The following is a 57671-nucleotide window of genomic DNA, read 5'->3' as shown; positions in this document are numbered from 1 at the left end:
GAGTAGTTCATGTTGGCGATGCCGCCTTCGTACATCAGGTCGACGATCAGCTTGAGCTCGTGCAGACACTCGAAGTAGGCCATTTCCGGCGCATAGCCAGCCTCGGTCAGGGTTTCGAAGCCGGCCTTGACCAGCTCGACAGCGCCGCCACACAGAACCGCCTGCTCACCGAACAGGTCGGTTTCGGTCTCGTCCTTGAAGGTGGTTTCGATGATACCGGTACGACCGCCACCAACGCCGCTGGCGTAAGACAGGGCCAGGTTCTTGGCGTTGCCGGAGGCGTCCTGGAAGATTGCGATCAGATCAGGAATACCGCCGCCCTTGGTGAACTCGGTACGAACGGTGTGACCGGGCGCCTTCGGAGCCACCATGATCACGTCCAGATCTTTGCGCGGCACGATCTGGTTGTAGTGGATGGCGAAACCGTGGGCGAACGCCAGGGTAGCGCCCTGCTTCAGGTTCGGCTCGATTTCGGCCTTGTACAGCTGGGCCTGGAACTCGTCCGGCGTCAGCACCATAACGACGTCCGCGGCGGCAACGGCAGCCGGCACTTCACTGACCTTCAGGCCATGGGCCTCGGCCTTGGCAATGGAGGAGGAACCCGGGCGCAGACCAACGGTGACATCCACACCGGAGTCTTTCAGGTTGCAAGCGTGGGCATGGCCCTGGGACCCGTAGCCAATGATGGCAACTTTCTTGCCCTGGATGATGGAAAGATCACAATCCTTATCGTAATAAACCTGCATGATAAACCTCTACTTTGTATTGGCATTGCTGCCATGAATCATCACTGAGTACTGGATCGGGTAGTCAGATGCTCAGAATCTTTTCGCCCCGGGCAATCCCGGAAACCCCGGACCGAACCACTTCCAGGACTCCCGCGGTACCGACTGCCTGGATGAAACCATCCAGCTTGTCGCTGTCCCCGGCCAGTTGCACGGTGTACACCGAGCTGGTCACGTCCACGATCTGGCCACGGAAGATGTCCACCGTCCGCTTGATCTCGGCCCGCTGGGACCCCGTCGCCTTGAGCTTGATCAGCATCAGCTCCCGCTCGATGTGGGAGCCTTCGGTGAGATCCACCAGCTTGACCACTTCAATCAGCTTGTTGAGCTGCTTGGTGATCTGCTCGATCACCTTGTCCGAGCCGGTGGTGGTGACCGTCAGCCGGGACAGGGTTTCGTCTTCCGTCGGTGCAACCGTGAGGGTCTCAATATTGTAGTTTCGCTGGGAAAACAGCCCGACCACCCGCGACAGTGCGCCCGGCTCGTTTTCCAGCAGTACGGAAATAATTCGACGCATGGTGATCAGACCCTCTCCGTTTTGCTGAGCCACATGTCTTTCATCGAACCCCGGGCCACCTGCATCGGGTAGACGTGTTCGAAGCGGTCAACATAGATGTCCAGGAACACCAGCTTGTCCTTCATCGCCAGGGCCTCTTTCAGCTTCGGCTCCAGATCTTCCTTCTTGTCGATCCGAATGCCCACGTGGCCGTAAGATTCGGCCAGCTTGATGAAGTCCGGCAGGGATTCCATGTAGGACTGGGAGTGACGGGATTCGTAGTTCATGTCCTGCCACTGCTTCACCATGCCCAGCGCCTGGTTGTTCAGGTTGATGATCTTCACCGGTAGATCGTACTGCTTGCAGGTGGACAGTTCCTGGATGTTCATCTGGATACTGCCTTCACCGGTGATGCACAGCACTTCGTCGTCCGGGAAGTTCAGCTTGACCCCCATGGCGGCGGGCAAGCCGAAGCCCATGGTGCCGAGACCACCGGAATTGATCCAGCGATTGGGCTTGTCGAACTTGTAGTACTGGGCGGCGAACATCTGGTGCTGACCAACGTCGGACGTCACAAACGCCTTGCCATCGGTCAGTCGCCACAGCGCCTCGATGACCTCTTGCGGCTTGATCACGTCCGGGCTGGTTTCATAACGCATGCCATGGAAAGCCCGCCACTCGTCAATCTGCTTCCACCAGGCCGCCAGCGCCTCGGCATCCGGCTTCTCCTTGGCCTCCTTGACCAGGGCGATCATCTCTTTCAGTACGGCATCCACCGGTCCAACAATGGGCACGTCCGCTTCCACCGTCTTGGAGATGGATGCCGGATCGATGTCGATGTGAATGATCCGAGCCCCCGGGCAGAACTTCTCGGTGGCGTTGGTGACCCGGTCATCGAAGCGTGCACCCACACAGAGAATCAGGTCGGAGTGATGCATCGCCATGTTCGATTCGTAGGTCCCGTGCATTCCCAGCCAGCCCAGATGCTGTTTGTCCGTTGCCGGATAGCAACCAATGCCCATCAGGGTGTTGGTAATGGGGTAACCCAGCATGCGGACCAGGTCGATCAGTTGATCCGAGGCCTTGCCCAGGACAACTCCACCACCGGCATAGATCATCGGCCGCTTGGCGGCCAGCAGCATATCGACGGCTTTCTTGATCTGGCCGGCGTGCCCCCGCACTGCAGGATTGTAGGACCGCAGCTTGACCTTCTTGGGGTACGAATACTCAAAGCGCTCGTTCGGCGTGGTCATGTCCTTGGGAATGTCCACAACTACCGGCCCTGGACGACCGGTTGAGGCTATGTAGTAAGCCTTGCGAATGACCTCGGGAATTTCTTCCGGATGGCGCACACTCAGGTTGTGCTTCACAACCGGACGGGAGACCCCGATCATGTCGGTCTCCTGAAAGGCATCTTCACCGATCAGGCTCGATGCCACCTGGCCACACAGCACCACCATGGGAATGGAATCCATGAACGCTGTGGCAATGCCAGTAATGGTGTTGGTGGCTCCAGGACCCGAGGTCACCAGTACGGTACCTGGTTTTCCGGTCGCACGGGCGTAGCCGTCGGCCATGTGCACCGCCGCCTGTTCGTGACGAACCAGAATATGCTTGACTTTGTCCTGCCTAAACAGCGCATCATAGATATGCAGCGCTGCACCACCTGGATAGCCGTAAATGTATTCGATCCCCTCATCCTGCAGGGACCGGATCAGCATGTCGGCGCCAGACAATAACTCCACGTTTTCTACCCTCTGCTACGAGTGAATGTTCCGGGACTTCGGCCCGGTTGCCTGGATCCCCGGCATCTGAGCTTCTTGTGAAAGCCGAACCGGATGTTCCGCCACACTATTAGACGAGAGGTTGTCTCCTGGCCAACCGCGCTCCTGAGGGTTGCGGAGAGCGGCCAATCAACGGGTTGCACAAGTGCAACAACCATTTGCGCGTACGACGCGTGCTGTTCAGTGTGGTAATTAACGGGGGATACTTGCTCGGGATTGCCTGCCGTATTGACCCCTGTCTTCAGGCAATCGGTAATTGTGACAGCGCGAAACTCCCTGTCAATAGCGGCGCTCAAGAGATTCCACCGGCATGGCAATCAAAGGTCTGCCATACTGTGTCCATTCTGTGAATCAGGAAATTGCACAGGACTCGCAAATAGCCCCACAATAGCTAAATAAAACAACAGCGGGTTCCATCGGCTACCTGCGATCAACCCATGGATCACGAGTATAGGCATGAAGAGCAGATCACTTGTTTTGGCAGTTATTGTTGCACTGGCCCCTGCCACCGGTTTCGGGGAATCCGTCTATAAGTGGACCGATGAAGAGGGCGTGACGCACTTTGGCGACCGCCAGCCAACCGGCACCAGAGCCGAGTCCGTCAACATACGAACAGGCGGCTCCACTGGGCCCACTAGCGGTCCGACCCCCCAGGAGCGGATGGGGGCGCTGGAGGAGCGCCAGCGCAGCGAGGAAGAACAGGAACGCCTTTCCGCCGTCGAGGAAGCCCGCCAGAAACAGCGTCAGGCAAACTGTGAAACCGCGCGCAGCAACCTGGCCATCCTGAACTCCTACGGCCGGGTCCAGGTCGAGGAAAATGGGGAGAAGCGCTACCTTACTCCCGAGGAGATCGCCGAGCAAAAGGCGAGCTTCCAGCAGATTGCCGATGACAACTGCGGCCCCGCCGCCAATCAACCCTAACCGCCACTCTCAACAGGAGGCTCATGGAGGCGGTGTAAAAACCATTGCACTCAGCTATGCGTCGTTAAAAGTCGGCTCAAAATGCTCGTTTATCGCACAGGAACTGCGTTTTTTCGCCGAATGTTGCGGCGCCTAGCCGACGCTCATTACGTTTTAACACAACCTCTCATGGCCCCTTTGCCAACAAGCTTACTGCTTGCCGAACACCAGCTCGTGCCCGGACACCGACGCCTTGATGGTATCCCCCGGCACAAACTCCCCTTTTAGCAGCTGCTGGGCCAGCGGGTTCTCGATCATCCGCTGGATGGCCCGTTTCAGGGGACGAGCCCCGTAGACCGGGTCGTAGCCCACTTCCGCCAGCAGGTTCATGGCGGAGTCTTCCAGTACCAGCGCCATCTCCTGATCCTTCAGCCGCTTGTTGAGCAGCTCGATCTGGACCTTGGCGATGCCGTGGATCTGCTCGCTGCCGAGCGGATGAAAGACCACCACCTCGTCGACCCGGTTGATGAACTCGGGGCGGAAATGGGTGCCCACCACTTCCATCACCGCGGCCTTCATGGCTTCGTACTGCTCTTCCCCGGCCTTCTGCTGGATGATGTCGGAACCCAGGTTGGAGGTCATGACAATCACGGTATTGCGGAAATCCACCGTCCGACCCTGGCCGTCGGTAAGGCGACCGTCCTCCAACACCTGCAGCAGGATGTTGAACACGTCCGGGTGCGCCTTCTCCACCTCGTCCAGCAACAGCACCGAATAGGGCCGGCGACGCACCGCCTCGGTCAGGTAGCCACCTTCCTCGTAACCCACATAACCGGGAGGCGCGCCGATCAGCCGGGCCACCGAATGCTTCTCCATGAACTCGGACATGTCGATGCGCACCATGGCCTCTTCGGTATCGAACAGGAAGGCCGCCAGCGACTTGCACAACTCGGTCTTGCCCACCCCGGTCGGCCCCAGAAACAGGAAGGAGCCGTTGGGCCGGTTCGGATCCGACAGCCCCGCCCGGGAACGACGAACCGCATTGGCCACGGCCTCCACCGCCTCATCCTGCCCGATCACCCGTTCGTGCAGCGCCTCTTCCATCCGCATCAGCTTGTCGCGCTCACCTTCCAGCATCTTGGACACCGGGATGCCGGTCCACTTGGAGACCACTTCCGCGATCTCCTCGTCGGTGACCCGGTTGCGCAGCAGCTTCATCTCCATCATTTCGGCCTGGCTCGCCATATCCAGCTGGCGTTCCAGCTCCGGAATCCGGCCGTATTGCAATTCGGACATCTCCGCCAGGTTGCCCGCCCGGCGGGCGTTTTCCAGATCGATCCTGGCCTGCTCCAACTGGCTCTTGATCTTCTGCGAGCCGTGCAGGGCCGCCTTCTCGGTGTTCCACACCTCCTCCAGATCGGCATACTCGCGCTCGATATCGCCAATGACCCCGGACAGCTCCTCCAGCCGCTTCTTGGAGGCCGCATCGGTCTCCTTCTTGAGCGCTTCCCGCTCAATCTTCAGCTGGATCAGGCGACGCTCCAGACGATCCAGCGCCTCCGGTTTGGAATCCATCTCCATACGGATCTGGCTGGCCGCCTCGTCCACCAGGTCGATGGCCTTGTCCGGCAGTTGCCGGTCGGTGATGTAACGATGGGACAGCTTGGCGGCGGCGATAATGGCGGCGTCGGTCACCTCCACCCCGTGGTGCACCTCATACCGCTCCTTGAGCCCCCGCAGGATGGCGATGGTGTCCTCCTCGCCGGGTTCGGACACCAACACCTTCTGGAAGCGGCGCTCCAGGGCGGCGTCCTTCTCGATGTTCTCCCGGTACTCGTCCAGGGTGGTGGCGCCCACGCAGTGCAGCTCGCCCCGCGCCAGGGCTGGCTTGAGCATGTTGCCGGCATCCATTGCGCCCTCGGCCTTGCCGGCTCCCACCATGGTGTGCAGCTCGTCGATGAACAGGATGATCTGACCTTCCTGCTTGGCCAGCTCGTTGAGCACCGCCTTGAGACGCTCCTCGAATTCGCCACGGAACTTGGCACCGGCGATGAGTGCGCCCATATCCAGAGACAGCACCTTCTTGCCTTGCAGCCCCTCCGGCACTTCGCCGTTGACGATACGCTGCGCCAGACCCTCGACAATGGCAGTCTTACCCACGCCGGGCTCACCGATGAGCACCGGGTTGTTTTTGCGCCGACGCTGCAGCACCTGGATCGTGCGGCGGATCTCATCGTCGCGCCCGATGACCGGGTCCAACTTGCCAGCCCGGGCCCGTTCGGTCAGGTCAATGGTGTACTTGTCCAGCGCCTGGCGGTTCTCTTCCGCGGAGGCATCGTTGACCGATTCACCACCACGGATCTGCTCGATTGCTCCCTGCAGGGCGGCCTTGTCCACGCCCTGCTCCCGCAGCACCCGTCCCAGCGTGCCACGGTCCTCCAGCGCCGCCAGCAACATCAGTTCGCTGGAAATAAACTGGTCCTTGTGTTGCTGTGCCAGCTTGTCGGCAATATTGAACAGGCGCCCCATGTCGTTCGACATGGACACATCACCGGCGGATCCCTGAACCTCCGGCAGTTTGTCGATCTCGGTGACCACCGCCTGACGCAGGCGACCGGGCTCCACCCCCACCTGTTTCAGCAGCGGCTTGATCGAACTGCCCTCCTGATCCAGCAGCGCCAGCATCAGATGCAGCGGCTCGATAAAGTTGTGGTCCTTACCCACCGCAAGGGATTGGGCGTCGGCCAGCGCGGTCTGTAACCGGCTCGTCAATTTGTCGATTCTCATGATGTACGAGTCCCTGATTTACTGAATGCAGCCTGGTACACAAGTTCGCCGATCACGGCACCAAACGCACTGCAGATTGTTTTCAGTGTGCTTTGAAAGTATATGTAGGGACTGCGGAGGGGACTTCAAGCGAGTGCCGTCAAAAACCGTCAGTTTTTTGACGAGGATCAGGATTCGGACCCGGACTCAATCCAGATCACGCTGGCCATACGGCCGGTGATGCCGTCTCGACGGTAGGAGAAGAAGCGGGTCGGGTCGGACACGGTGCAGTACTCCCCGCCATAAATCTGCGTCAGACCGAGCGACCGCAGGCGCTGCCGCGCCAGCCGGTAGAGGTCCGCGAGGTAATGTCCGGAATGCGCCGGACTGGCCCGGAACGCCGATGCCGCCTGTGCGTCAGCCTGAACGAATGCCTCGCGCACCTCACCACCAACCTCGAAGGCCTCCGGACCGATGGCCGGCCCGAGCCAGGCCAAGAGCTGCTCTGGCGGACGGCCCAAAGCCGCCACGGTTTGCTCCAGCACGCCACCGCACAACCCCCGCCAGCCGGCGTGAACCGCGGCGACGCGGGACCCGGCAAGATCACAGAACAGCACCGGCAGGCAGTCAGCGGTCAGCACCGTGCACACCTGCCCGGCCTGGCCGGTGACACCGGCGTCTGCCTCCGGTACTCCCTCGACCGGTACGCAGGCCACTGCCGTGCCATGAACCTGGTTCAGCCAGTAAAAACGATCCGGCGGCAATCCCGACCAATCCGCCAGGCGACGACGATTTTCCTGCACGTCGGCCTCATTATCCTGAACATGCGAGCCCAGGTTCAGCGACGCCCACATCGACGCACTTACCCCGCCCTGGCGGGTGGTGCAGCCGGCCCGCACCTGGGCCGGCGCGGGCCAGTCCGGGGTGATGACGGCAAGCTCAGAAGTCACGCTGCGCCAATGCCTCCCGGTGTTGGCGCAGGGCTGCCAGCAGCGCCTCCATATCCACTGGCAGGGGCGTCTCCCAGCTCATCAGTTCGCCGGTGGCCGGGTGCTCCAGCGTCAACCGGCGGGCATGCAGCGCCTGTCGGTGGAACCCTCCGAGGGCGTCGCGCAGTTCATCGGTTGCCCCTTTGGGCAGTTTGATCCGTCCGCCGTAGACCGGATCCCCCACCAGCGGATGCTTGACGTGGCTCATATGGACCCGGATCTGGTGGGTACGGCCGCTTTCGAGCTGACAGCGGATGTGGGTATGGGCGACGAACCGTTCCAGCAGCCGATAATGGGTCACCGCCGGTTTGCCGGCCTCGACCACCGCCATCTTCTTGCGGTCCCGGGGATGACGGCCGATGGGGGCATCCACCGTGCCACCGCCGGTCAGCGTCCCCACGATCACGGCCTCGTATTCCCGCCCCATGGTGCGGGTCTGCAACTGGTCCACCAGGGAGGTATGGGCAATCAGGCTGCGGGCCACCACCATGATGCCCGAGGTGTCCTTATCGAGACGATGGACAATGCCGGCACGGGGCAGGTTTTCCACTTCCGGGGCATGATGAAGCAACGCGTTGACCAGGGTGCCATCGGCATGACCGGCCGCCGGGTGCACCACCAGCCCAGCCGGCTTATTGATCACCAACAGGTGTTCGTCTTCGTAGACCACCTCCAGCTCGATGGATTGCGCCTGCCAGGCCACCTGCACTTCCGGCTCTGCCTCCAGTTCCAGACGGTCATCCAGCATCACCTTGTCCCGCGGCTTGCGGGTCTGGCCGTTGACGGTCAATGCACCGCTCTTGATCCAGCCCTGCAGGCGCGACCGGGAGTGTTCCGGCATCAACGCCGCCGCGGCCTGGTCGAGCCGGCGATCGCTGAGTTCCGGCGGGATTACGTAGGATTCGGAGATGCGGTTGTCAGAGGTCATTCACGGCCCGGTCGGTTGAATAAGATTACGTTTCGAACAGATTTCTGGCGGCGAGGCCGGCGGCTACTGCACAAGCGGGACTATCCCCGTTACAATGGCCGGTCACTCAGCTTCGATCATTATACGGGATTCCGGCATGAGATCAGTTTTTCGCGTCATTCTACTGAGTTTCCTGGTTGTGGGACTCACCGGTTGCGCCAACAAGTCGCAAGAACAGGTCCTGCCGGAAGAGGTATATTACGAGAATGCCCGGGACGCAATGAACTCTGGCAACTTCAGCGAGGCAGAGCGCAACCTGGACTTCCTGGAGACCTACTACCCCTTTGGCCGTTATGCGGAGCAGGCCCAGCTCGACCTGATCTATGCCCGCTACCAGAATCTCGACCTCGAAGGGGCCCGGGCCGCGGCTGACCGCTTCCTGCGCCTGAACCCCCAGAGCGAACACGCCGACTACGCCCTGTACCTGCGCGGCGTGGCATCCTACAATCTGGACATCAGCCTGGCGGGACGCTACTTCCCCGTCGATAACAGTGCCCGCGATCCCGGCGAGCAACGCCAGGCCTTCCAGGATTTCTCCACCTTGCTGAACCGCTACCCGGACAGCGAATACGCCGCCGACGCCCGCCAGCGCATGATCGCCATCCGTAACCGCATGGCCAACCTGGAACTGCAGGCGGCACGCTATTACATCAAGCGTGAGGCCTACCTGGCCGCCAACAACCGGGCACGCTATGTATTCGAGAACTTCTCCACCACCCCCGCCATGGAGGAAGCCCTGATCATCATGGCTGAGACCTACCAGTTCATGGGGCTGGAGGAGGCCGCTGACGACGCCATTCAGTTGCTGGCTATCAATTTCCCGGACAGCGAGGCGTTCACAGCGGAGATGAAGTTCCAGCCCAGCCTGCTGAAGCGTCAGGACCGCTCCCTCCTGAGCGTGGTGAGCTTTGGGCTGTTTGGGGATGAAGAAGACTGACGCGATTCGCCGCGCTCACCGTCATCCGATGGGGTACAAGCGGCCTGCCACGTTAGCTGACAGGCCGGCCCCCCCTTACTTGCCGATTTTCCATTTGTTGGTGATCGGGTAACGCCGGTCCTTGCCAAAGCCCCGCTCGGTGATCCGCACCCCGATGGGAGCCTGGCGGCGCTTGTACTCGTTCAGATCCACCAGCCGCACCACCCGCTCGACGTCCGCCCGGTCAAAGCCTTCGGCCACGATGGCCTCGGCGCTGTAGTCCCGCTCCACATAGAGGTTGAGTATGCGGTCCAGCACGTCGTAGTCCGGCAGGCTGTCCTCGTCCTTCTGCCCCGGCGCCAGCTCGGCCGAGGGCGGCCGGGTGATCACCCGCTCGGGAATCACCTCAGACTCGGCATTGCGGTAGCGGGCCAGGCGATAGACCAGGGTTTTCGGCACGTCCTTGAGCACATCGAAACCACCGGCCATGTCGCCGTAGAGTGTGGAGTAGCCCACCGCCATCTCGCTCTTGTTGCCGGTGGTCAGCACCAGGGCCCCAAACTTGTTGGACAGTGACATCAACAGCACACCCCGCAGCCGGGCCTGGAGGTTCTCCTCGGTGGTATCCGGCCGGGTGCCCTCGAAGGGCTTGGCCAGTGAGGCCATGAAGGCGTCGTACATGGGCTCGATGGAGAACACGTCATAGTGGACACCCAGGGCAGTGGCCTCCGCCTCCGCGTCTTCCAGGCTCATGCTGGAGGTGTACCGGAACGGCATCATGACCGCCCGAACCCGGTCAGCCCCCAGGGCATCCACCGCTACCGCCAGGGTCACCGCCGAGTCGATACCGCCGGACAGTCCCAGTACCACCGACTTGAAGCCATTCTTGTTGACGTAGTCCCGCACCCCCAGAACCAGGGCGCGGTAAACATTCTCTTCCAGCGAGGGTTCCGGAATCGGCGGCTGGGACACCGGCTGGCAGTGGTGCTCCACCAGGAAGTCCACCGGGAACAGCCCCTCCACAAACTGGGGCGCCTCCACCGCCAGCGCTCCGGAGTGGTCGTACACCATGGAGCCGCCATCAAACACCAGCTCGTCCTGGCCACCCAGCAGGTTGGTATAGACGATGCTGACCTGGTTTTCCCGTGATTTTCTCTCCAGCAGGGCCTTGCGGGTGACCTGCTTGTCGATGTCGTAGGGGGAGGCGTTGAGGTTGAGGATCAACTTGGCACCGGCGGCCGCGGCGTCTTCCACCGGACCATCGCTCCAGAGGTCCTCGCACACGGTAATGCCAACCGGCACGCCCTGGATATTGGCCACGCAGGTTTGGGCACCGGCGGCAAAGTAGCGCTTTTCATCGAACACCTGATAGTTGGGTGGGAACCGCTTGTGGTAGCGATGGGTCATCTCCCCCTGCTCGATCACCAGGGCGGCGTTGTAGAGCAGGCCTTTGTGTCGCAGTGGCGCGCCAATCACCACGGTTGTGGGCAGGTTGGCGTCAATCAGCGTATCCAGGGCCTCCTGGATGCGCAGGTCGAGACTGGGCCGAAGCAACAGGTCCTCCGGGGGGTAGCCGGTCAGGCAGAGCTCGGGAAACACCACCACGTCAGCCTGGTGCTCGGCGCTGGCCCTGACGGCCGCTTCTATCACCAACTGAGTGTTGCCCGGAATATCCCCCACCAGGAAGTCCACCTGCGCCATCACCACCCGCAATTTCGGAACCGCGGAATCCTGGGTGACCTGATCGGGGGAAGTTGCCATTGCGTGCTCCTGTAACTCATTGCCGTTAAAAGGCTATTATAAACCCGACCTGCTCCGGATTTCCTGCTTTTGGGTAAAGGATCACGCTGCCTCATGACCACGACCGCCCCCTCGCCAACTCTGGCCCAGACGGAACCGCGCAACACGGACCAGCGCGGCAAGCTGTTTCGAATCTATAACCACTACCGGGTGGCCATCAGCCTGTTGCTGGCAGGCCTGCTCTTCCTGGACCCGGCAGAGTTCGGCACGGCGTTCCGGATGCCCGACTACTACCAGGTCAGCGTGTTCAGCTACCTCTCGCTGAATGTCTTCGTGGCCCTACTGCTGCTGGCCGGGTTCAAGCCGCAGGCCCGTCACATCAGTCTCTCGGTGTTGCTGGATATCCTGTTCCTGCACAGTTTCCTGCTGTTTACCTCCGGCATCGCCAGCGGACTGGCCAACCTGATCATCGTCTCCGTGGCGGCCGGCAACATCCTCTCGCCCACACGCATCGGTACCCTCTATGCCGCGCTGGCGGCCATCGGCTCCCTGGGGCTGGCGAGCTGGACCATCCTGACCCAGGACCAGAATGTCGATGTGATCGTACGCGCCGGCACCCTGGGCATTCTCTACTTCGCCGCCGCCTTTATCCTGCAGAACATCACCCGGCGCATGGCCCGCAGTGAAGCGCTGGCCAGCCACCGGGCCCAGAGCATTCTGGAGCTGGAACAGATCAATCAGCAGATCATCCAGCGCATGCGCACCGGCATCGTCGTGGTCGACTCCTTTGGTCAGATCCGGCTGGCGAACGCGGCGGCGGAGGAACTGCTGTTCGGCCTGCCCAATATCGAGGACCAGCCAATCTCGGTAAAAGGCCGCGCCCTGCCAGGGCCCCTACGCGAACGACTGGACGACTGGCAACAGCAACCGTTGCAACGCTCGGAACCGTTCCGGGCCAGTGATACCTCCCCCATGCTGCAGGCCAACTTTACCCGACTGGATCACGAAGGCCGGGACCACATCCTGGTCTTCGTGGAGGACATCAGCAAAGTCACCCAACAGGCCCAGCAAATGAAGCTGGCCTCCCTCGGGCGCCTGACCGCCGGCATTGCCCACGAAATCCGCAACCCGCTGGGCGCCATCAGCCATGCCGCCCAGTTGATGGCCGAAGCCGACCACCTGGACGCTGGCGATCGCAAGATGCTGGACATTATCCAGCGCCATTCGCGGCGGGTGAACGGCATCATCGAGAACGTCCTGGAGCTGTCCCGACGCCGCGCCGCCAACACCGATCTGGTGGACGTGGCCGCCTGGCTGAGGGAATTTGTCGAGGATTACCACCAGATCCGGGAGACCCAGTCCGACGGAGCGCCCGACATTACCCTCGACCTGGCCCCCAACCTGCCACCGGCCCGTTTCGATCGTAGCCAACTGGAGCAGGTGCTGGTTAACCTGTGTGACAACGGCCTGCGTTACAGCAAGCAACAGACCGGCAAGGCCAGTCTGACCATTCATGCCGGGATCACCGACGACGGCGAGCGGAGCTATGTGGACATTCGCGACGCCGGTCCGGGCATTGCACCGGACGCCCGCAACTCCATATTCGAGCCTTTCTTCACAACCGACAAAAGCGGCACCGGCCTGGGACTTTATCTGGCCAGGGAACTGTGCGAGGCTAACCAGGCCCACCTGTCACTGCTGGACGACGACCAACCGGGCAGCTGCTTTCGGATCACTTTCGCCCATCACGGACGGCTGATCTAGTGGCCCCCAGCCGGCTCCAGCCAGTGACCGCAGCATTGTAGTAACAGCCAGGAAACGACAGGACCCCATGACCAACCACACCGCACTCATTGTGGACGACGAGCCCGATATCCGAGACTTGCTGGAAATCACCCTGACCCGGATGGGGGTTACCGTGCTCACCGCGGAAGACGTCACCTCTGCCCAGGCGCTGCTCAGCGAGCACCAACCCCAGCTGTGCCTGACGGACATGAACCTGCCGGATGGCAATGGCATTGAACTGGTGCACTGGATCCAGGGCCACAGCCCACAGACGCCCGTCGCCGTGATTACCGCCTACGGCTGCATGGACACCGCCATTGAGGCCCTCAAGGCCGGAGCCTTTGACTTCGTCTCCAAACCGGTGGAACTCCCCCGCCTGCGGGAACTGGTCAACAGCGCCCTGAAACTGGCAACGGTCCCCGACGAGCCCGCCGAGGCCAAGGATGAGCCGGGTCTGCTACTGGGCAACTCCCAGCAGATCAAGCGGCTGCGTAACCAGGTCCGCAAGCTGGCCCGCAGCCAGGCGCCGGTGTTCATCAGCGGTGAATCCGGCAGCGGTAAGGAACTGGTGGCCCGCATGATTCACCTGCAGGGCCCCCGTTCTGAGGGACCGTTCGTGGCCGTCAACTGCGGTGCCATTCCCGGCGAGCTGATGGAAAGCGAATTCTTCGGCCACAAGAAAGGCAGTTTCACCGGGGCGGTGGACAACAAGGACGGTCTGTTCCGCTCCGCCCATGGCGGCACCCTGTTCCTCGATGAGGTCGCCGACCTGCCCCTGGCGATGCAGGTCAAGCTGTTGCGGGCGATTCAGGAAAAAGCCGTGCGGCCGGTGGGGGACACCAAGGAAGTGTCGGTGGACACCCGCATCCTCAGCGCCACCCACAAGGACCTGCCCACTTTGGTGAGCGAGGCTGAGTTTCGCCAGGACCTGTTCTACCGGATCAACGTGATTGAACTGGCCGTGCCCCCATTGCGGCAACGCAAGGACGATATTGCCCTGTTGGCCGAACATATCCTGGCTCGCATCGCCAGCGAGTACGAATGCCCTCCCGCCCACCTGACTGACGGTGCCCTGGAGAAACTCAAAGACTACAGCTTTCCGGGGAATGTCCGGGAGCTGGAGAACATCCTGGAGCGGGCGTATACGCTGTGTGATGAGGACCGGATCGGGGCCGGGGATTTGCAACTGGGGAGTGCGCCGCAGGCGGAAGGCGTTATTGACGACACGAGGCCGGCAGAGGCCTCGAACCCTACCATCCCGGAAGGAGAGCTGGACCTGGAAGGATACCTGGAATCCATCGAGCGCCAGGCCATCGAAAAAGCTCTTGAGGCAACCCGTTGGAACAAGACGGCAGCCGCCAAACGATTGGGCATCAGCTTCCGGGCACTGCGCTACCGACTGAAGAAACTGGGGATGGAGTAGCCGCTAACCGGCTCCCCAATAAAAATCCGCCATGTGGGTTGGCGGAAACATCTGGCTGGGCAGGATGCCCTTATCAATCAAGGAAGATACAACATGAGCTATTTCAAAGCCTCAGGGTTAACCCTGGTAGAATTACTTGTCGTACTGGCGATTAGCGCCATTTTGCTGGGCAGTGCCTTTCCGGGAATAGGCCATCTGATGAACCAGTCACAGCGTCATTCAGCAACCAGCGAACTGATCGCCCTCATCAATCTGGCACGGCACACCGCCATTCACGAACAGACCAGCGTTACGCTTTGCCCACTCACCACGTCACAGACTTGCAGCTCAAACTGGGAACTGCCCATTGTAGCCTTTCGGGATCCGACTCATACAAAGTCCCTCGCAGTTCCCGCTCAGCTGATTCGGCAAATTAGTCCCCCAGCCCATGGATACCTGATCGTGAGATCAGCAAACCGGCCCTACTTCCGATTCCGTCCGTCCGGTAGGGCTCGAGAAGCGATAGGCAATATCGTCTGGTGCCCGGACGATCACGACCCCCGCTACGCTTCCCAGATCAGGATAAACATGGGCGGCAGGCCATTGCGCTCAGATGACAGCAATGGGGACGGTATCGTAGAAGGCACCGGTGGGACTCCAGTCAGTTGCAATCCATCATGAACGGCCCAGGAGGATACTAGTCCCAGTTGACTCGCTGCCCCGTCGATAACAAAGCGATGGTGCCACCGCCCTGACCGTTCTTGGGTCGTGCTTCGATGCGATACGCTGTGGCCGTCGTGTTGGCTGCCACAATGACCAGGTCATAGAACTTGGTGTTGCCATCCAGCGGCGCTTCGGCTGGGAAGATATCCCCCGCCCCACTCCCCACCGTCGCCCCGACGTAAGTGTTGTTCTGGGTATGGTAGCGCTCCATGGCATTTGCCAAGGACATCAGCGCTCCCTTGGCGTCCCCCGCACGCGCATTTTCTACGTACTGGGTGTAACTCGGTATCGCGATGGCCGCAATAATCGCAATGATAGCGACCACAATCATCAACTCAATCAGGGTAAACCCACGCGATGCTCTAGCTTGCAACATAGTACATCCATTCTTTGAGCGCGGCCCGCCTGGCTCATTTCAGGCAGCAGGCCGCATAAGTTATTATTCGTAAAGTTCTTGCCAACTCATCCGCCCCAAATTCTCGTTCGGAGTACCGGGGTTCACTTCGTCGGACAGAATCGTATCGTCCGACCGCGGCGTCAACATATAGTCGCCAAGGAAGCCCGGGCGGTTCGGCAGCCCCCCTTCGGTCTTGTAGCCCACATACGAGGAGCCCAACTTAGGCCAGATGGTACGATCGGGAGTTTCCCCGCCCAGCCCGAAGGCCATCAGCCAACCACTGCCGCCAACATCGCAGGGGTTATCGGAGGGAACAATCGAATTTACGAAGACGTATTCGCCCCGGACCTGCGGAGATTGAATAATGCGTTCCCCCGCCTCGGTGGTGAAATCAACATACCAGCCGTCTTCCGTGGTCAAATCCGTTCCGGACGAAGTACGCACCTGGAATGTAACGCCGTCCACAACAATGGAACTATCGGTGATGGTGCGGCCCACCAGGTCTGCACGCAGTAGTTCCGACGTACCACTATCGATAATGCCATAGAAAGACTGCGTGTCCGTGTTTGAGGGATCGTTTTCCGTCAGATACTGGCCGGTACCGAACAGCACCATCAGGTCTGGAGCATTGCCGGTTGAATATTCCTCTGGGGTCCTGATCACTATAGGGGCAGCCGTGATGGGTTGGGCAAGACTGGTCGATGCGTCGATCGCCGTGAACAGAGGCTCCGGTGTACTGCCCTGCTTGTAGGCCGTATCCCAGGAACCGTTACCACTGTCTTCAATTGCCCACATATTGCCACTCAGATCTCCAGCATAGATCCGGTCGATGATGCGATCTCCAGTAATATCGAGCTGCCGGACCGCGGATAACCCATCGGCACCGGCTCCTGTTTCCAATTCAATGAACTGATAGTCAGTATCTTCGGTCCAGGTTCCATCCAGCCCACCTTCCAAGTCCAGCATGAACAAACCGGTGGCATCGGTGCTGGCGTTATAGCCATTGCCAAAGAACGCCGTCCAGCGATAATCGTTGTTGCCCCACTGAGCCAGGCCGATGGTGGGCGGCTCGATCACGTGTCCCATGCGGGCGTCGTCATCACTGGTGAACTCCCAAAGCGCCAGGGACGAAGCGGATGTCTCATCGATCGATGTCGGATTGGTTATATCCAATGCGTAGATGCCCTGGGCTCCGGTTCGGCCGCCGCCAATGAGAATGGTGCGCCAATCCGCAGCCGCGCCACCGGTGCCTTCGATGTAAACATCCGAGACCACGGGGCTCAGGTCGTTGTAAAAGCGGTGGGCGTAAGTGGGCTGGGTCAGGTAGTGTAGACCCTCTCCCACCGAATCTGTAAACAGAAATTCCGGCAGATAGGCAAACAGCTCCGATCCGGCTGAGGCGTTGTCCGCTGCTGAGAAAGCGTGCAACATGCCATCGTTTGCGGCGACATAAACCACTGGTGAACGGGACTGCTGCTCCTCACGAAAATCCGCATAATCGTTGCCCGTGACTCCGAACGGTTCGGCAGTCGGCCAGCCCATGGATGGCTCGCTCACGTACACAGGGGTTGAATGAACGATGTCACCTAAGCGGCTGTCCCGCTCCCGCATGCCCGAAACGGCCGTACCCCGAAGGTAACTGACCCTGCTTTGACCAAGGGCGTCATCGCCGCCAACCCGCAAATCGTCTTTCTGCGCCGTGGTTAGGTTACTCCAACTAAACGCCACACCACTGCTGCCATTGAAGGTGATGATTTGTCGTGGATTGGTGGAAAGATCCCTGTCATCCAGAATCTCTCCCGCTTCCCATTTGTCCTGCGATGCGACGGTTGGCGCGCCCCCTGTGGGGTTCTCGGTGATTTCACGGGCGAACAGTTCTCCACTCCATTTGGAGGAATCGAAGCGGGCACCAAACAACAACGTATCGGTCTCCAGCGTCGCGGTGTTGAACGTAACCCCTGTTGACTGGCCGACACTTGAAACGATAGTCGACAACACGCCGGACAGCTCGGTGGCAAAGGTGTCCGGATCGGCCGCGCTGAAGAACCCGCCACGGCTGTTCACTGCAGCATGGAGCAGGTCATTGATCTTGTTTTCGTTGCTGGTCCCACTCCACCAGTCAATGGCCGAGCCGCTATCAATCGCATCGAACGCGGTGGTCGGATCAATGTTACCGGCCACGCCCAGGCCAACCCCGTAGGTGACCATATGCTGCCAGAACGCCGGGTTGTCATCGGTGGTTGGCACCTTGTTTGACAGGTCATCACGGATGTCCCGTTTCCAGTAGTACATGGCAACGTCCGCGAGGGTCGAAGTGCTAGCCTCCCCATCCTTGAAAGGATCGGCAGCGATATACTGGTACGAGGTCCCATCCGGATTACTGATGACGGCCCCATCGGTATCGTCAGCTTCCTCTGTCTCGGCGGCCGGGTCATCACCGTTGTAGTAGCCATCGGTCATCAAGATGGAAAAAGCCTGACGGCACTCACGGGTAGGGTTGGTCGTTGAATCCACAGCCGCGGACGGATCGTCGGCCCAGGACCGCTCGCTGTTCTCGAGATATTTCCCGGCGCCCTCTAATGCCCGTCGCAGGGGGGTACCGCCACTCTGAGTGGTTTCACCGTACAACCAGTTGTAGAAATTATCCTTCTGGGTTGAATCATAGGGGCGTACCCCCTGGATTACGGCTCGAATGCTCGAAGCATCGTCCACGGTGCCGCTTCCCGTGTTGATGGAGCCCCAACCAAGGCGAATGTTGGACGGCAAGGAGGAAAATGCCGAACCGATCCCGGCCTTTGAAGCCATCAGCCGATTGCGATAGTAGGAAAACCAGTTGGCGAAGTTCTGTTTCTCGGCATCCGTTGAGGGATTTAGAGGGCCGTTATAACAGCTGTTGGCGACAACGTCGCTACAGGAATCTTTCTCCGTGTAATAGAACGCTTCCCCCACTTTCCCTGTAGGACTCAAGACCACATCATCGACCTGATCCAGGTCGCCATCGTTATCCAGGTCAAAATACCCCCAGTAGAAGTCATCTTCATCCATGATGGCGGTATATTCAGTGGATAGATCAATGGTTGCGGAAGACGAATCGTATCCATTTATCGGGGCGCTGGTGTAACTGGCATCGGAATAAAAAGTCCCATCACTTTTTACTGGCGGCTCATACCGGACCGTCGGATCGTAATAGGCTTTGTTAACGGTGGCGGCCGCCAAATAGTACGCATCGGAGATGTCCACAATACAGAATCTTCGATTGCCGTAAACCACGGTGCCCGAACAGTCCTTGACGTGGAAATCATCCTCTGGCGAGGCGTTCAGAAACCCGGCGTCCACGCTGTCCGGCATAAACCCCCAGGACATGGACCCCGAATCGTCCATAATGAACATCAGGTTGGGGTCCACCACCGACGCCAGATAAAGGGGCTCGGTGGCCAGCGTCCCCGGCGCGGCATAGCCAGAAACCGGTGCGATTAGCGCCACCGCTAAAGCGAAGTTACGAAGCTGGCTCACTGTCTTGTTCATTTCCATTCTCCAGTCCCACCAACTACATGTCGCGGGCATAGTAGGTTTCAATCACTCGCTGAGCCTCACCGGAGGACCCCGGACTCCAGGCCACCACCCGGAATGCCTGGGAGTTATAGGATCCGGTTTCGTGGGTATAGCCCTCAACAACGATGTCCGTCAGCCGGTCCGGCTGATTGGCATCCCCCATATGCTGGATGTAGAACTTGGGCGTCACACCATCAACGGCTGTCGCATCCATCACACCCGATCCACTGGCCCAATCGTGCGTGGTGGGATCCGGCGCTGTATCATCAGGGCCGTAGAGCCCGTTGGTGCCATCGAACGTCGACAACGTTGAGATGCCCTCAAGCACAATCTCTGCATCGCGAACCCCGGATTCGGCAATCTCCAACGAACTCATGCCCTCTCGTTCAGCAGAGACCATTCGCTCCTGAAGCACCGTACCCTGCATACTGGAAATGGCCAGCAGAGACAACACCAGCAGCATCAACAACGACAGGATAAGCGCAGCGCCCCTCTGGCGAGCTTCAATTCGTTTCATCAGCCACCTCCAATACGGTTTCGCAAGCTGGTGGTCGTGGTGTACACCCGATAGAAAAAGGTATCCGTAGCCGCAACCTGGGTCAGCAAGGTGAGGTCAGACTCACAGTCCAGCCAGCCGGGATAGCAGTAGCTCACGCCACCGTCTGTAACATTATCGTCCGGCGATCGGATAAGCAGGCTGTAACGAATTGCGATGGCACTGTCCGCCTGGGCTGCGGTACCATCAGAGTCTTCCCAGCTGTCAACCCGGTCGTCGCCATTGGAATCGACTCCCAGCTGGACCTGAAAATCCTGAACATCCTCCAGCAGCGCGACCGCGGAGGAATACGTGCCGGTTCCACTCAAGTTCCCAAAGACATTGACGCCATCGGTGACCAACTCCCTGCGACCGCCGTTGTCCTGAAGATAGAAACGCTGACTGCGTGGCCGGAAGACCCGGGCTCCATTTGGGTCATCGTTATAATTCGTGGACAGTTTTTGAGTAGAGTTTCCGACGCCACCGGTACTACTGCCAGCGTTATGTACGACGACTTCGTTGGCATCTTTCACGTCGGTAATCTCGAAGACGTCGCCGTTCTTACAGTTGGTCACAATCACAATGTCACCGTCGTTAAAACTCTCACTCTCGTTGACCCGGAGGTTGGCCGCTTGTTGTGACGGTTGAAATGTCACTTCAATATCGCTATTACCGTTGACTCCGCCCAACGCCAGCCGATCCGAGCCACCAGCGCCCACGCCATCCTCTACGTCCAAGCCACGCATCAGGGCATCCACATTAAAGGCGCTATCGTCATTCAGGGTGCTATTTAGATTTGTCAGGTCCCGCAAACAGCCCCAGTAGTCGGCATTGCGAATTTCCCTGGCGAGGAAACCGGTGGCCAGGCGCCCAGTTTCCTGCACTCGGGAGGAGGCTTCCGCCATCCGGAAACTCTGGCTGTTGGCAACAAAAATCTGGGTCAGCCCGAGCGTCAGGATCATCGCCAGCGCCAGGGCGACCATAACTTCGACCAGGGATAGCCCCCGCTGGGCACTCACGCACTTCATTGCTCCATCCTCGCCGTTAGAGTGTATGACTGGCTTGCCGATTCGCTGCCGTACTGACGTTCATTCCAGTCCACCTTGATCGTGGCCACCCCCGAATTGACCTGAATGGTGGCGGTTGCAGTAGGTACATCACGGGCCAGTTTGGCCTCCCAGTCTTCTACGTCGGCTGCAACCAATGCGTTGCCATCATTGGCGCGTATCAGCTCAGCCATTTCCTGGGCGTGCAGATTCACCTGGGACCTCAGGTTGGCGTTACTGGCCTGCTGTAGGGAGAGCAGTTGCACGCCCGCGACCCCCAGCAATCCAACCAGCAGGACCAACAGCGCGACCAGCACCTCGATCAGCGTGAACCCTCTTTGTCTTGAGCCTCTCATTGCGTCAACGTTTCTCTTGATCATGGGACTCTTATGCTCACGGACAGGTGAATTCAGCGCTCGAGACGCGGCCGCCTAATGTGACCGACACTTGTCGACCGGTCGCATCGCCGGAGCACACGGTAAAGGTGGTGTTCGCACTGGCCATGCCATTTGCACTGAAGGTAACGGATCCGGAGCTAATCGTGAGATCACCCTCCGCCGGTTCCATCTGGCGTAACACCGTGGCATCCGACGTCAGTGTTGAAGACATGGTATCTCCCGCCGCCGCCGCAGTAACCTGCTTCCCACGGCGTATCGCCTCCATCCGGGAAAAGTTCAATATGCCCACAATGGAGTTCGTCGTGGACACAACCCGATTATTGTCAATAACCTGCCCCAGCTGAGGGACGGCAAACGCGGCAATAACCCCTACCAGGGCGATGACGATCATCAACTCAATCAGGGTAAAGCCGGTACTTTTTTCCTTAAACAGCATAGACATCATCCAATTCGACTTGAGTTAAGGCTATGAATTGGTTTTGTCCATGACCAGAGGTTGGCGACGAACGGCCCTTACAGGGGGATGAGTGGTATTCGACAGGTTGCCGAAGTGACAGAAGTCACAATGGCTAAAAGGCGGGAGGGTGATAAGTCGGGTAAACGAATTGCCCAAGCGTCAAATTTGCCTGAGATGGCTTAATGGGGAAGCGTGCTTGATTCGTATCCAGCCGCTTCCCCGCTGCAGCAGCTAAGAAACCTCCACCGCCTCAATCCGCAACTCCTTCGGCATGGAGAACACAATGTTCTCCTCCCGACCGGCGATCTCCTCCGGAACCTGGCCACCAAGCTCCTGCAGGCGCTTGACCACGTCGCTCACCAGCACTTCCGGGGCGGAGGCGCCGGCGGTGACGCCGACAGCGGACTTGCCGGCCAGCCAGTTTGGGTCGATCTGGTCGGCCTCGTCGATCAGGTAGGCGGGAGTGCCCATGCGTTCAGCCAGTTCCCGCAGGCGGTTGGAGTTGGAACTGTTGGGGGAGCCCACCACCAGCATCAGGTCGCAGTCGCCGGCCAGTTGCTTGACGGCGTCCTGGCGGTTCTGAGTGGCGTAGCAGATATCGTCCTTGCGCGGCCCCTGGATCTCCGGGAAACGGGCGCGCAGGGCATCGATGACCTTGGCAGTGTCGTCCATGGACAGGGTGGTCTGGGTGACGTAGGACAGCCGGCTGGGGTCTTTCACCGTCAGCTTTTGCACATCCGCCTCGTCCTCCACCAGGTAGATGTCACCACCGTTACTGTGGTCATACTGGCCCATGGTGCCTTCCACTTCCGGGTGGCCGTGGTGGCCGATGAGCACGCACTCGCGACCATCCCGGCTGTAGCGCATGACTTCCATGTGCACCTTGGTGACCAGCGGACAGGTGGCATCGAACACCTTGAGGCCACGGCGGGCGGCCTCGTTCTGCACCGCCTGGGACACCCCGTGGGCGCTGAAGATCACCAGGTGGTCGTCCGGCACCTCGTCCAGTTCGTCGACAAAGATGGCCCCCCGGTTGCGCAGGTTGTCCACCACAAACTTGTTGTGGACCACTTCGTGGCGAACGTAGATCGGCGCGCCGAACACGTCCAGCGCCCGGTTGACGATTTCGATGGCGCGGTCCACGCCGGCACAGAAGCCACGGGGATTGGCGAGTCGAATCTGCATGCTGTCGTCCTGGCTGGGTAACGGGTCCGTATTAATGGGTCGAGGCGGGCTCGACGTCGATGATCTCAACTTCGAAGGTCAGTGTACGCCCGGCCAGCGGGTGGTTAAAGTCCACCTCCACCTGGTCGCCCTCCACCTTGCTGACCACGCCGGGCAACTCGGCCTGGCGGGCATCGGCGAAGGAGATCATGACCCCCGGCTCCAGCACCATGTCGGCACTGAAGTCGGAACGCTTGAACATCTGTACATTGCTGGGGTTGTGCTGACCAAAGCCTTTCTCTGGTGGCACTTCGTAGCTGGCCTGCTCACCCGCGGTCATGCCCATCAGGTAGGCCTCGAAGTTTTCCGGCAGGTTCTCGTCGCCGATTTCCAGGGTGGCCGGTTCCTTGTCGAAGGTGGAATCGATCACCTGGCCATCGGCAAACTTCAGCGCAAAATGCAGGGTAACGCGGGTCCCCTTGTCGACAGGCAGTTCGTTCATTGGGAATCACTACTCCTTCCGGACGGGTCCGATGGCTTGCGGAACATCTCGAGAATCATCATGCCGGCGCCCAGGGTGATGGCGGTATCGGCGAGGTTAAAGGCGGGAAAATGGTAGTCCTGCCAGTAGAAGTGCAGGAAATCCACCACGTAACCGTGCACCACCCGGTCATAGACGTTGCCCAGGGCGCCGCCGAGGATCAGGGCGATGGCAATGGCGGTCCAGGTCTCATGGGCCTTCAACGACTTCATCCAGATCACCAGCAGCACGCTGACCACCGTTGCCAGGGCGACAAAGAACCACCGCTGCCAGCCGGCGGCGTCCGCCAGCATGCTGAAGGCGGCACCGGTATTGTGCAGTAGCGTCAGGTTGAACAGCGGCATCACCGGCACCGGCGTGGCGTAGGTGAGCATGGCACTGGCCAGGGCCTTGGTCCCCAGGTCCAGGGCGATCACCAGCACCGCCAGCCAGAGCCAGCGGAGCTGGGCGCCGGATGAATCGCGATCGGTCATAACATCATCCATCAGGCAAACGAACGGGCTTCGCCCTCTCCTTCCACGTTGGTGACACAGCGGCCACACAGGTCACTGTGTTGCTCGTTCTGGCCCACGTCGTCGCGGTGGTGCCAGCAGCGCTCGCACTTGGCCTTGGTGGTGGGGGTGACCTTCACCAGCAAGCCTTCGTGACCGGTCTGCTCGGCATCGCCCGCTTCGGAGACGGGCTTCACCGTCGCCTCGGAGGTGATCAGCACGAAGCGCAGCTCTTCCCCGAGGGCGTTCAGGTCCGCCGCCAGCTGCCCCTCGCAGAACAGGGTGACTTCGGCGCTGAGGGACCCCTTGATCTCGCCACGGCCTCGGGCCTCTTCCAGGCATTTGTTGACCGCTTCCTTGACCCGATAGAGCTCCGCCCAGTAGTCCCGACCCAGCTCGGCGTCCTCGGGCAATTCCACGAGCCCCTCGTACCAGGTCTCATAGAACACGGTGTCACCCCGTTCGCCGGGCAGGTGCTGCCAGATTTCGTCGGCGGTGAAGCTGAGGATCGGCGCGATCCACCGCACCAGGGCTTCGGCGACGTGATAGAGCGCGGTCTGGCAGGAACGGCGGGCCAGGCTGTCAGCCTGGGTGGTGTACTGCCGGTCCTTGATGATGTCGAGGTAGAAGCCGCCCAGGGTGGCCTCGCAGAAGTTGTAGACCTTCTGGAAGATCCGCAGGAAGGCGTAGTTCTCGTAGTCCTCGACCAGTTCCCGCTGCAACTGCAGGGCGCGGTCCACCATCCAGCGGTCCAGCGCGATCATGTCCGCCGGCGCCACGGCGTGCTCCGCCGGCTCAAAGCCGTTGAGGTTGCTGAGCAGGAAGCGGGCGGTGTTACGGATTCGGCGGTAGCCATCGGCGGTCTGGCGCAGGATGTCCTTGGACACCGTCATCTCACCGCTGTAATCGGTGGCAGCCACCCACAGGCGCAGGATGTCCGCGCCCAGTTCGTTCATCACCTCCTGGGGGGCGATGACGTTGCCCAGGGACTTGGACATCTTGCGACCCTGACCGTCCACGGTGAACCCGTGGGTCAGCACCTGGCGGTATGGCGCCTCGCCATTGATGGCGATGGAGGTCTTCAGCGACGACTGGAACCAGCCACGATGCTGGTCGGAGCCTTCCAGGTACAGGTCCGCCGGGAACTGTCCCAGCTCCTCACGCTGGCGCAGGACCGAATCGTGGGTGACGCCGGAATCGAACCAGACATCGAGGGTATCAAGCACCTTGTCGTACTGGTCGGCGTCGGCCCCCAACAGCTCCGAAGCGTCCAGCTCGTACCAGGCATCGATGCCATCCTGCTCAACCCGCTTGGCCACCGCCTCGATCAGCTCGGCGGTGTTCGGGTGCAACTCCTGGGTCTCCTTGTGGATGAACAGGGTGATCGGCACCCCCCAGGTACGCTGACGGGAGATACACCAGTCCGGCGACTGCTCGAACATGGCCTCGATACGGTTCTGCCCCCAGGCCGGTACCCAGCGCACCCCCTTGATCGCCTTCAAGGCGTCAGTACGGAGGTTCTGCTTGCCCATGCTGATGAACCATTGCGGTGTGGCGCGATAGATCAACGGCGTCTTGGTACGCCAGCAGTGGGGATAGCTGTGGCTGAACTTCTCGGTGTAGACCAGCTTGCCCTCGCGCTTGATGGCTTCGCTGACCGGACCGTCGGCCTTGTACACGTGCAGCCCGGCAAACTCGCCGGCGGCGGGGGTATAGGTGCCATCGGCCTGCACCAGGTTCAGGGTGTCGATGCCATACTGCTGGCCGACCACAAAGTCTTCCATACCGTGATCCGGCGCCGTGTGCACCGCGCCGGTCCCGGCATCGGTGGACACATGCTCACCCATCACCACCGGCACCTGCTTTTCGTACACCGGGTGCTTCAGCGGCAGATTCTCCAGCGCGGAACCCGGACAGGTGGCCAGCACTTCATAGTCTTCGACCTCCCAACGGGCCATGATGCCCTCGACCATGGTGGCGGCGAGAATCAGCAGCTCCGGGCCAGCACCGGTATCCACCTGGACCAGGGCGTAGTCCAGGTCGGCATTGAGCGCCACCGCCTGGTTGGCGGGAATGGTCCAGGGGGTGGTGGTCCAGATCACCACCGACACATCCCCTTCCCCCTGGTCGGTGCCGAATACCGCCAGGGCGCTGGCCCGGTCGACCGCCGTGAACCGCACGTCGATCTGGGTGGAGGTCTTGTCCTGGTATTCCACTTCCGCCTCGGCCAGGGCGGACTGCCCGACCACACTCCAGTACACCGGCTTGTAACCGCGTACCAGGTGCCCCTTGGCCACGATCTTGCCCAGGGCCCGGACGATACCCGCCTCCACCTTGGGGTCCATGGTCAGGTAGGGCTTGTCCCATTCGCCCAGCACACCCAGGCGGATAAAGTCGGCCTTCTGGCCCTCCACCTGCTTGGCCGCATAGTCCCGACAGGCCTGCCGGAAAGTCTTGTAGTCCACCTTGACGCCAGCTTTGCCGATGTCCTGCTCCACCTTGTGTTCGATGGGCAGGCCGTGGCAGTCCCAACCCGGCACGTAGGGCGCGTCGTAGCCCATGAAGCTGCGGGACTTGACGATCATGTCCTTGAGAATCTTGTTGACCGCATGCCCAATGTGAATGCTGCCGTTGGCGTAGGGAGGGCCATCGTGCAGGATGAACTTGTCGCGACCGGCCCGCTGCTTGCGGAGGTTGCCGTAGACATCCAGGTCCTGCCAGCGCTTGAGCATGTCGGGCTCGCGCTTGGCCAGGTTACCGCGCATCGGGAAGGCGGTTTCAGGCAGATTCAGGGTATGCTTGTAGTCGCTCATGGTGTCCTGTGGGTCGTTACCGGTAATTGCTTAAACAGTGGGTAGATTGTCGTCCGCGTGCCGTCGCCATCACGCGTTCCTGAACAGCCAGACATCGTCGTCAGCCGGGCCACCCTCATTGCTTCGCGAGCCATTGGCGGGCGTCGTCGAAGTCGCGTGCAATCTGGGCCTGCAGGGCCGCGACGGACTCAAACTTGACCTCGTCCCGCAACGGGTGGCGGAAGGTTACGTTCAGTCGTTGGCCATATAGTGTGCCAGCAAAGTCAAACAGGTGCACTTCCAGCGCGGGCTGGCGCCCATCCACCGTGGGCCGCAGACCGATGTTGGCCACCCCGTCACACAGGCGGCCGTCGGCCAACTCCGCCTGAATCACGTAGACCCCTCGGAGGGGGGGCAAACGCTTGAGCAGAATATTGGCGGTGGGCGCACCGATTTCCCGGCCCAACTGCCGGCCATAGACCACCTTGCCTTCGATGCCATAGGGCCGGCCGAGCAGAGTTGCAGCGTGATCCAGCCGGTTGTCCGCCAACGCCTGGCGAACGGCGGTGCTGCTGACCCGCTCGCCGGCCACGGTCACCGTGCGGGTATTCTCCACGGTGAAGCCGCGTTGCCCGCCGACCTGCTGCAGGAGCTCAAAATCACCGGCCCGGTCACAACCGAAACGGAAATCGTCTCCCACCACCAGATAGCGAACATTGAGCCCGTCGATCAGCACATCTTCGATGAATCCCATGCCGGAGTAACTGCGGAACTGCTCGTCAAACCGCAGGCACAACACCAGGTCAATGCCGGCCTCGATCAGCGCCTGAAACTTTTGCCGGAAGCCGGTCAGGCGGGGCGGCGCCTCCGGCCCCTGAAAAAACTCCCGCGGCTGGGGCTCAAACACCATCGCCACGCCCGGCACACCCAATCGGTGGGCATGGTCCCGTACCTGGTTGATGATGGTTCGATGGCCCAGATGGACACCGTCAAAGTTGCCGATTGTCGCCACACACCCTTTGGCCAAGGGAGATGTCGCCTGCCCTGACAACGCTTGCAGGTTGGCCAGCCCTCGTATCAGCCGCATGTACTGCGCACCCTTACTCTGTCATGCCGGACCAGTCGACGGGTCCTGATGGAACACACCAGCCAGCGACCCCAGAGCCGCTGGCGAGAAAACGAGCGATTATACCCTACCTGTGGCGGAAATGTCTTACCCGAACCCCCGTCAGCGCCAGGACCAGGAAATACACCGCCACCCCGACCGCCACCAGGATGGCCATCTCCAGGGCACGCTGCAGGCCGCCCATCGCCAGCCACGCGGCCACCGGCGGCTTCAGGTAGACCACGGCGACAGCCAGGGCGCCATTTGCCGCCAGCAACTGCAGGGCAAACCGCCCCCACCCGGGCTGACTTTGCCAGGCGCCCGCCTTGCGCAGCCCACGCCACAGCAGGGCGGTGTTCAGCCAGGCGGACAGGGACGTGGCCAGGGCCAGCCCAACGTGGGCCAGCGGCAGGATCAGCGCCAGGTTGAACACCATGTTCGCAACCATCGCGATGACCCCGATCTTCACCGGAGTTCGGGTGTCCTTGCGGGCGAAGAAGCCGGGCGCCAGCACCTTGATCAGCATGAACGCCAACAGCCCGGCCGAATAGGCCCGCAGGCTCCCGGCCGCCATGACCACATCCCGCTCGGTAACCTCACCGTAATGGAACAGGGTGGCAATCAAAGGCTCGGCCAGCAACGCCAGCGCCACCGCCGCCGGCAGGCCGATCAACAGCACCGAGCGCACCGCCCAGTCCAGGGTGGCCGCGAACTGCCCCGGCGAATCCGCCGCATGCTTGCGGGACAGGCTGGGCAGGATGACGGTGCCAATGGCCACCCCGAACACCCCCAGGGGCAATTCCGACAGCCGATCCGAGTAGTAAAGCCAGGACACACTGCCGGTTTGCAGCAGCGACGCCAGCACGGTATCCAGCAGCAGGTTGATCTGGCTCACCGACACCCCGAACAGGGCCGGTGCCATCAACCGCAGCACCTGGCGCACGCCTTCATGACGGTAATCCACCCGGGGCCGGGGCAACAGCCCCAGGCGCATCAGAAACGGCAACTGGAAGAACAGCTGCAGGGCACCGGCGATAAACACACCCCAGGCCAGCGCCAGCACCGGCGTCTCCATGACCGGCGACAGGAACACCGCGGCGCCGATCATCGCCAGGTTCAGCAACACCGGGGTAAACGCCGGTATGGCAAAGCGGTCGTAGCTGTTGAGAATCGCGCCGGCGAAAGCCGTCAGCGAGATCAGCAGCAGATACGGGAAGGTGATCCGCAGCATGTCGCTGGCCAGTGCAAACTTGACCGGTTCATCCAGGAAGCCAGGGGCAAACACCGCCGTCAACGCCGGCGCCCCCAGCACGGCGGCCAGGGTTACCCCCAGCAGCACCAGCCCCAGGGAACCGGAGACGGCATTGACCAACCGACGCACTTCGGTGATTGACCCCTGCTCCCGGTAGGACGACAACACCGGCACAAAGGCCTGGGCAAAGGCTCCCTCGGCAAACAGACGACGCAGGAAATTGGGAATCTTGAAGGCCACGAAGAACGCGTCGGCGCCGGCGCCCGCCCCAAAATACCGGGCGATAACCATGTCCCGAACCAACCCCAACACCCGGGACAACATGGTCATCACCCCAACCACGCCGGACGAACGCAGCAGGCCCGGTGCCCTGACGGGCGGTTTCGCGGGGTCGGTCGGTTTTACCTTGGCAGTCATTGAGATCCGTTCTCTAAGTTAGGAAAGCGCCCCTCGGGGCGGGTCAGGAAAAGCACCGGACACCCCCCACCCCCTGAACATAACGAGCCGCGAGTTTATCACAGGCGGTTTGATCCTCCCCACGAATTCAAAGACTCGCCAGCAACGGCCTTGACTTTCTCGGGCATTGTCGGCATAGTTCCGCGTCATTTATTTCAACGCGCCGGTGGTTGGGAGCTGCTCACAGGCACCCTGAGCGCGCATGCAGTTTTACAGATCGTTTCAACAACGAAAGTCAGAATTTCAGGAGTTACACGGTGGCAAATTCCCCACAAGCCCGTAAGCGCGCACGCCAGAACGAGAAAAACCGCAAGCACAACGCTGGCCTGCGGTCCATGGCGCGCACCTACCTCAAGAAAGTGAACGCCCAGATTGAAGCTGGCAGCTACGAAGGCGCGCAGGAAGCGCTGAAGCAGGCCCAGCCGATCATCGACAGCATGGTCAACAAGGGCATCTTCGCCAAGAACAAGGTGGCTCGCCACAAGAGCCGCTTGAACGCCAAGATCAAGGCCCTGAAAGCCTGATCAACGGCAAGACAAAAAAACCGGCTCGCGCCGGTTTTTTTGTGCCTGAAATCCGCACCCCCTCAGACAATCACCAGATTGTCCCGATGGATCATCTCTTCATCGGAAATGTAACCCAGCACTTCGGCGATGCGGTCGCTGGAGCGCCCAGCAATCGCCCGCGCTTCATCGGCATCGTAATTGATCAGGCCGCGCGCCACTTCCACGCCCGTCTCATCAACACAGGACACCATTTCCCCACGCCGGAACTGACCGGACACGCTGCGCACCCCCACCGGTAACAGGCTACGGCCACCGCGACACAACACCCGCACGGCTCCCTCGTCCAGGGTGAGCTGCCCCCGGGTTTTCAGGTGACTGGCCAGCCACTGCTTGCGGGCTGCGATACGCCCCTGCTCCGGCAGCAGCAGCGTGCCCAGAGCCTCGCCCCGGACCAGCCGGGAAAGGACACCGTCGATGCGACCGCCGACAATCACCGTAAAGGCACCGGACCGGGCCGCCAACCGGGCCGCCCGCACCTTGGTCTGCATGCCACCACGCCCCAGCGCTCCTGCACCGCCGGCCGCCATGGCATCCAGCTCGGGATCGCCGGCCTTGCGCTCCAACACCAGCTTGGCATCGGGATTCTTGCGCGGATCCTGGTCAAACAACCCCAGCTGATCGGTAAGAATGATCAACCCATCCGCTTCGACCAGGTTGGCCACCAGGGCACCCAGGGTATCGTTATCGCCGAAACGAATTTCGTCGGTGACCACGGTATCGTTCTCGTTAACGATCGGCACCACCGCAAAATCCAGTAACGCACGCAGGGTACTGCGAGCGTTGAGGTATCGCTTGCGGTCGGAGAGGTCGTCGTGGGTCAGCAGAATCTGGGCGGCATGACGGTCATGGCGACGAAATTGCGCCTGCCAGGTCTGCACCAGCCCCATCTGCCCCACCGCCGCGGCAGCCTGCAACTCATGCAACTGCTCCGGCCGGGCCGTCCAACCGAGGCGACTCATGCCCTCAGCCACCGAGCCGGACGACACCACCACCACCTCCACGCCATCGGCGATCAAGGCGGCAATCTGGTCGACCCACCGCCCAAGGGCATCCACGTCCAGACCCTGGCCATCGTTGGTCAGCAAGGCACTGCCAATTTTGACCACCAAACGCCGGGCCCGGGATAACTGCGAGCGCTCACTCATAAAACTGTCGCTTACTCCGGTGCATACACCACTTCGACATCATGATCATCATCGTCGAAGTCGTCGTCATCGTCGTTTTTACGCGCCGCCCGGCGAGCTTCCCGCTCCACCTCAAGCCGGGCCCGAGCCTCTTCATCCATTCGCTCACGGCGAACCCGCTCTCGCTCGGCCATCTCGGGATTCTGCGCCTCCTCCTCGGCGCGCGCCTCGATCCAACGCATTACCGCCTGACTCAACGCCTTGGTGCCCTCGCCACTGAGCGCGGAGATACGGAACACCGGCCCTTCCCAGCCCAGCTCATCGACAATGGCCTGACAGTGGGCATCGCGATCCTCCTCGGGCACCATGTCCACCTTGTTCAGCACCAGCCAACGGTCACGGCCGGCCAGGGTCTCACTGAACTTTTCCAGCTCGCCGGCGATGGCACGCACGCTGTCGGCGGGGGCGGAGCCGTCAAAGGGGGCCACATCCACCAGATGCAGCAGCAAGCGGGTGCGCACCAGGTGCTTGAGGAAACGCACCCCCAAACCAGCCCCCTCGGCCGCCCCCTCAATCAGTCCGGGGATATCGGCAACCACGAAGCTTTGATGGGCCTGGACACTGACCACCCCCAAATTGGGCACCAGGGTGGTGAAGGGATAGTCCGCCACTTTTGGCCGGGCCGCGGACACCGAGCGGATGAACGTGGACTTGCCGGCATTGGGCATCCCCAGCAACCCCACATCCGCGAGCACCTTGAGCTCCAGGCGCAGGTTACGGACCTCACCTTCCGAGCCCTTGGTGGTTTGCCGGGGCGCCCGGTTAACGGACGACTTGAAACGGGTGTTCCCCAGGCCGTGAAAGCCGCCCTGGGCGACCTTCAGACGCTCACCCTCGCGGGTGAGATCGCCGAGGACCTCGTGGGTGTCCATGTCGACCACCGTGGTTCCCACCGGCACCGGCAAGACCAGGTCTTCACCCTTGCTACCAGAACAGTTACGGCCAGCGCCCGGCTCGCCGCCCTGCGCCTTGAACTTGCGCTGGTAGCGGTAATCAATCAACGTGTTGAGGGCACTGTCGGCTTCCAGGTACACCGAGCCACCATCACCACCGTCGCCGCCGTCCGGACCGCCCTTAGGCACATACTTTTCACGGCGGAAACTCAGGCAGCCGTGACCGCCCTTGCCGGCTTCCACAATGATGGTCGCTTCGTCTACAAATTTCATCGCTCAACCCTTGCGCACTGGCGCATAAACTAAAAAGCCCCGCAGCCTCTGAGAAGCATTGCGGGGCTCCGGACAGCTCGATAACGATGTTATCAGAGCCATCCACGGTTCGACAGAACCGGAGATCGCCGCGGCTTAGGCCGCCGGAACGATGCTCACAAACTTGCGGTTCTGCGGACCCTTGGTCTCGAACTTGACCTGACCGTCTGCCTTCGCAAACAGGGTGTGGTCCTTGCCCAGGCCTACGTTAGCGCCGGCGTGGAAACGGGTGCCACGCTGACGAACGATGATACTGCCCGCAGACACAACCTGACCACCGAAGCGCTTGACCCCAAGTCGTTTCGACTCGGAATCGCGACCGTTACGGGTACTACCTGCTGCCTTTTTATGAGCCATTGTTAGCCTCCTGTTACCGGGGAACGCCTAAGGGCCTTAGCCCTTAATGCCCGTGATCTTGACTTCAGTGAACCACTGACGGTGGCCCTGACGCTTCATGTGATGCTTACGACGACGGAACTTGATGATCTGGACCTTGTCGTGACGGCCGTGACCGACCACTTCCGCGGTGACCTTGGCACCATCAACCACCGGCGCACCCACCTGAACCTTGTCGCCGTCGGCAACCAGCAGAACGCGATCAAACTCAACGCTACCACCGGTTTCCACTTCCAGCTTTTCCAGCTTCAGGGTTTCGCCTTCTTTCACGCGGTGCTGCTTACCACCGCTGACAATTACTGCGTACATGCATGTTCTCCGCTAATGACCCATCCCTGCTCTTATCCACCTGGTTCTAAGGGAAGCACTCTGGCGACCCTATAGCAGGGAGCGCAGGTTGGGATGAGTTTGGGCGCGCAATTGTACGAAAACCGCCCATGCAATACAAGAGAGCCTGCGAACATTTGCCACAGGCTCCCCAGGCCATGTTGACACCGAACGGGGCAGTACCTAGCATTGCGGCGTCCTGCCTCTTTTTTAACTGACCGGAACCGGCCGCATGACAGCGCAGCGTATCTATGACACCGTCGCGGATGACTTCACCCGCGTCAATGACCTCATCATCCGCCGACTCTCCTCCGATGTTCCGCTGGTCGAAAAAATCGCCCAGTACATCATTGAGAGTGGCGGCAAGCGGCTACGCCCGCTGCTGGTCCTGCTGTCCTCCAAGGCCCTTGGCTACGATCGCGACGACCACCTCAAGCTGGCGGCGGTGATCGAGTTCCTGCACACCGCCACCCTGCTGCACGACGACGTGGTGGACACCTCCGACCTGCGGCGCGGCCGCTCCACCGCCAACGCCAAGTGGGGCAACGCCCCCAGCGTGCTGGTGGGCGATTTCCTCTACGCCCGCGCGTTCGAGATGATGGTGGAGCTGCAAAGTCTGCCAATCATGGAGGTGCTCTCCCATGCCACGGCGGTCATCGCCGAAGGCGAGGTGCTGCAGTTGATGAACGTCAAGAATCCGGACGTCAGCGAAGCGCAGTACATGGAGGTGATCCACAACAAGACGGCGATGCTGTTCGAGGCCGCCTCCCACACCGGCGCCCTGCTCAGCAACGCCAGCGATGAACAGGAAACCGCGCTGCGGGATTACGGCAAGCACCTGGGGCTGGCGTTCCAGCTGGTGGACGACGCGCTCGACTACCGCGGCGACGCCGACGCCATGGGCAAGAACGTGGGCGACGACCTGGCCGAGGGCAAACCGACCCTGCCATTGATCCACGCCATGGCCAACGGCAACGAGGCGGAACGCACCCTGATCCGCCAGGCGATTCGCAAAGGCGGACTGGATGACCTGCCCGAGATCCTCCGCATCGTGGACCAGTCCGGCGCCCTCGAGTACACCATGACCCGCGCCCGTGAAGAGGCAGAGGCCGCCCGCCAGCGACTGGCCTCCCTGGCCCCCTCCCCCCACAAAGAGGCGCTGGAACTGCTGACCGAACTGGCGGTGGCGCGGGTTAACTGACCCGGCCACCCCGGCCGGTTACTGGCCCAGGTCCGGCCCCAGCGAGCGGCGACCGTGCAGCGCGTTGAAGTCCAGCCTTGGCCCCACCGGCACGATCTGGGTGGGGTTGATGGTGCGCTGACTGACGTAGTAGTGGCGCTTGATCTGGTCCACATCCACCGTATCGGCCACCCCCGGAACCTGGTACAGGTCCCGCAGGTAGTCGGACAGATGCGGGTAGTCCGCAATGCGCTGCTGATTGCACTTGAAATGGCTGTAGTAGACGGCGTCGAACCGAATCAGCGTGGTAAACAGCCGCCAGTCCGCTTCGGTCGGCCGGTTCGCCACCAGATAGCGCTGCTTGGCCAACCGCCGATCCAGCCAGTCCAGGGACTCGAACAACTGGTCGAAGGCCGTCTCATAGGCCTCCTGGGACGTGGCGAAACCCGCCCGGTATACCCCGTTGTTCACGGCCTGGTACACCCGCTCGTTGACCTCATCGATCTCCGCCCGCAGCGATTCGGGGTAGAAATCGAGCTCTGAACGCACCCCGGGCAGATCGTCGAAAGCCCGATTGAACATCCGAATGATTTCCGACGACTCGTTGCTGACGATGGTCTCCCGCTGCTTGTCCCAGAGAATGGGCACGGTCACCCGACCGGTATAATCCGGGGCAACCCGGGTGTAGACTTGGTGCAGGTAGCGGAATCCGTACAGGTGGTCCCGATGAAGGGCATCGCCGGGCACAAATTCCCAACCATTTTCCAGCATGTCAGGATGCACCACCGAGACCGATACATGGTCCTCCAGGCCCTTGAGCTTGCGGAAGATCAGGGTACGATGCGCCCAGGGACAGGCCATCGCGACATACAGGTGATAGCGGCCGGATTCGGCCCGGAACCCGGACTCCCCCGACTCGCCGGCACGGCCATCGGCGGTCACCCAGTTACGGAATCGGGCCGCTTCACGCTCAAACTTGCCCCCGGTCTTCCCGGTGTCGTACCAGCGGTCCTGCCATTTACCATCCACCAAAAGCCCCATAAAGTGCCTCCTGAATTCAAATTTCGTGAAATCACCCTCGACATGATAGAGACAGGGTAACCACTCCCCTGCTACGCTCTCAAACGAGCAGTTTTGGTCAAATCAATCAGAAAAACTGAACATGCATACCGAAATCACCATCGACGCCCTCAAGGTGCTGGACGCGATTGACCGCAAAGGCAGTTTCGCCGGCGCGGCGAACGAACTGTTTCGCGTGCCCTCGGCCATCAGCTACACCGTGCAGAAGCTGGAAGAGGATCTGGACGTCAGCATATTTGATCGCAGCGGTCACCGGGCCACGCTGACACCGGCCGGGCGCTACCTGCTGGAGGAGGGCCGCAGCCTGCTGGAAGCCGCCGAAGCACTCGCCCACACCACCCGCCAGGTGGCCCAGGGCTGGGAGACGCGACTGAAAATTGCCTTCAACACCCTGCTGCCGGTAGAGGCGCTGTTCCCCGCCATTGACCAGTTCACTCAACTCGGGGTGCCGGTGGAAATCCAATTAATGGAAGAGGTCTTTGCCGGCACCTGGGACGCCCTGCAGAGTCGACGGGCAGACCTGGCCATCGGCGCCGACACCTTCAGCAAGCCGGCCGGGCAGTACACCACCCGCAAGCTAGGCACGATGCCGTTCGTTTACGCGGTAGCTCCGGATCACCCGCTGACCCGGGCGCCGCAGCCACTGCGCGAGGCGGATATCGAGCAGCACCCCGCGGCGGTGGCGGCCGACAGCTCCCGCCACCTGCCCCCGGGCACGGCCGGCATCTTCCGCCGCCAGCGCACCCTGACGTTCACCAATCTGGACCAGAAGATCGCCGCCCAGGAGGCCGGCCTGGGTGTCGGCTGGCTGCCCGAGGCCCGGATCCGGCGGCAACTGGACGAGGGGCGCCTGGTCGCCCTGGAGGTGGAGGACACCCGCCAGGACGTCCATCTCCTGCTGGCACGTCGGGCCGACGATCGGGGCAAGGCACTGATGTGGTTCTGGGACCGCCTGACACAGGACGAATGCCTGGCACACTGGGTTAGCGGTTGAGACCGCCCTCCCGGGACTGGGACATGTCGGCATCAACGGCCCAAACCCGGCGGCAGAGTCAACCCGGTCGCCCCCCTCCCCCGTTTATAATGCAGCGCAACCACAACAACAGGAGCCTACGATGAAGCAGCTGTCCGAACTGGACGCATCGTTTCTTTACCTGGAGTCTGACACCGCCCCCATGCACATCGGCGGCGTGTATCTGTTCGATGCCCGGGACCGGGACCAGCCATTGGCGTTCAGCACCTTTGTCGCCTATTTGCGCAGCCGTCTTCATGTGGTGCCGCTGTTTCGGCAGAAACTCAAGGAGATCCCCCTGCGCCTTGGCCTGCCCTACTGGGTCGACGATTCGGAGTTCAGCATCGAGCGTCACCTGGCCTACGTAAACCTGGGCGAACACGGACAGCGGGCCAACCTGGACCGACTGGCCTCCCGGATCCTGGAAGAACCCCTAAAGCGGGATCGGCCCCTGTGGCACATCACCTTTGTGGATGGGTTCCGCATCGATGAGAACGACCCTGACAGCGACGGCTTTGCGCTCATCGTCAAGCTGCATCACGCCGCCATCGACGCCTTCAGCGGTGAGGAAATCATCGGCAAGCTGCTTGAGTACACTACCGAAGCCAGCCCAATCACGCCGCCACAGCCCTGGGAGCCACGTCCGGCGCCTTCGGAGGAGCGGGTGGTCCTGCAGGCGGGGGTCAACCTGATCCGCAAACCCTTCCAGTTTGCCAGCCTCGCCGCCAGCGCGGCCGAAGCCACCGCCCGTGGAGTGGTTCAAAAACAGCTGCACAAACTGCCACTGCCGTTCCCCCTGTTCTCGGCGCCCCACAGCCCATTTAACCGCCAGATCACCGCCAACCGGCGGATCGTGTCCACCACGGTCTCCCTGTCGCGCCTGAAGGCCATCAAGGCCAACCTCGGGGCGGTGACGCTGAACGACGTGGTGCTGGGGTTGTGCGCGGAAACACTGCGACGCTACATGGTGGCCTGCGACGCTGACGTCAGCCGCTCGCTGGTGGCCATGACACCGATTTCGGTACGCTCCAAGAGTCTGCGACGCGCTACCGGTAACCAGATGTCTGCCATGCTGCTGGATCTGGCCACTGACGAACCGAATCCGGCCCAGCGCATCCGCCGGATTCACTGGAACGCCGTGGCGTCGGAGCCCTATCAGGAGGCCATTGCCGCCGACCGGCTGACCGAACTGGTCCCGTCAACCATGCTGGCCCTGTCCGCCCGGCTGTACTCGGAACTGCAGATCGCCCAACGCTACCAGCCGGTGTTCAACGTGCCGATCACCAACGTGCCCGGTCCCCAGGTACCGATGTACCTGCAGGGCGCCCGGCTGGTGCACCAGTACAACACGGCTCCGCTGTTCGACAGCATGGGGCTGGTGGTGGTGGCGGTCAGTTACCAGGGCTCGCTGACGCTCAACTTCACCCTGTGCCCGGACGTGGTGCCCGAGGGGGATTCACTTGCGCCCCTGGTTCAGGAGAGCCTCTGCAGCATCGAGCAGGCGGCGGTCGAGTTGCCACCGGAAAGTGGTGAGCAGACCCAGCCCCCGGACTCCCCTTCCTCATTGATGGACGACACGCTCACGCTGCTGGAGGGGGTGTTGCAGAAAACCGTGCAACGTTTCAAGGGCTGAGAACCAGCCCTGAAACGCTTCCGGCAGGAATGGGCTCAGTCGAATGCCCAGCGCAGGAACTCGCGCTTTTCTTCGGCGCTGGCCCGCTCCCACAACACTTTCAGGCCATCCAACGGGTTAAGCTGGCCACCCGGCGCAGTCGGCACCGGTGCTGTCGCCGGGGACGGGTTCCCGGCCGTGCTGGAGCCCGTGGAGGCCTTGGCAGTCGCTGGCGCCGGTTCGTAGCGACGAGTATTGCCCACGACATTGCCGGCGGCATTCACCACCTGCACCCGCAGGTTCTCCACCATGGCCTCTGCCTCCGACTGATTGCGGGGTTCCGGCAGGCTGAACCGGTAGGTCTGCCCGGCCACGGCGTCGAAGGTCACCTGGTGCGGATCGGACTCCACCACATTCACCTTGGATTCGTCATTCTCCACTGCCCGGCCCTTGGCCCAAATGGTCTTGTAACGGAATACCACGGTATTGCTGCCGGGCAGCAGCTCGTAGTTCAGCGCCAGGTCGTCCATCAGGTAGGTTTTCACCTCGCGACCGTTCACCGCCGTCACCTGGATTTGTCCGGGCGCCTCCAGCACCGCCACCTGGGCGCCGTCCAGGGCATCCCCCTCCCAGGTCTGGATATTGGTCAGCGTGCTGCTGCAACCGGCAAACAGAATCAGCGCCGAAAGGGAGAGTGCTGCTCGTAGTCGCCGGCTAAGTATCCGGACACCTGAAAGTTCACTTGATCGATGCATGTGGAAGCCTCTGTAACGTGATGATTTCCGGTTCAACCGGCAGATCCTGAGGAGGCATTCTGACGAGTGCGGTAGAGGAGTGCAAGGCAGGTGATGTCAGCTTTTTAACGCCATCGCCCCATCGAAATGACAGCACTCCGTCGCCACCGCCGCAATTTGTAAAAAAGTATTGAATTGGGGCCAAATTGGTTTAATTTTAAACAAACTGGTAGATGCATTGGCGCAGCCCGTACGGCAAAAAAACGACCGGGCGTTAGGAGGTCTCATGGAGATTCAACACCGAGCCGGTGAAGCGGGGCCTGTTCCATTTCGCAGCAGCCGTTTTTTCTGCGTTGGGAGCAAATGGTATTTCACCACTCGCGAAGGCTTTGACAGCGGCCCGTTCGCGTCACGCCAGCGGGCGGAGATCGGGCTGAAACGGTTCCTGAACGTGGTACGGCTGATGCCGGAAGAGCCGCAGGTTCACTGACTCACTCCGGGATGGCTCCCGGGTCAGGGGATCCCCCAAACACTCCCCTAAAGCAGTCCCGGAAGCCCCCAACCCTGGGCCAGGTAGAGACAGCCCAGCGCCATCGCCCCCGCCAGAACGTCATCAAACATGATTCCCAGCCCACCGGGCATCCGCCGGTCGAACCAGCTGATGGGCCAGGGCTTCAGCACGTCGAAGAACCGGAACAGAATAAATGCCAGCAGCACTCCGCCGATCGACCCCGGAATGAGCCCCAGGGCAATCCACATGCCGACGAACTCGTCCCAGACGATGCCGCCGTGATCGTGCACCTTGAGATCCTCCGCGGTCCGGCCACAGAGCCAGATGCCAATCAGGAAGCCGGCGATCACCACCATCCAGTAAGCCAGGGGCGGCAACCAGAAGAACAGCCCCCACAGCGGAATGGCCGCCAGACTGCCCCAGGTTCCCGGAGCCCGCCGGACGGCGCCGCTGCCCAAGCCGAAGGCCAGCAAATGGACGGGATCACGCAAAAAACCGGGGGGAAGCACGGCCTTGGCCGGATCTGCCTGGGAATGGGGGGGCAACTCACTCATGACGGGTCTCCAAAATGATCGTAACCGGCGCCAGCCGCCAGCTCGGCACCCGCGTTTTGCAGTCGCAGGCCGGCCTGCGCGGAAATTTCGCCAATCACGGTCAGCCGTTCCCGGAGCGTCTCCGGCAGGGCCGGCCAGACGGCCTGGGGGATTGTCGCGCAGAGCTCGTAATCATCCCCGGACCTGAGCGCCAGGGCACCGGCCCTGCTCCCGGCATGGCGGCGCAAGGCGTCGGACAGTGGCAGCCGGCTGACATCCACATCGGCCCCCACTCCGGAGGCCGCCAGGATATGCCCCAGATCCGCCAGCAGGCCATCCGACAGATCGATGGCGGCGCTGGCCCGGCCCCGGAGTTGCTGCCCCAACGCGAGCCTGGGCTCGGGACGGTGATAACGCTGCAGCAGATACCGGGCGTCGGCAGTTGAAGGGTCGCGCTCCAACAGTGCCAGGGCGGCTCCGGCATCGCCCAGGGTACCGGAGACACAGACCAGGTCCCCTGGCGTGGCTCCCGAGCGCAACAGCGCCTGCCCTTGGGGCACCGTGCCATGCACCTGGAAGGTGACCGAGAGCGGACCGCGGGTGGTATCGCCGCCGGCCAGCGCCAGCCCGAAGGCCTTTGCCGCCTCCCCCAACCCACCGGCAAAGGCCTGCAGCCAATCGTCACCGGCTTCCGGCAGGGTCAGTGCCAGGGTGAAGCAGACCGGGTCCGCTCCCATGGCGGCCAGGTCGCTGGCCGCGGCTGCCAGGCTGCGCCAGGCCAACCGGGCGGGGTCGTACTGAACCGGAAAGTGCACGCCCTCCACCATGGTATCGATGGAGAACACCAGTTCCGTGCCGGTGGGCAGCCGCTCGATGGCACAGTCATCCCCCGGCCCCAACGAAACTGCCGCCGACCGGGTGTCCCCGGCCAGCGGCAGAAAGTAGCGACGGATCAGTTCAAATTCGCCCATTGCTCACCGGGGGCGGGTTTCCGCCAGCCGTAACCGGCCGCTGAGCTTGTCGAGGATGCCGTTGACGAACTTGTGGCCATCGGTCCCGCCAAAGCGCTTGGCCATCTCGATGCCCTCGTTGATCACCACCTTGTAAGGCACGTCTATCCGGTGTTTCAGCTCGTAGGCCCCGAGCCGGACGATCGCCAGCTCAATGGCATCCACTTCTTCCACCGGCCGATCGAGGAAGGGCTCCAGCAGCTTGTCCAGCTCGGCCTGCTCGCGATGGACCCCGCGCAACAGGTCGCGGAAATAGGCGGTGTCCACCTTGCTCATGTCGTTGTCGACCATGAACTCGGCCTCGATGTCGGCGATCGGGCTCTTGCTGAAATGGCGGTGATAGAGCGCCTGCAATGCCAGCGCCCGCGCCCGGCGCCGGTCGCCCGCCTTGGGCTTTCCCGGGGCAGCCGGATTGTGCTCGTCGATGCCAGTCATCACTCACCCAGTTTCTTGAACAGGCTGACCATTTCCAGCGCCGTGATGGCGGCCTCGGCGCCCTTGTTGCCCGCCTTGGTGCCGGAACGCTCGATGGCCTGTTCGATGGAGTCCACGGTCAAGACACCGAAGGTTACCGGCACGTCGGTATCCAGGCTCACAGCACCCAGTCCGCTGGAGGCTTCCCCCGCCACATAGTCAAAATGCGGGGTGCCGCCACGAATGACGGCGCCCAGGGCAATGATGGCGTCATACTGGCCGGTTTCCGCGACCCGCTTGACCGCCAGCGGCATTTCGTAGGCGCCAGGCACGCGCACAATGGTGATATCCCCTTCCGGGATACCGTGACGACGCAGGGTGTCCACTGCGCCGTCCACCAGGCTCTCCACCACAAAGCCGTTGAAGCGACCAACCACCAGCGCATAGCGGCCGGAACACTCAGTAAAATCACCTTCCAGAGTCTTGATTTCTGCCATCTTGGGCTCCTGTCTTGGCCTGCCAGCTTGGCCCGGCCGGATTCATTCAGTTCGGGGTATAGGGTACGTATTCCACCACTTCCAGGTCGAAGCCGGAAATGGCCGAGAATTTGATCGGGGCACTGAGCAGGCGCATCTTTCCGACACCAATATCCCTCAGAATCTGGGACCCGGTGCCAACCGTGAAGTAAACGCCGGAGCTGCCCCGGGAGGCCGAAGAGGCACCCTCATCGAAATAATCGTGGATGCGGTCTTCCAGGTTATGGCTGTCCGCGGCGCTGTTCAGCAGCACCACCACACCGTTGCCGGATTCCGCCACGGCCTTGAGCGCATGATGGAGTGGCCAGCTGCGGGAACCTTCCCGGCGAGCACCGAGCAGGTCCCGCAAGGTGTCGGTGATGTGCACGCGCACCAGGGCCGGCTCGTCGGCCTGGATGTCGCCCTTCACCATCGCCAGATGGGTCGCGCCCTGAATGCTATCGTGGTAGGTGCGCAGGTTGAATACGCCAAACTCCGTATCCAGGTCATACTGCTCGACGCACTCGATGGTGCGCTCGTTCAGGGTACGGTAGTGAATGAGGTCGGCAATGGTGCCGATCTTCAGGTCATGGGTTTCGGCAAACGCTTCCAGGTCTTCCCGCCGGGCCATGGAACCATCGTCGTTCATGATCTCACAGATAACCCCGGCCGGTTCACAGCCTGCCAGCGCGGCCAGGTCGCAGGAGGCCTCGGTATGGCCGGCGCGGCTCAGCACACCACCGGGATCCGACATCAACGGAAAAATATGGCCGGGCTGCACCAGGTCGGCCGGCTTGGCGTCGCGCGCCACCGCCGCCTGCACGGTACGGGCCCGGTCGGCGGCGGAGATGCCGGTGGTGACCCCTTCTGCGGCCTCGATGGACAGGGTGAACTTGGTACCGAAGCCGGACGCATTCTTTTGCACCATCAGCGGCAAGCCCAGCTGCTCGCAACGCTGGCGGGTCATCGGCATGCAGATAAGCCCCCGACCAAAGCGGGCCATGAAGTTGATGGCCGCGGCATCGCAGTGCTCCGCCGCCATCACCAGGTCGCCTTCGTTCTCCCGGTCCTCATCATCCATGAGGATGACCATCTTGCCCTGACGGATGTCGTCGATGATTTCTTCAATGCTGTTCAGTGCCATACGGTTTTGCACCCTTGCAACCCGTCCGTTACGCGCTCGCCGGCGGCGCAGTCGGGTCGTGAATTTAAGTCGAAATTACCGGGGAACCAGAATCAGGCGCTGGTCCTGGCCGACCTGGCGACGGTCCCGCACCTGCCATTGTACTTTATCCGCCATGGATTCCAGCGGCAGGTGAGCCGTCGGTCGCCCGGTGCTGCCCAGGAACACCGGTGCCTGATAGAGCCAGAGCTCATCCACCAGCCGCTCCTGGATAAAGGTACCGGCCAGCGTCGGGCCAGCCTCCACCAACAGATCGTTGATCCCCAGTTCGCCCAGGGCATCCAGGGTCTCCCCCAGATCGATGCCGTTATCCTGCCAGGCCACCCCGTTGACGCTGATACCCAACGCCGCCAGATCCTGGGCCGGCGCGGTGGCCAACGCCTCCGACGAACAGAACAGCCGCACATCGCCGCCGCGAAGGATCTTGGCATAAGCCGGGGTGCGAGCATCCCGGTCGGCAATCACCCGCAAGGGCTGACGCGCAGGCTCGGTAGCTTCGCCGATGTCGCCCAGCTCGCTGCGACGGACGGTCAGCGAGGGGTCGTCGGCCAGCACCGTGCCCACCCCGGTCAGGATCGCATCGCTGATGGCCCGCAGGCGCTGGACGTCACGCCTGGCCTCGGGGCCAGTAATCCACTGGCTCTCTCCAGACGCCATGGCGGTGCGACCATCGAGGCTGGCCGCCATCTTGACCCGCACAAACGGCCGCCCAGTACGCATGCGCTTCATGAAGCCAGGGTTGAGCTTGGCGGCCTCCTCCGCGAGCAGCCCGACGGTGACCCTGATGCCCGCCTCCCGCAGCATGTCCAGGCCACGGCCGGAGACGGCGGGGTTAGGGTCTTCGGTGGCCGCGATCACCCGGGCCACACCGGCATCGATCAGCGCCCGGGCACACGGCGGGGTGCGGCCGAAATGGCTGCAGGGCTCCAGGGTGACGTAGGCGGTGGCACCCCGGGCCTCCCGCCCCGCCCGGCTGAGGGCGTGCACCTCGGCATGGGCCTCGCCGGCTCGCTCGTGCCAGCCTTCTCCCAGAACCTCACCCTCTCTGGCAATCACGCATCCCACCCGGGGATTGGGGTGGGTCGAGTAGCGGCCCCGCCAGGCCAACTGGATGGCCCGCGCCATCAGGGCGGTGTCCCGGGCATCCATCATGCTTTGTCTTTGGCCGACTGGTTGCCGGCCAGGGCCTTGGCCACATCGACGGGATCGGCGCCATCCCCGTTGCTGGCCAACCGCTCGATTTCTTCCTTGAATTCGTTGATGTCCTGAAAACTGCGATAGACCGATGCAAAGCGGACGTAGGCCACCTTGTCCAGTTGCCGCAGCTCGGTCATCACTTCCTCGCCCAGCTGCATGGATTTGACCTCACGTTCACCGGTGGCCCGCAGCCGGAACTTGATGCGGTTGAGCGCAGCCTCGATCTCCTCGATGCTGACCGGACGCTTCTCCAGGGCTTTCATGATGCCGGAACGCAGCTTGTCTTCATCGAACGGCTGCCGCGTGCCATCCTGCTTCACCACCCGGGGCATCACCAGTTCGGCAGACTCGAAGGTGGTAAAGCGCTCACGACAGGACAGGCACTCCCTTCTGCGGCGCACCTGGTCGCCTTCCGCTACCAGACGCGAATCGATCACCTTGGTATCGGCTTCACCACAGAATGGACAGTGCATGACTCTCAGCTCCCTCGGGCAAGAGGGCGGGCCCGGCCCGCCCCTCGGCAATCGGACTTAACCGGCGTAGACCGGGAAACGCGCGCACAGGGCTTCCACCTGTTCACGGACCCGTTCAATCACCGCATCGTCTTCCAGATTATCCAGAATATCGCACATCCAGCCCGCCAGCTCGCGACACTCCACTGCGCCAAAGCCGCGGGTGGTCACCGCCGGGGTACCGATGCGCAGACCGGAGGTCACAAACGGGGAGCGCGGATCGTTGGGTACCGCGTTCTTGTTGACGGTAATGCTGGCCCGACCCAGGGCGGCGTCCGCGTCCTTACCGGTGATGTCCTGCTTAATCAGGCTCACCAGGAACAGGTGGTTGGTGGTGCCGCCGGAGACCACGTCGTAACCGCGGGCCACGAACACCTCGGCCATAGCTTTGGCGTTTTTCACCACCTGCTGCTGATAGGCCTTGAACTCATCGCTCATGGCCTCCTTGAAACACACCGCCTTAGCGGCAACCACGTGCATCAACGGGCCACCCTGGCCGCCGGGGAACACGGCGGAATTGAGCTTCTTCTGGATGCCCTCGTCGTCGCAAGCCAGAATCAGTCCGCCCCGGGGACCGCGCAGGGTCTTGTGGGTGGTGGTGCTCACCACGTGGGCATGGGGAACCGGGTCCGGGTAGACGCCGGCTGCCACCAGGCCGGCGACGTGGGCCATGTCCACGAACAGGTAGGCGCCAACCTTGTCGGCGATTTCCCGGAAGCGGGCAAAGTCCAGGGCCTGGGAGTAGGCCGAGAAGCCGGCAATGATCATCTTCGGCTTGTGCTCAACCGCCAGGGCTTCCACCTCGTCGTAGTCGATGAGGCCGGTTTCCGGGTTCAGGCCGTACTGAACCGCGTTGTAGATCTTGCCGGAAAAGTTAACGCTGGCGCCGTGCGTCAGGTGACCGCCGTGGGCCAGGCTCATCCCCAGCACTGTGTCACCCGGCTTGACCAGGGCCATGAACACCGCCGAGTTGGCCTGGGAACCGGAATGCGGCTGGACGTTGGCGTAGGCGGCACCGAACAGCTCCTTGGCACGATCAATGGCCAGTTGCTCCACCACATCCACGTACTCGCAACCACCGTAATAGCGCTTGCCGGGATACCCTTCCGCGTATTTGTTGGTCAGGTCGCTGCCCTGGGCTTCCATTACCCGCGGGCTGGTGTAGTTTTCCGACGCGATCAGCTCAATGTGAGCTTCCTGGCGCTTGCTCTCCGCCTGCATGGCGTTCCAGATCTCGTCGTCAAAGCCGGCGATTTTCATATCACGATTAAACATGGATGCGCTGCCTCTGTGTGCTGCGTCTGCCCTGCAGACAAATTAAAAAGCGGGTCGGGAACCGCAAACCCGGATAACTCGGGCACCGGTTGCAGCTCCCTGGAAAAAGGTCGGCTATTCTATCGCATTCCGGCTGCTAAAATCACCTTTTCGCCCCTTCAGACCTGCCCGCCGGGAGGGAGTTTCCCTCATTGCCTTCGCAGGACGCATTCGCTACCTTACAACCCTGATTTCAGACCCGGAGCCAGACGCCCGCAACCTTTTTCGCAGCCCGGAACTTGCCCGCGTCTACCGACCGGCTCCACAACCCAGAGGAATCCGCCAGTTATGGCCCAGTACGTATACACCATGAACCGCGTGGGCAAGGTTGTACCGCCCAAGCGAGAAATCCTCAAAGACATTTCCCTGAGCTTCTTCCCCGGTGCCAAGATCGGGGTGCTCGGCCTCAACGGCGCCGGTAAGTCCACCCTGCTGCGCATCATGGCGGGCGTCGATCAGGACTTTATCGGCGAAGCTCGTCCACAACCTGGCATCAACGTGGGCTACCTGCCCCAGGAACCGGAACTGGATGACAGCAAGACGGTAAAGCAGATCGTCGACGAGGCGATGTCCGGGGTGCACGACGCCCTGGCCGAGCTGGACCAGGTCTATGCTGCCTATGCCGAGCCGGACGCGGATTTCGACGCCCTGGCCAAGAAGCAGGGCGAGCTGGAAGCCTACATCCAGGCCACTGACGGCCACGATATCGAGCGCAAAATGGAAGTGGCGGCGGATGCGCTGCGCCTGCCGCCCTGGGACCAGAATGTCAAGAACCTGTCCGGGGGTGAACGCCGCCGGGTGGCGCTGTGCCGCCTGCTCCTGTCCGGCCCGGACATGCTGCTGCTGGACGAGCCCACCAACCACCTGGACGCGGAATCCGTTGCCTGGCTGGAGCGCTTCCTGCACGACTACAACGGCACTGTGGTGGCCATCACCCACGACCGTTACTTCCTCGACAACGTGGCCGGCTGGATCCTCGAGCTGGACCGTGGTCAGGGCATCCCCTACGAAGGTAACTACAGCCAGTGGCTGGAAGCCAAGGAGAAGCGCCTGGAGATGGAGGCCAAGCAGGAGGCCGCCCACCAGAAGGCCGTCAAACACGAGCTGGAGTGGGTGCGCAGCAACGCCAAGGGCCGCCAGTCCAAGAGCAAGGCTCGCCTGGCCCGGTTCGAGGAGATGAGCTCCCAGGAGTTCCAGAAGCGCAACGAGACCAACGAACTGTACATTCCGCCCGGACCGCGCCTGGGGGACAAAGTCATCGAGGTGGACGGCATCAGCAAGTCCTTCGATGACCGGCTGCTGTACGAGGACGTCTCCTTCCGCGTCCCGCCCGGCGCCATCGTCGGCATCATCGGTGGTAACGGTGCCGGTAAGTCCACCCTGTTCCGGATGATTGCCGGCAAGGACCAGCCCGACAACGGCACCATCACCGTCGGCGAGACCGTGGAGCTGGCGTATGTCGACCAGATGCGCGACCTCGATGGCGACAAGACGGTGTGGGAAGAGCTCAGCGATGGCCAGGACATCATCAAGGTGGGCAACTACGAGACGCCGTCCCGGGCCTATGTCGGCCGGTTCAACTTCAAGGGCACCGACCAGCAGAAACGCGTCGGCGACCTGTCCGGGGGTGAGCGCAACCGCCTGCACCTGGCCAAGTTGCTGAAGGAAGGCGGCAACGTATTGATGCTGGACGAACCCACCAACGACCTGGACGTGGAAACCCTGCGCGCCCTGGAAGAGGCGCTGCTGAACTTCCCCGGCTCCGCGCTGGTGATTTCCCACGACCGCTGGTTCCTGGACCGGGTGGCCACCCACATCCTGGCGTTCGAGGACGACGGCGAGGTGGTCTACTTCGAGGGCAACTTCAGCGAGTACGACGAGGACCTCAAGAAGCGCAAGGGCGATTCCGCCATGGTGCCCAAGCGCATGAAGTACAAGAAACTGGCGTAAGCGGGAATGGCCAAGACCAAGACCGCCTATGTCTGCACCGAGTGCGGTGCGGACTACTCCAAATGGATGGGCCAGTGCACGGCCTGCCAGGCCTGGAATACCGTCAGCGAAGTGCGCGGCGTGTCCGGCAACGGCAAGGCCAGCCGGGGCGCCCGTTTCGACGGCTTTGCCGGTAGCCTGACCGAGGTCCAGACCCTGGACTCGGTCAGCCTCACTGAACAGAGCCGGATCAGTTCCGGCATGCAGGAGCTGGACCGGGTGCTGGGCGGCGGCCTGGTGGAGGGCTCCGCCATCCTGATGGGGGGGCACCCCGGCGCCGGCAAGAGCACCCTGCTGCTGCAGACCGTCTGTCACCTGGCCGCCCAGGTTCCCGCCCTGTACGTCACCGGCGAGGAATCGCTGCAGCAAGTGGCCATGCGGGCCCAGCGCCTGGGACTGGCGACCCGGGACCTGAAGATCCTGTCGGAAACCAGCGTCGAGCGCATCGTCCAGATCGTCGAGCGGGAACAGCCCCGTATCCTGGTGGTGGACAGTATCCAGGTGATGCACGTCAGCGACATCGAGTCGGCGCCGGGCAGCGTGTCCCAGGTTCGCGAGAGTGCTGCCTTCCTGACCCGCATGGCCAAGCAGACCGGCACCATCCTGTTTTTGGTGGGCCATGTCACCAAGGACGGCAGCCTGGCCGGCCCCAAGGTGCTGGAGCACATGATCGACTGCTCCATTCTGCTGGAGGGCTCCAGTGACAGCCGTTACCGCACCCTGCGAGGCATCAAGAATCGCTTCGGAGCGGTCAACGAGCTGGGGGTGTTCGCCATGCTGGAACAGGGCCTGAAAGAGGTGAAAAACCCCAGCGCCATCTTTCTCAACCGGGGCGAAGACGCCGCACCGGGCAGCGTGGTGATGGTGGTCTGGGAAGGCACCCGGCCCATGCTGATCGAGATCCAGGCACTGGTGGACATGGCCCAGGGCGGTTATCCCCGCCGGGTAGCGGTGGGTCTGGACCAGAACCGGCTGTCCATGCTGCTGGCGGTGCTGCACCGCCATGGCGGTTTGCACGTGACTGACCAGGATGTGTTCGTCAACGTGGTAGGTGGGGTCAAGGTCAATGAGACCAGCGCCGACCTGGCCCTGCTGGCCTCGGTGGTGTCGTCTTTCCGCGACCGCGCCCTGCCCCAAGACCTGGTGATCTTCGGCGAGGTGGGGCTGTCCGGCGAGATCCGCCCGGTACCCAGCGGCCAGGAGCGGGTGTACGAGGCGTCCAAACACGGCTTCACCCGGGCCCTGGTACCGAAGGCCAACGTGCCCCGCAAGCCCATCGACAACCTGACCGTGATTCCGGTCAGCAAACTCAGCGACGCCCTGGACGCCCTGGCGGATCTGTAACCTCAATCCTCGATGAGGTGGCCCAGCTCCCGCTCCAGCAACGCCTGATCCCCCAGGTTCAATTCCACCAGCCGTCTGAGGTGCGTCGCACTGTCCAGGTCAATGTACTGGCACTTGAAGCCCAGGCGATCACCTTCCACGTGACTGAGCTGCACCGCCATGACAATGCCGGTTTGCCGATCATCCAGGTGAACCACCACTTCGCAGGGGTCGTTCAGCGGCACATCCCAGCCGTCCGGCATTTCCAACAGCAGGCCTCGCAGCGAGATGTCGAGCACATTGGTACGCCACACCTGATCCTGCCAGTGCACATCGCAGGGGGCATCGAACAGGATTCGGTGAAAGCGGCGTTTTTCATGGGTGGGACTGGACAAACGGCGGCTCCTGACTCATTCGGTCACATCGGTGCGTGACGGCTTTCCCTTGACTATAGCCGTCTGGGCCGCAGCGTTCCACATTGCCGTACCGCGAATGGTCAGCGGTGATACTCGGCGCTCAATTCCACCACGGCCTCGATGAACGCGCCGGCATGGGCGGGGTCGACATCCGGGGTGATGCCGTGACCCAGGTTGAAGATGTGGCCGGTGCCCCGACCAAACCGCGCCAGGATATCCGCCACTTCCTGACGGATGCGCGCCGGCGGCGCATAGAGCATGGCCGGGTCCATGTTGCCCTGCAGCGCCACCCGGTCGCCAACCCGGGCCCGGGCCTGACCGATGTCGGTGGTCCAGTCCAGCCCCAGGGCATCCGCGCCGGTGTCGGCCATGGCTTCCAGCCACTGCCCGCCGTTCTTGGTAAACAGAATCACCGGAACGCGCCGCCCCTCATGCTCACGGATCAACCCGTCGACGATCTTCTTCATGTACGCCAATGAGAATTCCTGGTACGCCCAGCTGCTCAAGGCACCGCCCCAGGTATCGAAAATTTGCACCGCCTGCGCCCCGGCACGAATCTGGCCATTAAGGTACTGGGTCACCGCCACCGCCAACTTGTCCAGCAACTGGTGCATGACCGCCGGCTCCGAGTACATCAGCTTCTTGGCTTCGCGGAAGTCCTTGGAGGAGCCGCCCTCCACCATGTAGGTCGCCAGGGTCCAGGGGCTGCCGGAAAACCCGATCAGCGGAACACGGCCATTCAGCGCCTTGCGGATGGTGGCCACGGCATTCATCACGTAGTCCAGGTCCACCTCGGCATTGAGCTCCGGCAATGCCGCGACATCGGCGGCATTGCGCACGGTCTGCCGGAACTTGGGTCCCTCCCCGGTCTCGAAGTACAGCCCCAGCCCCATGGCATCGGGGATGGTCAGGATATCGGAGAACAGGATGGCCGCATCCAGGGGATAACGCTCCAGCGGCTGCAGGGTAACCTCGCAGGCCAGCTCCGTGTTCTTGCACAGGCTGAGAAAATCCCCGGCCTTGGCACGGGTTGCCCGGTATTCCGGCAGGTAGCGACCGGCCTGACGCATCATCCAGACCGGGGTACGGTCTACCGGCTGGCGCTGCAGGGCTCGAAGGAAACGGTCATTTTTCAGCTCAGTCATAGGGCAATCCCGGCAATAAAAGTGAGGCCTGCAATGATAGCGATTCTGGCCCAAGAAAAAAGGGCGAAGCGCCGTTTGGTGCTTCGCCCTTTCGTCGATGTCCTGCTATACCGACCGGGGACGTATTTCAATTCTGCCCCCCGGTACAGCAACAACCCCGGAGTTAGACGTCGAGGTAATCCATAATGCCTTCAGCCGCCTGACGACCTTCCCAGATGGCGGTCACCACCAGATCGGAGCCACGCACCATGTCGCCGCCGGCGAAGATCTTCGGGTTGGTGGTCTGGAAGGCAAACTCGGCCTGTTCCGGGGCGGTGACGCGGCCGGAATCATCGGTGCCCACCTTCAACTCATCAAACCAGTCGGCAGGGCTCGGGCGGAAGCCGAAGGCCACCAGGACCGCATCCGCCGGGATCACCTCTTCGCTACCCGGGACCACTTCCGGACGGCGACGGCCGTTCTCATCCGGCGCGCCCAACTGGGTCTTCACCACCTTCACGCCCTCGACCCGGTCTTCGCCCAGAATGGCGATGGGCTGACGGTTGAACAGGAACTTGACGCCCTCTTCCTTGGCGTTGGCCACCTCGCGACGGGAGCCCGGCATGTTTTCCTCGTCCCGGCGATAGGCACAGGTCACGCTGGCCGCCTGCTGACGGATGGAGGTGCGGTTACAGTCCATGGCGGTATCACCACCGCCGAGCACCACTACCCGCTTGCCCTTCATGTCGATGAATTCGTCCGCGGACTTTTCGTAACCGAGACGCCGGTTGACGTTGGAGACCAGGAACGGCAGCGCATCGTACACCCCCGGCAGGTCCTCGCCCGGGAAGCCGCCCTTCATGTAGGTGTAGGTACCCATGCCCATGAACACCGCATCGTATTCATCGATGATGTCCTGCAGCTGGACGTCTGTGCCCACCTCGGTGCCGAGACGGAATTCCACGCCCATCTCCTCGAACACGTGACGACGACGGGTCATCACTGACTTCTCCAGCTTGAACTCGGGAATCCCGAAGGTCAGCAGGCCACCAATCTCGGGGTAGCGGTCGAAGACCACCGGCTTGACGCCGTTACGGACCAGGACGTCGGCACAGCCCAGACCGGCAGGGCCGGCGCCGATCACGGCCACCTTCTTATCGGTCCAGCGCACCTGGGACATGTCCGGCTTCCAGCCGAGCGCAAAGGCGGTGTCGGTGATGTACTTCTCCACCGAGCCGATGGTCACCGCGCCAAAACCATCGTTCAGGGTACAGGCGCCCTCACAGAGGCGGTCCTGCGGGCAAACCCGGCCACACACCTCGGGCAGGGAATTGGTCTGGTGACACAGATCGGCCGCCTTGAGCACGTTGCCTTCAGACACCAGCTTCAGCCAGTTGGGGATGTAGTTGTGAACCGGGCACTTCCACTCACAGTAGGGGTTGCCGCATTCCAGACAGCGGTGCGCCTGATTGGCGGCCTCTTCCGGCTTGAACGGCTCGTAGATCTCACCGAACTCCTTCTTGCGCTTCTTGGCCGGAACCTTGGTCGGGTCGATCCGCCCAACTTCTACAAACTGGAAGTCGTTACTCAAACGTTCTTTCATTTGGATGCTCTCATCAGCTCAATTTCGACGCGAGCTCTCAGCCCAAAACGTGGCTCCAAGCTCAAATTCAATCGGCGCGCCAGGCTGTACCGGCGCGCCGCCCCTTGCGGAATCCCGGTGTTATTCCGGGCGCGCGCGGGTATTGGCCAGCAGGCTCCGCAGGTTGGCAGCCTTGGGCTTCACCAACCAGAAACGGCCAATGTAGTCATCGAAATTGTCAAGAATGTTCTCAGCCCAGGCGCTACGGGTCTCGGCCACGTGCTCCCGGATCACACCACGCAGGTGGTTACGGTACGGTTCCATGTCTTCGCTGGAAATCCGCTGGATTTCCACCAGCTCGTGGTTGTACTTGTCCACGAAGGTGTTGTCCTGGTCCAGTACGTAGGCGAAACCACCGGTCATACCGGCACCGAAGTTGTGGCCGGTCGCCCCCAGCACGGTGATCAGGCCACCGGTCATGTACTCACAACAGTGGTCACCGGCACCTTCAACCACCGCGTGGGCGCCGGAGTTCCGCACCCCGAAACGCTCGCCGGCGGTCCCTGCGGCAAACAACTTGCCGCCGGTGGCGCCATACAGGCAGGTGTTGCCGACAATGGAGGTTTCCTGGGTCTGGAAACCGCTGCCTGCCGGCGGGCGCACCACCAGCTTGCCACCGGTCATGCCCTTACCGACGTAGTCGTTGGCGTCGCCTTCCAGGTTGAGGTTCAGGCCGCTGACGTTCCAGACACCAAAGCTCTGGCCGGCGGTGCCGGTCAGTTCCAGGGTAATGGGCGCGTCGGCCATGCCCTGATTGCCATGCTGGGCGGCGATCTCACCCGACAGGCGGGCGCCGATGGAGCGGTCGCAGTTGGTCACCCGGTAAGACCAGGTTCCGCCCTGCTTGTTGGCAATGGCCTCGGCCAGGTCGGCCACCATCTGCTCCGCCAGCTTGCCCTCGTCGAACGGCACATTGCGCTCAACCTGGCAGGTATGAGGCTTGTCCGCCGGGATCTGGTCATTGGACAGCAGCGACGACAGGTCCAGCTTCTGCTGACGCGGGGTATCACCCGGCAGGCGCTCCAGCAGGTCGACCCGACCCACCAGGTCCTCCAGGCTGCGCACGCCCAGCTTGGCCATCCACTCCCGGGTTTCTTCGGCCACGAAGCGGAAGAAGTTCATCGCCATCTCGACGGTGCCCTTGAAGTGCTCTTCCCGCAGGTGATCGTTCTGGGTCGCCACACCGGTCGCACAGTTGTTCAGGTGACAGATCCGCAGGTACTTACAGCCCAGCGCCACCATTGGGGTGGTGCCGAAACCGAAGCTTTCGGCCCCGAGGATGGCCGCCTTGACCACGTCCAGACCGGTCTTGATGCCGCCGTCGGTCTGCAGGCGGATCTTGCCGCGCAGGTCGTTGGCCCGCAGCGCCTGCTGGGTTTCGCTCAGGCCCAGCTCCCACGGGGAACCGGCATAGCGGATCGACGTCAGCGGGCTGGCCGCGGTACCGCCGTCGTAGCCGGACACGGTGATCAGGTCGGCGTAAGCCTTGGCCACACCGGCGGCGATGGTGCCCACGCCGGGCTCGGACACCAGTTTCACGGAGACCAGCGCCTGCGGATTGACCTGCTTGAGGTCGAAAATCAGCTGGGCCAGGTCCTCGATGGAGTAGATATCGTGGTGCGGCGGCGGCGAAATCAGGGTTACCCCCGGCACCGAGTAACGCAGGCGGGCAATCAGGTCGTTGACCTTGCCGCCTGGTAGCTGGCCACCCTCACCGGGCTTCGCGCCCTGGGCCACCTTGATCTGCATGACCTCGGCACTGCGCAGGTACTCGGCGGTCACCCCGAAGCGACCGGAGGCTACCTGCTTGATCTTGGAGCGACGCTCGGTGCCGTACCGGGCCGCGTCCTCGCCGCCCTCACCGGAGTTGGAACGCCCCCCCAGGGTGTTCATGGCCACCGCCAGGGCTTCGTGAGCCTCGGGCGAGAGGGCGCCGAGAGACATGGCCGCAGAGTCAAAGCGCGGGAAGATCGCCTCTGCCGGTTCCACTTCCGACAGGTCGATGGCCTGGGTGTCCTGACGGAACGTCAACAGGTCCCGCAGGGTCGCGACCGGCCGCTCATTCACCAGCGACGCGTATTCCTTGTATTGACCGTACTCACCGCTGGTTACCGCATCCTGCAGGGTACGTACCACGTCCGGGTTGAACGCGTGGTACTCCTGGCCGTGGATGTACTTCAGCAACCCGCCCTGGGAAATCGCCTTGCGACGCTTCCAGGCCACGGAGGCCAGCTGCTCCTGGTCCTGCTGGAAATCGTAGAAGCCCGCGCCCTGGATTCGGCTGGGCACCCCACGAAAACACAGGTCGACCACCTCGTCCGCCAGACCGATGGCCTCGAACAGCTGGGCACCGCGGTAGGAGGTGATGGTGGAGATCCCCATCTTGGACAGGATCTTCATCAGCCCCTTATTGATACCCTTGCGATAGTTGTTCTTCGCCTCAATCGGGTCCATCAGCAGTTCGCCGGTGCGGATCAGGTCATTGAGAACCTGATAAGCCAGGTACGGATAGACCGCTGTGGCACCAAAACCGAACAGTACCGCAAAGTGATGGGGATCCCGGGCCCAGCCGGTTTCCACGATCAAGTTGGAATCACAGCGCAGCCCTTGCTGGGTCAGGTGATGGTGCACCGCCGCCGTCGCCATCAGGGCGTTGACCGGCAGCTCGCCTTCTTTCAGGTCCTTGTCGGTGAGCACCAGCAGAACCTTGCCGTTACGGGCGGCCTGCTCGGCCTCGTCGCAGACATTGCGAATGGCCTGCTCCAGTCCGACTTCCGGGCGGTAGCTCAGGCGAATGCGCTCCACCTCGAAGCCCGGGCGATCGTTATTGACGACACGCAGGTACTTGGCCGGGGACAGCACCGGGGTGGACAGGATGATGCGATTGGCGTGCTCCGGCGTTTCCTCGAAGACGTTACGCTCGGCGCCCAGACAGGTTTCCAGCGACATGACGATCGCTTCCCGCAGGGGATCGATGGGCGGGTTGGTTACCTGGGCAAATTTCTGACGGAAGTAGTCGCCCACGTGGCGAACCCGGCTGGACAGCACCGCCATCGGGGTGTCGTCGCCCATGGAGCCCACCGCTTCCTGGCCGTTCTCCGCCAGCGGACGCAGCACCTGGTCACGCTCTTCGAAGGACACCATGAACATCTTCTGGTGGACCAGCAGCTCATCGGCGTCCATCAGCTTGAACTCGGGGGTCTGCTGATTCAGCGTCGCCTCGACCCGCAGGCCATTCTCCCGCAGCCACTGTTTGTAGGGCTGGGCTTTTTTCAGGCGGTCGTCGATGTCCCTGGTGTGCAGGACTTCGCCGGATTCGGTGTCGATGGCCAGCATCTGACCCGGTCCGACACGGCCCTTTGCCACCACGTCTTCCGGCTGGTAGCCGTAGGTGCCGATTTCCGAAGCCAGGGTGATGAAGTCGTCCTTGGTGATGACCCACCGGGCCGGACGCAAACCGTTGCGGTCCAGCATACAGACCGCGTAACGCCCGTCGGACAGCACCAGGCCGGCCGGGCCGTCCCAGGGCTCCATGTGCATGGAGTTGTACTCGTAGAAGGCCCGCAGGTCGGAATCCATGGTGTCGACGTTCTGCCAGGCCGGCGGGATCATCATCCGTGCGGCACGGAACAGGTCAACGCCACCGGCCAGCAACACTTCCAGCATGTTGTCCATGCTGGAGGAGTCGGAACCGGTCAGGTTCACCAGCGGTTGCAGGGTCTGCAGATCCGGCAGGTGCGGCGAGCTGAACTTGGCGGCCCGGGCCAGGGCCCAATTGCGGTTGCCCTCGACGGTATTGATCTCACCGTTGTGGGCCAGGAAACGGAACGGCTGGGCCAGCGGCCAACGGGGCATGGTGTTGGTGGAGAAACGCTGGTGGAAGACGCAGATGGCGGTTGCCAGGTCCGGGTCGCCCAGATCCTTGTAGAAGTTCGCCAGGTCCGCCGGCATCATCAACCCTTTGTAGGAGAGGGTCCGGTGGGACAGGCTGCAGATGTAAAACTCGGAGTCTTCCGCCATATCGCGCTCGGCGTGACGACGACCCACGAACAGACTGATGGCGAAATCACGCTCGGCCTTGCCGGCGGGCTCGACGAACACCTGCTCGATACGGGGCAGACAGTCCAGCGCCATCGGCCCGAGGCACTCGCTGTCGGTCGGCACGACCCGCCAGCCCATGATCTCCAGCCCCTGCTCGACCAGGCGCTTCTCGATGGCGGCGCGCCCGGCCGCGGCCTGGCTTTCATCCGGGTTCAGGAAGACCTGACCGACGGCAAACAGCTCGCCAGGCTCCTTGCCAAAGGCGGTCTGGGCCGCCTTGCGCAGGAAGGCATCCGGGCTCTGAATCAGTAGGCCACAACCATCGCCGGTCTTTCCGTCTGCAGCAATACCACCACGGTGGGTCATGCAGGTCAGAGACTCGATGGCAGTTTGCAACAACTTGTGGCTGGCCTCGCCCTTCATATGGGCAATCAGACCAAAGCCACAGTTGTCCCTGAATTCATCGGGATGATACAAACCTGTCATCATAAGCGTTCTCTCGCGTATAAATGCTTTTCAATCAGAGGGTTAGGCAACACTTAACAGCCTTTCCACCCTCTGACACTGAAAATGGGGGCTGGCTATTTTACACACGCACAATTACGTACTCAAATTGTGTTGCGGTTCGGCGGTAAACTCGGGGCAGCCGGGAATCGGCGCCAGCCCTTGTGCAATGCGCCCTGGAGGAGTTTTTATGGGGCTAGGGGGAAGCACTTCAGATATCGGCCAAAGTCCGAATCCAGGGCTCTTCCCTGCGAAGCTTGTCCGGTAATTGCTGCAGCGCGGAACGCGCCTCCGAGCGGTCAGCAAACTCCCCATAGAATACCACAAACCAGTCGCGACCACTGCGGCGGCTTCGGGTATAGCGCAGCTGCGGAACATCCTGGTGGATTTCCATGAATCGAATGGCGGTCTGCTCTTCGTAACCGGCAATGTATTGAGCGGTGAACCCAGAACGTTCCGACAGCTCCGCTCGAGAAACGAAGCGTTCCGGGCGGATTGGGACAAACCGGTCCGGAGCCTCGGCAGGGCCGTTCACCGGCGTCACCGAGACAGGCTCTGGCTCAGGCTCTAGCTCTGGTTCTGGTTCTGGTTCTGGTTCTGGTTCTGGTTCTGGTTCTGGTTCTGGTTCTGGTTCTGGTTCTGGTTCTGGTTCTGGTTCTGGTTCTGGTTCTGGTTCTGGTTCTGGTTCTGGTTCTGGTTCTGGTTCTG

At 61.9% G+C, this 57671-nt stretch carries 50 protein-coding genes (1 of these 50 running past the window's edge); 12 read left to right on the top strand and 38 right to left on the bottom strand.

From position 1 onward, the window contains the following. From ilvC to R3175_RS14600, 3 genes are all read right to left on the bottom strand, one after another. Positions 1 to 746 carry the 5' portion of a ketol-acid reductoisomerase gene (ilvC, locus tag R3175_RS14610; RefSeq protein ID WP_318945059.1) on the bottom strand. The gene continues 271 nt to the left of window position 1, outside the view, so only the first 746 of its 1017 coding nucleotides appear in the window; the start codon lies at positions 744 to 746; the stop codon falls past the left edge of the window. A gap of 64 nt (positions 747 to 810) precedes the next feature. Further along, the gene (gene ilvN / locus R3175_RS14605) at positions 811 to 1302 is read right to left on the bottom strand and encodes an acetolactate synthase small subunit (RefSeq protein ID WP_271980019.1); all 492 of its coding nucleotides are present in this window, start codon (positions 1300 to 1302) and stop codon (positions 811 to 813) included. 5 nt (positions 1303 to 1307) lie between these two features. After that, a complete protein-coding gene (locus R3175_RS14600; RefSeq protein ID WP_318945058.1) occupies positions 1308 to 3026 on the bottom strand; it encodes an acetolactate synthase 3 large subunit in 1719 nt (572 codons plus the stop codon). 516 nt (positions 3027 to 3542) lie between these two features. Here R3175_RS14600 and R3175_RS14595 point away from each other — a divergent pair. Continuing rightward, the gene (locus R3175_RS14595; protein ID WP_318945057.1) at positions 3543 to 3986 is read left to right on the top strand and encodes a DUF4124 domain-containing protein; all 444 of its coding nucleotides are present in this window, start codon (positions 3543 to 3545) and stop codon (positions 3984 to 3986) included. Between the two features lie 189 nt (positions 3987 to 4175). Here the strand turns inward: R3175_RS14595 and clpB are convergent, their stop codons facing one another. The 3 genes from clpB to rluD all read right to left on the bottom strand — a co-directional run bounded on the left by clpB (position 4176) and on the right by rluD (position 8648). Next, the gene (gene clpB / locus R3175_RS14590; RefSeq protein WP_318945056.1) at positions 4176 to 6752 is read right to left on the bottom strand and encodes an ATP-dependent chaperone ClpB; all 2577 of its coding nucleotides are present in this window, start codon (positions 6750 to 6752) and stop codon (positions 4176 to 4178) included. 167 nt (positions 6753 to 6919) lie between these two features. Beyond that, on the bottom strand, positions 6920 to 7681 hold the full coding sequence (gene pgeF / locus R3175_RS14585) for a peptidoglycan editing factor PgeF (RefSeq protein ID WP_318945055.1): 762 nt from the start codon (positions 7679 to 7681) through the stop codon (positions 6920 to 6922). Then, entirely contained in the window at positions 7671 to 8648 is a 978-nt protein-coding gene (rluD, locus tag R3175_RS14580) for a 23S rRNA pseudouridine(1911/1915/1917) synthase RluD (protein ID WP_318945054.1), read from the bottom strand. Before rluD ends, pgeF begins: the two co-directional genes overlap by 11 nt. A 136-nt stretch (positions 8649 to 8784) precedes the next feature. Between rluD and R3175_RS14575 the strand changes: the two genes are divergently transcribed. Then, on the top strand, positions 8785 to 9624 hold the full coding sequence (locus tag R3175_RS14575; protein WP_318945053.1) for an outer membrane protein assembly factor BamD: 840 nt from the start codon (positions 8785 to 8787) through the stop codon (positions 9622 to 9624). A gap of 75 nt (positions 9625 to 9699) precedes the next feature. On the opposite strand, the gene R3175_RS14570 is transcribed toward R3175_RS14575, so the two are convergent. Next, on the bottom strand, positions 9700 to 11364 hold the full coding sequence (locus tag R3175_RS14570; protein ID WP_318945052.1) for an NAD+ synthase: 1665 nt from the start codon (positions 11362 to 11364) through the stop codon (positions 9700 to 9702). 93 nt (positions 11365 to 11457) lie between these two features. Here R3175_RS14570 and R3175_RS14565 point away from each other — a divergent pair, with 93 nt between their 5' ends. The 3 genes from R3175_RS14565 (at position 11458) to R3175_RS18140 (ending at position 15211) form a co-directional block, all read left to right on the top strand. Then, positions 11458 to 13107, top strand: a complete 1650-nt coding sequence (locus tag R3175_RS14565) for a sensor histidine kinase (protein WP_318945051.1) — start codon at positions 11458 to 11460, stop codon at positions 13105 to 13107. A 67-nt stretch (positions 13108 to 13174) separates the two neighbouring features. Beyond that, a complete protein-coding gene (locus R3175_RS14560) occupies positions 13175 to 14551 on the top strand; it encodes a sigma-54 dependent transcriptional regulator (protein WP_318945050.1) in 1377 nt (458 codons plus the stop codon). A 93-nt stretch (positions 14552 to 14644) separates the two neighbouring features. Next, on the top strand, positions 14645 to 15211 hold the full coding sequence (locus R3175_RS18140; RefSeq protein WP_413231779.1) for a GspH/FimT family pseudopilin: 567 nt from the start codon (positions 14645 to 14647) through the stop codon (positions 15209 to 15211). Positions 15212 to 15227: 16 nt separating this feature from the next. Here R3175_RS18140 and R3175_RS14555 read toward each other — a convergent pair whose 3' ends face one another. From R3175_RS14555 to murJ, 12 genes are all read right to left on the bottom strand, one after another. Then, positions 15228 to 15629 carry a type IV pilin protein gene (locus tag R3175_RS14555; protein ID WP_318945049.1) on the bottom strand — a complete coding sequence of 134 codons (402 nt, stop codon included), beginning with the start codon at positions 15627 to 15629 and terminating at the stop codon, positions 15228 to 15230. A 63-nt stretch (positions 15630 to 15692) separates the two neighbouring features. Continuing rightward, complete coding sequence (locus R3175_RS14550; protein WP_318945048.1) at positions 15693 to 19175, bottom strand: pilus assembly protein; 3483 nt, start codon at positions 19173 to 19175, stop codon at positions 15693 to 15695. 22 nt (positions 19176 to 19197) lie between these two features. Then, positions 19198 to 19719, bottom strand: coding sequence for a PilX N-terminal domain-containing pilus assembly protein (locus R3175_RS14545; protein WP_318945047.1), 522 nt, complete (start codon positions 19717 to 19719; stop codon positions 19198 to 19200). After that, positions 19719 to 20765 carry a PilW family protein gene (locus tag R3175_RS14540; RefSeq protein WP_318945046.1) on the bottom strand — a complete coding sequence of 349 codons (1047 nt, stop codon included), beginning with the start codon at positions 20763 to 20765 and terminating at the stop codon, positions 19719 to 19721. The genes R3175_RS14545 and R3175_RS14540 overlap by 1 nt, the downstream gene beginning before the upstream one ends. Then, the gene (gene pilV, locus R3175_RS14535; protein ID WP_318945045.1) at positions 20762 to 21163 is read right to left on the bottom strand and encodes a type IV pilus modification protein PilV; all 402 of its coding nucleotides are present in this window, start codon (positions 21161 to 21163) and stop codon (positions 20762 to 20764) included. Before pilV ends, R3175_RS14540 begins: the two co-directional genes overlap by 4 nt. A gap of 13 nt (positions 21164 to 21176) precedes the next feature. Then, positions 21177 to 21617 carry a GspH/FimT family pseudopilin gene (locus R3175_RS14530; protein ID WP_318945044.1) on the bottom strand — a complete coding sequence of 147 codons (441 nt, stop codon included), beginning with the start codon at positions 21615 to 21617 and terminating at the stop codon, positions 21177 to 21179. Positions 21618 to 21869: 252 nt separating this feature from the next. Further along, positions 21870 to 22823 carry a 4-hydroxy-3-methylbut-2-enyl diphosphate reductase gene (gene ispH, locus R3175_RS14525; protein ID WP_318945043.1) on the bottom strand — a complete coding sequence of 318 codons (954 nt, stop codon included), beginning with the start codon at positions 22821 to 22823 and terminating at the stop codon, positions 21870 to 21872. Between the two features lie 31 nt (positions 22824 to 22854). After that, positions 22855 to 23304: an FKBP-type peptidyl-prolyl cis-trans isomerase gene (gene fkpB, locus R3175_RS14520; RefSeq protein WP_318945042.1), complete on the bottom strand. Its 450-nt coding sequence runs from the start codon at positions 23302 to 23304 to the stop codon at positions 22855 to 22857. Further along, positions 23301 to 23816 carry a signal peptidase II gene (gene lspA / locus R3175_RS14515; protein ID WP_318945041.1) on the bottom strand — a complete coding sequence of 172 codons (516 nt, stop codon included), beginning with the start codon at positions 23814 to 23816 and terminating at the stop codon, positions 23301 to 23303. Before lspA ends, fkpB begins: the two co-directional genes overlap by 4 nt. 11 nt (positions 23817 to 23827) lie before the next feature. Continuing rightward, on the bottom strand, positions 23828 to 26647 hold the full coding sequence (gene ileS, locus R3175_RS14510; protein ID WP_318945040.1) for an isoleucine--tRNA ligase: 2820 nt from the start codon (positions 26645 to 26647) through the stop codon (positions 23828 to 23830). A gap of 115 nt (positions 26648 to 26762) precedes the next feature. Next, positions 26763 to 27713, bottom strand: coding sequence for a bifunctional riboflavin kinase/FAD synthetase (ribF, locus tag R3175_RS14505; protein ID WP_318945039.1), 951 nt, complete (start codon positions 27711 to 27713; stop codon positions 26763 to 26765). 106 nt (positions 27714 to 27819) lie between these two features. Next, positions 27820 to 29400 (bottom strand): murein biosynthesis integral membrane protein MurJ, encoded by a 1581-nt coding sequence (gene murJ, locus R3175_RS14500; protein WP_318945038.1) that lies wholly within the window; start codon positions 29398 to 29400, stop codon positions 27820 to 27822. Between the two features lie 296 nt (positions 29401 to 29696). On the opposite strand from murJ, the gene rpsT reads away from it, so the two are divergent. Further along, positions 29697 to 29963 carry a 30S ribosomal protein S20 gene (rpsT, locus tag R3175_RS14495; RefSeq protein ID WP_318945037.1) on the top strand — a complete coding sequence of 89 codons (267 nt, stop codon included), beginning with the start codon at positions 29697 to 29699 and terminating at the stop codon, positions 29961 to 29963. A gap of 62 nt (positions 29964 to 30025) precedes the next feature. On the opposite strand, the gene proB is transcribed toward rpsT, so the two are convergent. The 4 genes from proB to rplU form a co-directional block, all read right to left on the bottom strand. Beyond that, positions 30026 to 31150: a glutamate 5-kinase gene (proB, locus tag R3175_RS14490; RefSeq protein ID WP_318945036.1), complete on the bottom strand. Its 1125-nt coding sequence runs from the start codon at positions 31148 to 31150 to the stop codon at positions 30026 to 30028. A gap of 11 nt (positions 31151 to 31161) precedes the next feature. Further along, positions 31162 to 32355: an Obg family GTPase CgtA gene (gene cgtA, locus R3175_RS14485; protein WP_318945035.1), complete on the bottom strand. Its 1194-nt coding sequence runs from the start codon at positions 32353 to 32355 to the stop codon at positions 31162 to 31164. Between the two features lie 135 nt (positions 32356 to 32490). Beyond that, positions 32491 to 32751: a 50S ribosomal protein L27 gene (gene rpmA / locus R3175_RS14480; RefSeq protein ID WP_318945034.1), complete on the bottom strand. Its 261-nt coding sequence runs from the start codon at positions 32749 to 32751 to the stop codon at positions 32491 to 32493. A 36-nt stretch (positions 32752 to 32787) separates the two neighbouring features. Next, positions 32788 to 33099 carry a 50S ribosomal protein L21 gene (gene rplU / locus R3175_RS14475; protein ID WP_318945033.1) on the bottom strand — a complete coding sequence of 104 codons (312 nt, stop codon included), beginning with the start codon at positions 33097 to 33099 and terminating at the stop codon, positions 32788 to 32790. Between the two features lie 250 nt (positions 33100 to 33349). Here rplU and ispB point away from each other — a divergent pair, with 250 nt between their 5' ends. Beyond that, on the top strand, positions 33350 to 34318 hold the full coding sequence (ispB, locus tag R3175_RS14470; RefSeq protein WP_318945032.1) for an octaprenyl diphosphate synthase: 969 nt from the start codon (positions 33350 to 33352) through the stop codon (positions 34316 to 34318). Positions 34319 to 34336: 18 nt separating this feature from the next. Here the strand turns inward: ispB and R3175_RS14465 are convergent, their stop codons facing one another. Next, on the bottom strand, positions 34337 to 35338 hold the full coding sequence (locus R3175_RS14465) for a glutathione S-transferase family protein (protein WP_318945031.1): 1002 nt from the start codon (positions 35336 to 35338) through the stop codon (positions 34337 to 34339). A gap of 121 nt (positions 35339 to 35459) precedes the next feature. Here R3175_RS14465 and R3175_RS14460 point away from each other — a divergent pair, with 121 nt between their 5' ends. Together R3175_RS14460 and R3175_RS14455 are read left to right on the top strand one after the other, a co-directional pair. Beyond that, positions 35460 to 36371 (top strand): LysR family transcriptional regulator, encoded by a 912-nt coding sequence (locus tag R3175_RS14460; RefSeq protein WP_318945030.1) that lies wholly within the window; start codon positions 35460 to 35462, stop codon positions 36369 to 36371. 121 nt (positions 36372 to 36492) lie between these two features. After that, positions 36493 to 38022, top strand: coding sequence for a wax ester/triacylglycerol synthase family O-acyltransferase (locus R3175_RS14455; protein ID WP_318945029.1), 1530 nt, complete (start codon positions 36493 to 36495; stop codon positions 38020 to 38022). Positions 38023 to 38057: 35 nt separating this feature from the next. On the opposite strand, the gene R3175_RS14450 is transcribed toward R3175_RS14455, so the two are convergent. Further along, the gene (locus tag R3175_RS14450) at positions 38058 to 38756 is read right to left on the bottom strand and encodes a DUF2057 domain-containing protein (RefSeq protein WP_318945028.1); all 699 of its coding nucleotides are present in this window, start codon (positions 38754 to 38756) and stop codon (positions 38058 to 38060) included. Between the two features lie 265 nt (positions 38757 to 39021). Between R3175_RS14450 and R3175_RS14445 the strand changes: the two genes are divergently transcribed. Further along, positions 39022 to 39225 carry a DUF6316 family protein gene (locus tag R3175_RS14445; protein WP_318945027.1) on the top strand — a complete coding sequence of 68 codons (204 nt, stop codon included), beginning with the start codon at positions 39022 to 39024 and terminating at the stop codon, positions 39223 to 39225. A gap of 47 nt (positions 39226 to 39272) precedes the next feature. Here the strand turns inward: R3175_RS14445 and R3175_RS14440 are convergent, their stop codons facing one another. From R3175_RS14440 to glyA, 8 genes are all read right to left on the bottom strand, one after another. After that, on the bottom strand, positions 39273 to 39800 hold the full coding sequence (locus R3175_RS14440) for a phosphatidylglycerophosphatase A (protein ID WP_318945026.1): 528 nt from the start codon (positions 39798 to 39800) through the stop codon (positions 39273 to 39275). Further along, complete coding sequence (gene thiL / locus R3175_RS14435) at positions 39797 to 40750, bottom strand: thiamine-phosphate kinase (RefSeq protein ID WP_318945025.1); 954 nt, start codon at positions 40748 to 40750, stop codon at positions 39797 to 39799. The genes R3175_RS14440 and thiL overlap by 4 nt, the downstream gene beginning before the upstream one ends. Before the next feature lie 3 nt (positions 40751 to 40753). Beyond that, positions 40754 to 41224, bottom strand: coding sequence for a transcription antitermination factor NusB (gene nusB, locus R3175_RS14430; protein WP_318945024.1), 471 nt, complete (start codon positions 41222 to 41224; stop codon positions 40754 to 40756). After that, the gene (gene ribE / locus R3175_RS14425; RefSeq protein ID WP_318945023.1) at positions 41224 to 41700 is read right to left on the bottom strand and encodes a 6,7-dimethyl-8-ribityllumazine synthase; all 477 of its coding nucleotides are present in this window, start codon (positions 41698 to 41700) and stop codon (positions 41224 to 41226) included. Before ribE ends, nusB begins: the two co-directional genes overlap by 1 nt. Positions 41701 to 41746: 46 nt before the next feature. Further along, positions 41747 to 42862: a bifunctional 3,4-dihydroxy-2-butanone-4-phosphate synthase/GTP cyclohydrolase II gene (gene ribBA / locus R3175_RS14420; RefSeq protein WP_318945022.1), complete on the bottom strand. Its 1116-nt coding sequence runs from the start codon at positions 42860 to 42862 to the stop codon at positions 41747 to 41749. 75 nt (positions 42863 to 42937) lie between these two features. Beyond that, positions 42938 to 44053 carry a bifunctional diaminohydroxyphosphoribosylaminopyrimidine deaminase/5-amino-6-(5-phosphoribosylamino)uracil reductase RibD gene (gene ribD, locus R3175_RS14415; RefSeq protein WP_318945021.1) on the bottom strand — a complete coding sequence of 372 codons (1116 nt, stop codon included), beginning with the start codon at positions 44051 to 44053 and terminating at the stop codon, positions 42938 to 42940. Then, a complete protein-coding gene (gene nrdR / locus R3175_RS14410; protein WP_318945020.1) occupies positions 44050 to 44571 on the bottom strand; it encodes a transcriptional regulator NrdR in 522 nt (173 codons plus the stop codon). Before nrdR ends, ribD begins: the two co-directional genes overlap by 4 nt. A gap of 57 nt (positions 44572 to 44628) precedes the next feature. Further along, a complete protein-coding gene (gene glyA / locus R3175_RS14405; protein ID WP_318945019.1) occupies positions 44629 to 45885 on the bottom strand; it encodes a serine hydroxymethyltransferase in 1257 nt (418 codons plus the stop codon). Between the two features lie 327 nt (positions 45886 to 46212). On the opposite strand from glyA, the gene ettA reads away from it, so the two are divergent. Together ettA and radA are read left to right on the top strand one after the other, a co-directional pair. Continuing rightward, positions 46213 to 47874 (top strand): energy-dependent translational throttle protein EttA, encoded by a 1662-nt coding sequence (gene ettA, locus R3175_RS14400; RefSeq protein ID WP_318945018.1) that lies wholly within the window; start codon positions 46213 to 46215, stop codon positions 47872 to 47874. A gap of 6 nt (positions 47875 to 47880) precedes the next feature. After that, a complete protein-coding gene (gene radA / locus R3175_RS14395) occupies positions 47881 to 49257 on the top strand; it encodes a DNA repair protein RadA (protein WP_318945017.1) in 1377 nt (458 codons plus the stop codon). A 2-nt stretch (positions 49258 to 49259) separates the two neighbouring features. On the opposite strand, the gene R3175_RS14390 is transcribed toward radA, so the two are convergent. The 5 genes from R3175_RS14390 to R3175_RS14370 form a co-directional block, all read right to left on the bottom strand. Then, on the bottom strand, positions 49260 to 49631 hold the full coding sequence (locus R3175_RS14390) for a PilZ domain-containing protein (RefSeq protein WP_318945016.1): 372 nt from the start codon (positions 49629 to 49631) through the stop codon (positions 49260 to 49262). 101 nt (positions 49632 to 49732) lie between these two features. After that, the gene (gene hemE, locus R3175_RS14385; protein WP_318945015.1) at positions 49733 to 50797 is read right to left on the bottom strand and encodes a uroporphyrinogen decarboxylase; all 1065 of its coding nucleotides are present in this window, start codon (positions 50795 to 50797) and stop codon (positions 49733 to 49735) included. 163 nt (positions 50798 to 50960) lie between these two features. Next, on the bottom strand, positions 50961 to 52379 hold the full coding sequence (locus tag R3175_RS14380; RefSeq protein WP_318945014.1) for an FAD-dependent oxidoreductase: 1419 nt from the start codon (positions 52377 to 52379) through the stop codon (positions 50961 to 50963). Positions 52380 to 52499: 120 nt separating this feature from the next. Beyond that, positions 52500 to 56948 carry a glutamate synthase large subunit gene (gene gltB, locus R3175_RS14375; protein ID WP_318945013.1) on the bottom strand — a complete coding sequence of 1483 codons (4449 nt, stop codon included), beginning with the start codon at positions 56946 to 56948 and terminating at the stop codon, positions 52500 to 52502. Between the two features lie 226 nt (positions 56949 to 57174). Beyond that, positions 57175 to 57498, bottom strand: coding sequence for an SPOR domain-containing protein (locus tag R3175_RS14370; protein ID WP_318945012.1), 324 nt, complete (start codon positions 57496 to 57498; stop codon positions 57175 to 57177). Positions 57499 to 57671: the final 173 nt, after the last annotated feature.

Source organism: Marinobacter sp., assembly GCF_033722735.1.
In the GTDB taxonomy this organism is placed as follows: domain Bacteria; phylum Pseudomonadota; class Gammaproteobacteria; order Pseudomonadales; family Oleiphilaceae; genus Marinobacter.
Note: the sequence above shows the minus strand (reverse complement) of the source record. Positions and strands in the feature narration are given on the sequence as shown.

Excerpts from the sequence above, each read along its gene's own strand:
- ilvN (WP_271980019.1), bottom strand. The coding sequence starts at position 1,302 with ATGCGTCGAATTATTTCCGTACTGCTGGAAAACGAGCCGGGCGCACTG.
- clpB (WP_318945056.1), bottom strand. The coding sequence starts at position 6,752 with ATGAGAATCGACAAATTGACGAGCCGGTTACAGACCGCGCTGGCCGAC.
- rluD (WP_318945054.1), bottom strand. The coding sequence starts at position 8,648 with ATGACCTCTGACAACCGCATCTCCGAATCCTACGTAATCCCGCCGGAA.
- R3175_RS14575 (WP_318945053.1), top strand. The coding sequence starts at position 8,785 with ATGAGATCAGTTTTTCGCGTCATTCTACTGAGTTTCCTGGTTGTGGGA.
- R3175_RS14570 (WP_318945052.1), bottom strand. The coding sequence starts at position 11,364 with ATGGCAACTTCCCCCGATCAGGTCACCCAGGATTCCGCGGTTCCGAAA.
- R3175_RS14565 (WP_318945051.1), top strand. The coding sequence starts at position 11,458 with ATGACCACGACCGCCCCCTCGCCAACTCTGGCCCAGACGGAACCGCGC.
- R3175_RS14560 (WP_318945050.1), top strand. The coding sequence starts at position 13,175 with ATGACCAACCACACCGCACTCATTGTGGACGACGAGCCCGATATCCGA.
- R3175_RS18140 (WP_413231779.1), top strand. The coding sequence starts at position 14,645 with ATGAGCTATTTCAAAGCCTCAGGGTTAACCCTGGTAGAATTACTTGTC.
- R3175_RS14555 (WP_318945049.1), bottom strand. The coding sequence starts at position 15,629 with ATGTTGCAAGCTAGAGCATCGCGTGGGTTTACCCTGATTGAGTTGATG.
- R3175_RS14550 (WP_318945048.1), bottom strand. The coding sequence starts at position 19,175 with ATGAACAAGACAGTGAGCCAGCTTCGTAACTTCGCTTTAGCGGTGGCG.
- R3175_RS14545 (WP_318945047.1), bottom strand. The coding sequence starts at position 19,719 with ATGAAACGAATTGAAGCTCGCCAGAGGGGCGCTGCGCTTATCCTGTCG.
- R3175_RS14540 (WP_318945046.1), bottom strand. The coding sequence starts at position 20,765 with ATGAAGTGCGTGAGTGCCCAGCGGGGGCTATCCCTGGTCGAAGTTATG.
- pilV (WP_318945045.1), bottom strand. The coding sequence starts at position 21,163 with ATGATCAAGAGAAACGTTGACGCAATGAGAGGCTCAAGACAAAGAGGG.
- R3175_RS14530 (WP_318945044.1), bottom strand. The coding sequence starts at position 21,617 with ATGCTGTTTAAGGAAAAAAGTACCGGCTTTACCCTGATTGAGTTGATG.
- ispH (WP_318945043.1), bottom strand. The coding sequence starts at position 22,823 with ATGCAGATTCGACTCGCCAATCCCCGTGGCTTCTGTGCCGGCGTGGAC.
- fkpB (WP_318945042.1), bottom strand. The coding sequence starts at position 23,304 with ATGAACGAACTGCCTGTCGACAAGGGGACCCGCGTTACCCTGCATTTT.
- lspA (WP_318945041.1), bottom strand. The coding sequence starts at position 23,816 with ATGACCGATCGCGATTCATCCGGCGCCCAGCTCCGCTGGCTCTGGCTG.
- ileS (WP_318945040.1), bottom strand. The coding sequence starts at position 26,647 with ATGAGCGACTACAAGCATACCCTGAATCTGCCTGAAACCGCCTTCCCG.
- ribF (WP_318945039.1), bottom strand. The coding sequence starts at position 27,713 with ATGCGGCTGATACGAGGGCTGGCCAACCTGCAAGCGTTGTCAGGGCAG.
- murJ (WP_318945038.1), bottom strand. The coding sequence starts at position 29,400 with ATGACTGCCAAGGTAAAACCGACCGACCCCGCGAAACCGCCCGTCAGG.
- proB (WP_318945036.1), bottom strand. The coding sequence starts at position 31,150 with ATGAGTGAGCGCTCGCAGTTATCCCGGGCCCGGCGTTTGGTGGTCAAA.
- cgtA (WP_318945035.1), bottom strand. The coding sequence starts at position 32,355 with ATGAAATTTGTAGACGAAGCGACCATCATTGTGGAAGCCGGCAAGGGC.
- rpmA (WP_318945034.1), bottom strand. The coding sequence starts at position 32,751 with ATGGCTCATAAAAAGGCAGCAGGTAGTACCCGTAACGGTCGCGATTCC.
- rplU (WP_318945033.1), bottom strand. The coding sequence starts at position 33,099 with ATGTACGCAGTAATTGTCAGCGGTGGTAAGCAGCACCGCGTGAAAGAA.
- ispB (WP_318945032.1), top strand. The coding sequence starts at position 33,350 with ATGACAGCGCAGCGTATCTATGACACCGTCGCGGATGACTTCACCCGC.
- R3175_RS14465 (WP_318945031.1), bottom strand. The coding sequence starts at position 35,338 with ATGGGGCTTTTGGTGGATGGTAAATGGCAGGACCGCTGGTACGACACC.
- R3175_RS14460 (WP_318945030.1), top strand. The coding sequence starts at position 35,460 with ATGCATACCGAAATCACCATCGACGCCCTCAAGGTGCTGGACGCGATT.
- R3175_RS14455 (WP_318945029.1), top strand. The coding sequence starts at position 36,493 with ATGAAGCAGCTGTCCGAACTGGACGCATCGTTTCTTTACCTGGAGTCT.
- R3175_RS14450 (WP_318945028.1), bottom strand. The coding sequence starts at position 38,756 with ATGCATCGATCAAGTGAACTTTCAGGTGTCCGGATACTTAGCCGGCGA.
- R3175_RS14445 (WP_318945027.1), top strand. The coding sequence starts at position 39,022 with ATGGAGATTCAACACCGAGCCGGTGAAGCGGGGCCTGTTCCATTTCGC.
- R3175_RS14440 (WP_318945026.1), bottom strand. The coding sequence starts at position 39,800 with ATGAGTGAGTTGCCCCCCCATTCCCAGGCAGATCCGGCCAAGGCCGTG.
- thiL (WP_318945025.1), bottom strand. The coding sequence starts at position 40,750 with ATGGGCGAATTTGAACTGATCCGTCGCTACTTTCTGCCGCTGGCCGGG.
- nusB (WP_318945024.1), bottom strand. The coding sequence starts at position 41,224 with ATGACTGGCATCGACGAGCACAATCCGGCTGCCCCGGGAAAGCCCAAG.
- ribE (WP_318945023.1), bottom strand. The coding sequence starts at position 41,700 with ATGGCAGAAATCAAGACTCTGGAAGGTGATTTTACTGAGTGTTCCGGC.
- ribBA (WP_318945022.1), bottom strand. The coding sequence starts at position 42,862 with ATGGCACTGAACAGCATTGAAGAAATCATCGACGACATCCGTCAGGGC.
- ribD (WP_318945021.1), bottom strand. The coding sequence starts at position 44,053 with ATGATGGATGCCCGGGACACCGCCCTGATGGCGCGGGCCATCCAGTTG.
- nrdR (WP_318945020.1), bottom strand. The coding sequence starts at position 44,571 with ATGCACTGTCCATTCTGTGGTGAAGCCGATACCAAGGTGATCGATTCG.
- glyA (WP_318945019.1), bottom strand. The coding sequence starts at position 45,885 with ATGTTTAATCGTGATATGAAAATCGCCGGCTTTGACGACGAGATCTGG.
- ettA (WP_318945018.1), top strand. The coding sequence starts at position 46,213 with ATGGCCCAGTACGTATACACCATGAACCGCGTGGGCAAGGTTGTACCG.
- radA (WP_318945017.1), top strand. The coding sequence starts at position 47,881 with ATGGCCAAGACCAAGACCGCCTATGTCTGCACCGAGTGCGGTGCGGAC.
- hemE (WP_318945015.1), bottom strand. The coding sequence starts at position 50,797 with ATGACTGAGCTGAAAAATGACCGTTTCCTTCGAGCCCTGCAGCGCCAG.
- R3175_RS14380 (WP_318945014.1), bottom strand. The coding sequence starts at position 52,379 with ATGAAAGAACGTTTGAGTAACGACTTCCAGTTTGTAGAAGTTGGGCGG.
- gltB (WP_318945013.1), bottom strand. The coding sequence starts at position 56,948 with ATGATGACAGGTTTGTATCATCCCGATGAATTCAGGGACAACTGTGGC.